This window comes from Bacillus sp. ISO11, assembly GCF_003458115.1.
Taxonomy (GTDB): Bacteria; Bacillota; Bacilli; order Bacillales; family Bacillaceae_G; genus Bacillus_A; species Bacillus_A cereus.
Window position 1 is genome coordinate 1 of the sequence record NZ_QXCO01000012.1, and the last position, 57,671, is coordinate 57,671.

The following is a 57,671-nucleotide window of genomic DNA, read 5'->3' on the forward strand; positions in this document are numbered from 1 at the left end:
TTCTCTTTCTGTAAATAGTTTTTTTGTCATTTTCAACATTCTCCGATCTCAATTTTCCTTTTATTATACAAGAAATACCCTATAGAATAGACTTTTTTCAAGTGTCTATTCTATAGGGTACATTTTAGTAGGCTATCTTTTTTATTTTATATTGAAAAAACGCTATTCAGCTCTTTAATTTTGTAAATATGCAAGATATTTTTATAGCGTTTTTCTATCAATATTACTCATTTTTCGAGGTTGAAATTGGTATATACCAATTTTTGAGATTTTCTATTCAAAATATTACAAAAAATGTTACAATACACTCAAATTTATACTATAAAATCATTTTAATATGAAAAATTGGAATGAAAAGAAAGGAGAGGAATATGAATAAAGATGTCGCTTTGAAATGATTATTATCATTTCATTAGGAGTTGATGTAAAAAGATGAAAAGATACGAAGAATTGGACTCTATAAGAGGGATTTCTTCATTAGTAGTAATGATTGGTCATCATTTAATGATTTTTTCAGCATTTCAAAATTACAGTTATGAAGATAATAAACCATTTGTTGTGTATCTATTAAAAGAAACGCCTGCTCGTCTAATTTTTAGTAGTGGTAACGAATCAGTTATTATCTTTTTTGTTTTGAGCGGATTTGTTTTGTATGAATCTATTCAAAAAAACTATAGTAGCTATGGGTCATACCTTTTAAAACGTATATGCAGAATATATATTCCTTATATTGTGGCAATAATTATAGCTATTGTATGCCAGATTACAATTAGTGAATATGGTATTTCTTATTTAAGTGAATGGTTTAATCGCTCATGGACGATTGAAAGTTCTTCAAGCTTAATCGCACAACATATTTTATTGGTTGGGAAATATAATACAGATGCATATAACGGTGTGATTTGGTCACTTGTCCATGAAATGCGAATATCAATAATTTTCCCGTTAATTTTGATGATTTGCTTACGAAAAACGTTAAGGTGTTCATTACTATTATTGTTTAGTTTTAGTATATGTTCTGTCGTAATATTATTTTTGTTTCGCTCGGGCTTAACATTAACAAGCTATGCATTAACATTGCATTACACAGTACTGTTTTTACTAGGAGCACTAGTTGCGAAGTATAAAAATAATTTAATAGTTTTTTATAGTAATTGTACTAAAAACACGAAAATTGCATGGTTTTTATTTGCGATTTTACTTTTTATGTATGAAGGGCTTATAGGAGAAATTAAAGTGCTCAATAATTTTATATTTCGAGACTACGTAGTGGCGATAAGTGCATGTTTATTTGTCATATTAAGTTTGTCAATATCAACTTTGTCGTCCTTGCTACATAATAAATATTTGTTATATTTGGGGAAGATTTCTTACAGTCTTTATTTATACCATATTATATCGTTGTTTTCCCTTATATACATGCTCCATGAAATATTACCGTTGCCTATTATTTTAATTTTTTCACTTGTTTTTTCGTTTATACTTGCAATGCTTTCGTATGTATATGTAGAAAAATTTGCATTCGGAGTCGGAAAGTATGTAACAAAACAAGTGGATAGAAGAGAGAAAGGGTTATCTGTAAAGAGTGAATTGCAGGATGTTATTCAGAAAAGGGCGGTGAAATAATTGAAGCAAGAAATGAGTATAAAAGATTTTCAACAATTACTGAAAAGAAGATTCGTAACGATTATTTTAACGATGTGTTGTTTAACCGCTTCTTTAGTTCTTATCTCTATGTATGTTTTAAAGCCGTCATATCAATATTCAACGCAAATTCTTGTTGGGAATTTAGATGAGTTTAATAAGGAAAATTCAACAAATAAAACACAAGAAAATAAGCAACTAGTAACATCGTATGTTGATATTTTAAAAAGCCCATTAATTATTTCAACAGTCAAAAAAACTTTGAAATTAGAGCAATCAAGTTATGAATTAGCACAAAAAATCTCGGTTGTGAATACGGACAACTCACAAATTGTAACTGTTACAGTAAAAGATTCCAATCCGAAAATCGTGAAAGACATTGTAAGGACATTGGCAGAGCAATCACAAAAAAGCTTTCAACAGTACACAAATGTACAAGGGGTGAAAGTATTAACTGATCCTGAGTTACAGGAACAGGCTGAAAAATTGTTTCCGAAATTTCAACTGATCATTCCTATTTCTTTAATTGTTAGTTTTTTTGTTGGGATAGGTTTAGCTGTATTTCGAGATTATTTTGATGAACGTATATACACGGAACAGGATTTAGAGAAAATAACAACAGTCTCTGTTATTGGTCACATAAATATGGAACCAAATAGAAAAAAGAAACCTACAGAGGTTGATAAAAAATCATCTATATATCGAGGTGAACATGTCGATGTTTAGGACAAAGAAGCAGCTGCCATTCAATTTGCATGATGATCTGATGAAAGAGCAGTTTTATACGGTGTATCACGAGCTGAAAAAATCCGGAAAACAACTGTTCACAGTTAGTTCAACGAAGGACAGAGGTGTTGTTGCCTCGCTTATAGTAAATATGGGTCTAGTGTTTGCGGAAATGAAAAAAAAGGTGTTACTTATTGATGTGAATTTTTCTGACCCTAAACTACATGTATTATTACAAAGTGATCACATGATAACAGTAAACGATATAATAAGCTCTTCCTCCTGCAATTATGAATCTTTTTCTAGTAATTTGTCTAATTACTTATATTGTATTCCTGCAAAAAAAAAAGTACATACAGGGACGCCTTTAGTTGCTATGGATGAATTTGATAATGCGATTGCTAAGTGGAAAGAAGATTTTGATTACATTTTCGTTTATTCTTCTGAAGTATTTGAGCTTCCTGCTACGCACATTATTGCAGGGAAATGCGATGGAGTGGTTTTAGCAGTTAAAAAGCAAAAAGATTCACTACGTACAGTGCAAAAAGTAATAGCGGATATAAATAGGAAAGAATGTGAATTAATAGGTATAATTTTATATTCTTGAATGTGGGGGTAACGATCCATGATTCGTGAAACAAATCAAGCCAAGTTGTATACGATTCCGGCTCAAGAAAAGCCTAGCATATTGAATCGAAGTGTAAAACGCTTGTTTGATATTATATTTTCAATCATATTGTTACTATTAACAATACCAATTATGTTGTTCTTTTGTATTATGATTACCTTAGAAACATCAGGGGCTCCAATATACTTTCAAGAACGTTTAGGTATAAACGGGAAGAAGTTTAATGTATTTAAATTAAGGTCGATGGTAAAGGATGCTGAAATGAACGGACCACAATGGGCAAAAGAACATGATCAAAGAATTACAAAAGTTGGATTGTTTATAAGAAAAACGAGAATTGATGAATTACCACAGCTCTTAAACATTTTAAGAGGAGATATGTCTTTTGTAGGCCCTAGACCAGAGAGAGAGTTTTTTTATAATGAGTTTGATGCGTATATTCCAGAATTTAAGGAACGTTTAATAGTAAAACCAGGATTAACAGGATGGGCACAAATAAATGGAGGGTATAATCTTGATCCAAAGGAAAAGTTGAGGCTGGACATGGAGTATATTGAAATGAAAACATTTCGGATGGACATCCGTATTTTATGTAAAACCGTTTTAATTGTATTGAACGGTAATGGTGCAAGATAAATATATATGTAAACAAACAACATATGTAAGTAGGTTACTTGCAAAGGAGAACTTGTATGGGTAGATCTATTCTAAGCAATATTATCCATCTATTTTATAGTACGATTTTAGCTAACCTTCTTCAGGCCGTCAGTTTAATTGTTTTAGCAAACTTTTTTAACGCACAACATTATGGGATGTTTAGTGTTGCCATAGCAGTGACGTTTGTTATGTTATTTTTTACAGACTTAGGACTTAGTAATACGTTTCTTCGAGAAGGGGCAAAGGATGGAGCAGATTTAGAGCAGATTTTATCATCGTATATAAAAATAAGGATGATTCTACTTATTTTTATTTCTATCATCGGTTATATTGCTATTCATTATATGTATGCGGATAAAAATTTAATTTATATGATGATAAACGTAATGTTTTTCATGTTAATAGGATTAACTTGGCAAAACATAGGGATTGCCTATTTTCAACTGACGGAACGTATGAAGTATATAGCGCTCATAAAAGTTGTATCAGCATCAGTTGTCATTATAATTACATGTTTTTGTATTTTCGGAGAGTTACCGGTGTATGTAACAGCTCGCTTATATGCTTTTGGGTATATGATTGGTGGTTTATTCAGTATATATATCATGAGAAGAAAGACGAAAATGAATATGAAAGTCGTAATTCATAAAGCGTTATTTTGGCAATTAACTCCCTTTATTATTAGCGGTTTTTTAATAATGAGTACGCCACAATTAGCGCCTATCTTGCTTAACTATACATTGCCATTAAGTATGGTAGGTGTTTTTGCAGTGGCGTACCGGATGCCGGCAGCTTTATATCAAGTACCAGGGGTAATTGCAGGTGCATTTTTTCCGGTGCTCTTTAAGCATTATAACCAGAATAATATAGAAGAGCATACGAAATTAAATTTACTTCAAATTAAATCAATGGCGATTGTAGGAATATGTATGACGATCGGTTTATATCATTTAGCACCATACTTTATGTCTATATTTTTTCATGAAGAATGGAAGAATGCAGTAGAACCACTCCAAATATTATCATTTCTTATTGTGCTACAAAGTTTAAATATTGCCATTGCTGACGGTTTAACGACGAGTGGTTGTCAAAATAAGAGGACTGTTGTGCAGTGTGTAGCATTGGTGATAGGTGGGGTTATGCTTTATAGCTTTAGTAGTCTTGGTGGAGTGATAGGAGCGGCATACGCTATGGTTTTATTTGAAATAGTCGCTTTAGTGGGATATATAGCGGTAAGTGTAGTGAAGAAAAAAATTGTATTCCAAATTGTAATACCGTATACAATTTATTTTGGTGTAACCTTTATTGGAGTGCAATATATATTGCATACATATCATTTAATTGCGCTTGTTCTTAATATACTAATTGTAGTAGCTGCCATATTCCTATATGATTATGAGCTAAAAAAACTTCTTCTTTCTTTTATAAGAAAAATACGCAAAAAGGATTATATTACGAAACAGGGGATATAGCCTATGGAAAATAATATGAAAGTATCAATGGGATGGATTATTCTTCTAATATTATTTGTCATGTTAAGTAAATACAATTTATATATTGGATTTTCATTGAAGATATATATGATTTTTTTAGTCATATATTTTTGTTTAACAATTAAAGACTTTCATATTCAAAAGTTATATTTTCATGAAGTTATATTTTTACTGTTTTATTTCATTTATTGTTTAAGCGGAATTCTTTCTATGTATTTAAATGCTAGTATTCGTATGATTTTTGGCGTGCTACTCGTTTTAGGATGCTATTTTATAATGAGAAATTTATTGGGGAATACTGAAATAGTGGTACTTGAATCATCTATTGCTTATGTAGGAATAGTATTTAATGTTGTAAGTCTACTACTCTATATAATCGGTTTACAATACTTTAGTTTATACGGTGGAGAAGAGAGAGAAATTTTTGCTGGATTATTAGTTGATAGAGGATATCCACGGTTAATTGGATTGCTAGATGATCCTAACATTTTTATTTTCTATAATACAATATTTTTTATGTACTATATGACGAATTTGCAAAATATCACTAACATCTTAGGGTTAATTTTATGTGTTACGACGAGTCTATTAACCTTTTCAAGAGGGGGAATATTAGCGCTTGTGCTTGTCATTTTTGTATATATATGTATGTCTAGTTTCGCTAAAAAAATAAAAATAATTATGAGTTTAGTATTGTTTAGTGTAGTTATTTTTAGTTTATCGAATAGTGTAATGGGGGGCCAATTAGATGACATATTAAATAAACGAATTTCTGATTTTTCCCATGATAATGGAAGTGGTAGATTTACATTATGGGAAGCTGCTTTTAAATATTATTTATCCAATCCATATATCGGAATTGGTGCGTTTAACTTCTCGAATTATTATGAGTATCAATTTAATGAAAAATTATATGTACACAATACATTTTTAGAAATTTTGTCTGAGTCGGGTACAATTGGTTTTCTTCTATATAGTGCGTTTTTATTCATATTAATGTTTAAGTTAGCGCAGCATACTTTGTTTCGTGAAAAACCATACCTTCTATTGACTATGATTGCATTTTTATTTCAGATGATGTCATTGTCACTCATTATTAACGAAGCGTTCTTTTTATTTTTAGCAGTTGTTGTGAAGTATATTTCAATATATGAAGGAAGGGGAAAGATAGATGGTAAAATGTCTATCAGCACATAATAAGGCGCCTCATGTTTCTGTAATAACACCTTCTTATAATAGTAGACGATTTATAGGTGAGACAATTTTATCTGTACAGAATCAATCGTATGAAAACTGGGAAATGATTATCGTTGATGACTGTTCAACCGACCAATCTGCCGCAAAAATTAAAGAGATAATAGAAGGAGACTCACGTATTAGGTTATTATCATTAAAAGAAAATGTTGGTGCTGCTAAAGCTCGGAATTTAGCGATTCGAGAGGCGAGAGGAAGGTACATTGCCTTTTTAGATAGTGATGATATATGGTTGCCGCATAAATTGAAGACACAATTGTTATTTATGGAAGAAATGAATATTGCTTTTTCATATGCGTCGTATAGTTTAATTGATGAAAATGGTAATGAATTAAATCGCGAAGTGAGTGTACCAAAATCTGTTGACTATCATTATTTAGTAGGAAATACAATTATCGGGTGTTTAACGGTGATGATTGATCGTGAAAAAATTCCGTATGTCGAAATGCCTAGTGTACAGCCGGAAGATACAGCGTTATGGCTGAACTTATTACATGAAGGGCATGAAGCAAAAGGGATACAGCAAGTATTAGCGAAGTATCGAATTGTAGCAAATTCTGTTTCGAGAAATAAAGTTAGAGCAGCTTTTCGGTATTGGAAATTATTAAGGGACCAAAAAAGTCTTAATGCAGTGCAAAGTTTTTACTATTTTAGTAAGTATGCTTATCATGCTTATAAAAAAAATAAAATCAATGTAGTTGGGAAGACGCAATTATGAATATACTGTTGATGACTGATAAATTGATAACTGGCGGAGCCGAAAATTATTTCTGTAAATTAGAAAATAATTTGCATTATGAGGATTTTAAGATTTATACAGCTGCAGGTGATGGAGAACTATATGAATCCCTTACTAGAAAAGAAAATTTTATCTTACTTAGTCGATGGAATCATTTGAGAAATATTTATTATTTACGAAACGAAATTTGTAAACGAAAGATAGAACTTATTCATGCAAATAGTTTGCGAATGGTATTATATGCTTTTCTACTTCAAAAGTTTATTAAAAAAAAGATGAAAATTGTTTATACGAAACACAATGTAACGATATTAGAAAAGAAAATGCCAACGCTTTTTCGGTATTTCATGAATAAATATGTGAACAATATTATTACAGTAAGTGAGTTTGAAAAAAACAATTTAATTTCAATTCATGTAGCAGAAGAAAAAATAAATACAATTTATAACGGTGTCGATATTGAAAAGTTTTTATTCCAGCAGAAAAAGAAAGAATCTATATATAAAATAGGGATATTAGCTAGATTATCCAAAGAGAAAAACCATCAACTATTTGTCAAAATTGCAAATGTGTTGAAAAAGAGAAATGATTTTATGTTTTATATTGCTGGTGATGGACCAGAGAAAGAATCGATTATGAAAGAAATAGAAAAATATGGATTGCAGCAAAGGGTGAAGATGCTAGGGAATATTTCAGAGCCGCATGGGTTTATAGGGAATATGGATGCCTTACTTTTATTATCTTTTCGTGAAGTGTTTCCAATGGTAGTAATTGAAGCGATGGCTACAGGGACACCAATTGTTTCAATAGATGTTGGTGGAATACATGAAGCGGTAATAGATGGAGAGTCAGGTGTTTTGATATCTGAATATTGCGAATCCGAATTCGCAAGTGCGCTTGAGGAACTACAAGGGAATGAAGAAAAGGTAACTGCTATTAGATTGAAAGCACGAGAGAAAGCAATGAGATATTTCTCGTTAACTAAAATGATAGAGGAAACGAAAAATATATATGAATTAAACAAATGACCGAGTAGGTCGTTTGTTTTTTTTATTATAGAAACTTTTAAGAGACAACTCACATATTATATGAAAAAGGTAATATGAGGAGTGAATTTATTTTGTCAGAATATATTTCATCCCAAGAAGATTGTGCGCCAGAAAGTAGCGTTCATATTGATTGTTTTGGCGCAGTTCCAAACTCGGGAAATGATAGCTCATTAGCAATTCAGCAAGCTATTGATTATTGTGTAGCGAATCGAATTTCGACGGTTAGAATTACAGGGATAAATACGTACAAAATTGTAAAGCCGATTGTTATTAAATCAAACGTAAGATTAGAGTTGGATCCTACCGTAACACTGCAAATTGATGGGGATTTTAATGCATTTGAGCTACAAAGTAACGCTTCGATAGTTGGTGGTACTCTTCAAGTTATAAATCCATTGTTTCAATCTGCTGTTATTTATGTTTCTGGTTCACAACAAATCGAAGTACCTAATCAATCTGTTATATCAAATATAAATATAATAAATACAACTCCATCGTATAAAGGAAAAGCTATACATTTTTATTGTCAAAAGGCATGGGATTTTATTAGTTTCTTTCAAGTTAAATTTATTCAAATTAAAAACTTTCAAACTGCAATACATTTGAAGACAGAATATATAAATGATATCAATACACCTTGCTGGATTAACGCCAATGTATTTCAATCTATATTTATTGATGGATGTGTGTATGGGATTGAAGTAGATGGAAATAGTGATTTGCCAAATGAAAGTTCAGGAAATACGTTTCATGATATTCAAGTGCAATGTAGACAACAAACGGAAAAAGTAATTCGTTGTTCAGGTGCGTATAATACATTTGATTGTATGATCTGGGATACGTACCGGATGAGTAGTGAACAAATTGTTATTGAATTTTCTTCCAATTCTCATCGTAACTACCTTTTTTCAAATCTGCTTTCGACAACTATTGTAGATAAAGGACAATACAATGTTTGTAAGTCTACTTATGAAGAATCCCTACGAATTCAGTTACCTTTGACGTTAAATAGACCTCATTTAATAGGAAATCAAGATGATATTTTAGTAAATGCTCAGCAGAAATATAACGTTAAGCAAGTAAGTGGAAAAGTGCCGTACGGGGGAAATCTCACAAATTGCTTTAATTTAATAGATGAACAAAGTGTAAACTATATTGACGTTCCAGATAGTAATCCAGTTGTAATTGAAATGGATTTTACGAAAAAACCAATACAAATGTTAAATTGTTTTGGAATGTATTTTGGATGGGGAGAGAGCCCAAAGAAAATTAAAATTGAATATGCATTAAGTGCAACTGGAAGTTGGGTTATCGCGTTGGATGTTCCATTAAATGTTGGCGATACAATTATATCGAATATGAAGGCCAGTCAGTTATATAAAGTTAGAATTACATTAAGTGGTTATTCTCAAGATCATAAACGTTTTCGAATTAATCGTATCTTTGCAAGATCTTCTATGGAAAATGGGAGTGCTTGGTTAGCGACGACTGGCGGAAGAATGTTTGGAGATATTGAAATAGAGGCAAGTAAAGGTATAATCATGAAGACTGCTAGTGGAGTGAAATGGAAAGTTACTATTAATGAAGCTGGCCAACTTATTACGACTAAAATAACTTGAGATGGTGTTTAATCGTATATCCTTGGACGAGTTACAACGTAGTGGGATATAGGTAATGAAAAAGAGATTGTAATTTGGTTTCAACCAAACTACAATCTCTTTTTTGTTTCAATTACTTCCACCAAATCCAAGTCCAAAGGTAATTTCGTACATTTCGAGGAGTAATGCGAATGAAGCGTTCACCGTCAAAGAAGCAATTTAAATTTGGAAGTGCTTCATCTGGATTTTCTGGAACAAAGGTGACGATGTTTTCGTTACTTGTAACGGTTACTGTAATTGGTGGGTCGGTAGGCGAGACTTGAAGTTGTAACGAAATATTGGCCGTATTTTTAAAGGGATTATTAACAGGGGGGCTTATCACTTGTACTGTGAATAACACGATAATTGTTTCGTTTGGTTCCAAATTAGTAGCGACTAGGAAACCGATATTCGGATTCGCTAGTGGAGAGCGTTCACCGTTAATAAAGACAGTGCCATTTATAAATTGTAAACCTGCTGGAATAGTATCTTGTAACGAAATATTTGAGAGTGAAATTTCAGAAGTATTTGTAATGCGTACCGTGTAATCAAAATATTGATTTAAATAAGCTGAGCTGACGGAAGCATTTTTCGTGACTGTTGCAGTTATAAATTGAACTGGTATACGAACGATATTTGAATTAACAATGAAAGTAATAATTGGATCCTGTGGTGTCAACTGAAAAGCAGCGGTAACTGTTGCAGAATTTATAATTGTACTGTTTGAAGGAATAGAAGTTGCGAGAACTTGAAATGTTATAGTTGCTACTGTACCTGCAGATAAAGAACCAATATTAATACCAGTGTCTGGACGAACATTTGGAACGGGAGTGCCGTTAATGGTTACGCTGTTTTCTATAAATGTTGTACCAGCTGGAATTGTGTCTATAACAGAAGTACTGATTGTAGGAATTGGGGAATGATTGAATACCGCTAATGTGAATGTAATGATATCTCCTATAACGACAATAGATTTGTCAGCTGTTTTTTCAATGCGAACCATCGGATCAATAACTGTCGTTGTAACGGTATTTGTTTGTTTTGTAATTGTAATAGGTGGTTTTGTTGGATCAATGATAACGGTATAGGAAACAGAAGCATCATTATTAATTGTAGATTGAAGAGTAGAAGAAGATATTGTCACTTGGAACGTAATAATAACAAATTCATTAGGAGCAAGATTTCCTAACGTAATACCATTTTCAGGATTCTCATTAGGCTGATTGATTCCGTTAATCGTAACACTACCAGCAACAAAAGTCGTATCTATTGGTACGGCGTCTATGGCAAGAAGGTCTTCAATCGTTACATTACCGCTATTCGTAATCGTAATTGTATACGTTAAAGTTTGACCAGGTAAGGCGTTTGTTACATCAGCAGACTTAAAAGCAATGACATTATCATTTTGGACAGTAGTTTTGACAGTATTTGTTGTAGTCGTATTTGTAACAGGTACGTTATTTGGGTTGACTATATAGTTAAAAGTAGTAATTGCGTTGTTGTTTAGTTCATTTGGTGTTGGAATAGAAGTCACAGTTACTTGGAATGAAACGATAGCATCTCCACCAATAGTTATAGTACCAATTGGTATGCCGCTTACTGGATTCACTCCTGGAAGAGTTTCTCCGTTTACAATGACGCTATTTTCTATAAACGTAGTACCTTGAGGAATAATATCTTGAATGATTACATCATTTACTGCAACATTACCGGTTTGATTTAGTGTAATCGTATACGTTAACGTATCACCAACCGTTGCAAATGCAAGGTCAACAGCTTTATTACTATTCAAATTCGCATGATTAATTTCTGTTAAAGCAGCTGATGAAATAATAGTTTCGGTAATAGGTGGTCGATTTGGTACCGTGTATTCATATTCAATTGTACTCGTGTTAGAGATTGGATTTGTTTGTGGAATCGAAGTAACCCGTACTTGGAATAGAATGGTTGCTGTCGTATTAGGCGGAATGTTATCAATTTGTATACCGTTAAGTGGATTGTCATTTGGCCGAGCGTTGCCATTCACGATAACACTATTCTCTATAAAGCTCGTATTTGCTGGGATGATATCTGTAACAATAATGTTTTCTACTTGTATATTCCCATTGTTTGTAATGGAAATAGTGTAAGGGATAATAGTTTGTAGGTCAGCATATTGGATAGGTGTTGTTTTTGTCGCAATTACATTAGCAGAAATAACTTCAGTGAAGGTAATATTGCTAGTGGATATTTGTTCTTCCACGTTTATTGTATAACGAGAAGTTGATTGATTTTGAACATGGCCGCTAGCAGGAAGAGCTACGACGGTAACAGAAAATGTGACTGGGATAGAAATATTAGGAGCAATCGTTCCTACAAGTATACCTGCACTTGGGTTGGCATTAAGCTGAGGAATGTTATTTACTAAAACGCTACCGTCAATAAAGGTTGTTCCATTAGGAATATTGTCTGTAAATACAACAGCAGTGGCATCCGTATTCCCTGTATTCGTTAAAGTTGTTGTATAAGTTAAAATGTCACCAATCGTTACAGAGGTTAAATCAACAGTTTTAAGTGAAACGATGTCAGCATCATTAATTTGAACAAAAGTAGTATTGGAAGTAGTAGATTTTTGAATTGGTGCAAAGTCAGGATTGAAAATAAAGTCGTAGACGACGTTTGCAGTATTAGGTGTTGGATTTACAGCAGGTAAATTCGTAACGGAAACTTGGAATGTTATTGTAGCCATTTGACCTGCTGCGACATTAGGAATGGAAAAGCCGATATTCGGATCTGCTGCAGGAAGTACAGTATTATTAACTACTACACTTCCTGGAATAAATACTGTTCCATCCGCTATAGTATCTGTAAAAAAGATGGAGTTAGTTGTAGCCGATCCATTATTTTGAATGAATACTGTATATTCAATGGTTTCATCAATGTTAGCTAATACAGTATTAGTGGACTTTGTAGCAATAAGAATAGCATCAATAAATTGTATGTTTGTAGCATTGGAAGAGGTCGTTTCTGAAATTGGTGGTGTGCTTGGGTCTGGTCGATACTCATAGTGAATGACGGCGATATTATTAATGTTATTTTGTGGCGGTATAGAGACTACGCTTACTTGGAACGTAACAATAATCGTATTATTTGGAAGAATTATATCAAGATTGATACCTGTAATTGGATTTTCGTTAAGTCTTGGTACGCCATCTACAAGAATGCTATTTGGAACGAATGTGGTGCCAGAAGCAATTGCGTCAAGTAGGAGAGTATTTGTAATAGGTATTGTACCAGCGTTTGTAACTGCGACTGTATATGTGATGATTTGACCGATACGTGTAATGGATCTGTTAGCGGATTTAATTGCACTAACATTTGCCGTCCGCACTTCAGTATTTACTGCATTTGATAACGATCTACGCTGAATAATTTGAGAACTAGGGTCAATTTGGTATTCGTACGAGGTGTCTGAAATATTAATGACTACATTGCCAACTGGTATATTTGTAAGTTGTACTTGGAATGAAATAGTGACTGTTTCATTTGGTTGTATCGTGCCGAGAGTTACTCCGTTTTCAGGATTAGCGCCAGGCTGAATTACATTATTTATTGCTAAGCTATCTTCAATAAATATAGTACCTTCTGGAATGTTATCAATGAACACGGTATTGTTAGCTGGAACGGTTCCTATATTTTGTAGTGTATTTGTGTAGGTAATAATTTGCCCGATTGATGCGAAAGTTACATCCGCGCTTTTAACAGAAATAATATTTGCGTTTTGAAGTGATGTTGTAACAATGTTAGAATTTGCAGAGCGATTCACTGGTGGGGCTGTAGGGATACTTACATATTGGTAAGTTGCTGAAGATTGATTTACAATTTCGGTTTCAGTAGGTGGATTATTTGTTTGCACTTGAAATAGTATCGTTTTGGAACTGTTAGCTGGAATTGTTCCAATCGGTATTCCGTTTTCAGGATTTACACCTGGCTGAAGGACACCGTTAATTGTGACACTATCGGGAACGAATGTAGTCCCAGCTGGGATAGAATCTGTGAAAACAATATTTATTGCGTCAACATTACCGATATTTTTCACTTCAGAAATATAAAGTATAGTTCCGCCAATATCTACAGTTGTTGGATTGGATGTTTTTGTAATTGTCAATTGTGCTTGCACGAAATTTGTAATGACGATATTACTAGTAGATGTTTCAGTAATAGGCGATTGCCCTGGGTCTGGTTGGATTGTATATGTTGTATTGGATTGATTTGTAATCGATTCTCGCGAGAATGAATCTTTAATAAGAATTTGGAACGAAATAAGGTGAGTAGCGTTTGCTGCTAAGGTAGGTAAAGTAACACCTACATTTGGATTGGCACCAAGTATAGTTGTTCCATTAAGTGTAAAACTATTTTCTACGAATGTAGTATCTTGGGGAATCGTATCTGAAAATATGAGATTCGTAGCTGGAATATTTCCGGTATTTTCTAGTGTTATTGTGTAAGTCAAAATATCACCTGTTGTTGTTTGAGGTGCATTGACTGCTTTTAAAGAAAGGATAGTTGCATCCGAAATTTGTGTGAAAGCAGGATTAGACGTAATTGTTCGAGAGATGATAGGAGCAGTTGGATCGGCGATAAAAGTATAGTCAATACGGGCTGTATTAGAAATTGGGTTCACGCTTGGTATAGATTGAACGATAACCTGGAATGTTACAGTGACGATTTCTGACGGTGTGATGGAGTTTAATGGTATTTCTACGTTAGGATCGGCACCTGGAACAGAAACACCACTAATGGTAACGCTATTCGGAATAAATGCAGTTCCTTCTGGGACCAAATCTGTTAAAGTAACTGTATTTGCAGTAGTATTTCCGTTATTTTGAACGACTACTGTGTAAGTGATTGTACCGTCAGTAGATTGTACGAGAGAATCTGTACTTTTAATTACGGATAACGATGCATCAACAACAGCTGTATTAACCGTATTAGACGAGGATGTTGCTGTAACAGGAGGTTGACTTGGATCGACAATATACGTGTAACTTGTAAGTGCTTGATTTATAATCGCTCCTTGCGGTGGAATAGAACTTGCAAGAAATTGGAACGTAATAGTAGCGGAATCACCTGGTGCGATAATACCAACTGGAATACCGAGAGTTGGACTTGCATCTGGAAGTGAAATCCCGTTGAGCGTAACACTATTTGGAACAAATAATGCTCCTTCAGGAACTCCGTTAATGAGTAATACAGAGTTTGCAGGGAAGTTTCCAGTATTCGTTAATGTTGCTGTATACGTAATTACATCCCCGATAGATACAATTGAACGATTTGCTTGTAAAACAGTTGTAACAGTCGCGTTATTAATTTGTGTTGAAGCGCTATTAGAATTTATCGTGCCTGTAACAGGAGGAGAGGCCGGATCAACGATGAATGCGTATTGAATAGATGCTACGTTTGTAATCGGATTTGAAGGTGGAGTAGATGTAACTATGACTTGGAAAGTAACGGTTAAGGAACTACCTGCGCTAACTGTTCCGATATTCACTCCGTTATTTGGATTTGCGCCTGGAATGGTACTTCCATTTACAGCAAAACTATTTTCAACAAAGGTCGTTCCAGTTGGAACTGGGTCTGAGAAATTTACATTCGTAGCGTTTGTATTTCCGTTATTTTGAATCGAAACTGTATAAGTGATCGTATCTCCAATATTTGCAAAGGCTGTATTAGCAGTTTTTACAGCTGAAAGTATGGCTGTATTAATAGAAGTAACGAAGACATTCGTTTCCACATTGCCAGGCTGAGCCAGTAATGCATTGCCTACGTTATATTGGAAGTTAACAAATCCTAAGTTTTGGAGTTCAGGTGTGAACGTTGTTGGATTACTTACGATTTGTACTTGGAATATGATTGTAACAGTTTGATTTGGACTGATTGTATTTATGCCAACACCGTTAATAATCGAAGCGGATGGTAATGGAGTGCCATCAACAATAACTGATCCTGCAACAAATTGTGTCCACGATGGTAAAGGGTCTGAGAATATAGCGTTGTTAGCAGGAATATTGCCTGTGTTCGTAATAGTCGTTGTATACGTAATCGTATCACCAATCGTTGCAAAAGTTTTATCTCCTATTTTAATAGTATTTAAAATAGCACTTTCAATTTTTGTTGTAACGTTGTTAGAAATAATATTTTTTGAAACTGGAGGATTAGCTGGATTAACGATATGTTGAAAGCTAACGCTAGCTTGATTAGTAATTGGATTTATAGGCGGAATTTCATTGGCGATAATGTGAAATGCTACGATGACAGATTCGTTTGGCGCGATATCACCGATTGGAACGCCTGTAATGATATCTGCATTTGGGATGCTAGTTCCGTTCAGTGTAAAGCTATTCGGTTCAAAGGAAGTTCCGTCTGGAATAAGGTCGGTAAAAATAACATTCGTTGCACTCACATTTCCGCTATTTGTAATTGTAACGGTGTAGGTAATATCCTGCCCGATATCTACCGTAGATACATTTGAATTTTTTTGTGCAGTAAGGATAGCGCTATTAATTTGTGTTGTCGTTGTATTAGATTGATTGGAAGTTGTAATAGGTGGCTGGCTAGGATCAACGACATAATGATATGTGGTAGAAGCAGAGTTAGAAATGGGATTAAGTGTTGGAAGTGTAATAACAGTTGCTTGGAATGTAACGATTGCCGTATTACCACCATTAATGGAACCAATATTTACACCAGTTGATAAATCGGCGTTTGGAATGGTTTGCCCATTAGCTGTGAAACTATTTGGAACGAAACTTAAATTGCTATCAAGAATATCGATAATAGTTACATCAGTTGCGGTCACATTCCCGGTATTAGGAAGGTTAAGTGTAAATGTTATTGTATTACCAACATCCGCAAAAGTAAGATTTGCTGTTTTGGTGCTAATAATAGTTGCGTTGTTTATTTGAAGGAGTGTAGTGTTGGAAGTAGCTGTACTTGAAACGGGAGGATTAACAGGATCAACAGTAAATTCATACATCGTTGATGCTTTATTTGGTGCTGGGTTACTAGGGGGAATATTGTTTACTGTAACTTGAAAGACGATGCTATATATTTCATTTGGTGGAAGTGTTGCAAGTAATACACCTGTATTTGGATCCGCGTTAGGTTGTAAAACGCCATCGACAGTTAATGTGTTAGGAACAAATGTGAGTCCACTTGGTAATGCATCTGTGAATACAATATTAGTTGCATCGGTATTGCCTACATTGGTAATAGAAGTAGTATAAAAAGCAGTTTGCCCGATATCTGCAAAGGATACACTTTCATTTTTGGTCATAGATAATATGGCTTCTTTAATTTGGGTTGAAACAGGATTGCTAATTGAAGTTTCTGCTTCAGGTGGTGAGACTAATTGATACGATGTTGATGAGAAATTTACAATTGGGTTTGCGGTTGGTAATGATGTTACAGTAACTTGGAACGAAACTGTTACTGTAGTCCCGGCTGTTATTGTCCCAATATTCACACCGTTCGATGGATCCGCCCCGCTTTGAGGAACTCCATTAATAGAAAATGTGTTTGCAATAAATGTAGTGACGCTTGGTACGGTATCTGTAAATATAACATTTTGTGCGGATGAGTTTCCATTGTTTGTTAAAACGACAGTATAAGTGAGTGTGTCTCCAATACGACTAAAGGATTTATCGACTTGTTTTAATGAAAGAATGTTAGCTGTATTAATCGTAGTAAACACTGTGTTTGAAGTAACGTTTCTTGAAACAATAGGTGCATTGGGATCAGCGATAAATGTGTAAGAAGCAGTAGCGGAATTGGCAATAGGATTTTGAACAGGGGTAGAAGTAGCGGTCACTTGAAATGCTATAGATATTGAGCTGTTAGGGGAAATTGATCCAATCGTTATGCCTGTATTAGGATTCAATCCAATTTGTGTGAGTCCATTTATTGTAACGCTATCAGTAATAAATGTTGTACCATTTGGTATAAGATCCGTGAAAGTAATATTAGTTGCATTTGTATTACCGTTATTCGTTAAAATTGTCGTATAGGTTATGGTATCGCCTAGTGTTACAAGGGTTTGATCGACCGATTTTACCATCGTTATCATAGCATCTAATACAGGATTTGTAGCAATATTCGTTGAAGTAGAGGTAGTAGCAGGAGCGCTGTTTGGATCAACAGTATAAGAATATAAAATTGTGTCATTACCCATAATTGAACTGGAAGGGGAAACGGAAATAACATTTACTTGGAAAGTAACAGTTACCGTTTCACCAGGAGCGATATTTGGTATATTTACTCCAAGTGCTGGTTGCGCACCAGACTGCTGAACGCTATTTATTGTGACTGAATTTGGTATAAAGGTAGTGTTAGCTGGAATAGCGCTTGTGAAAGTAATATTCGTTGCGGCTGTATTTTCGGTATTTCTAATAGTAGTTGTATACGTAATCGTATCTCCAACTGAAACTATAGATTTATCAGCACTCTTTTTTGTTGTTAAAATTGCACTATTAATAGTTGTCGAAACCGTATTAGATACATTCGTTTGCGATACGGCAGGTTGGCTAGGATCGACCACATGTGCAAATTGTACAGAGCTAGAATTAGAAATTGGATTTATACTTGGAATGTTTGTAACAAGTACGTTAAGAGTAATCACGGCCGTTCCATTTGGGTTTATATTTCCAATCTGAATTCCGTTAGCTGGATTTCCGATTTGCTGTGTACCAGAATCGTTTGTAAGAGTGCCAGATATGAATGTCGTTCCATCAGGTAAAGTATCCGTAAAAATTATATTTTGTGAAGTGACATTTCCAGGGTTACTTAATGTAATTGTATAAGAAATTGTATCGCCAATTGTTGCGAAAGTTTTATTTACAGATTTGATTGCCACAATTTCCCCAGAATTTATTTGTGTCGAAACCGGATTGGACGTCGTACTTCTTGAAACGAGTGGTAAGTTTGGACCTGTCATAAATTGATAATTAATGGAAGCGCTGTTTACAACCGGTGAGTTTGGTCCGCCTGGTCCAATTGTGAAAATTGGATTTGGAATGCTAACTACTTGCACACGGAAGGTAACGTTTATAAAATCTCCAGCAATAATATCCCCAATCGGTATCCCATTCGCTGGATTTACTCCAGGCAATAAAACTCCGCCTACTCGAACGCTATCTTCTATAAATACTGTGTTATTTGGAATCGGATCTGTAAAAATGATATTCGTAGCAGTTGCGTTTCCTATATTATCCAATAAAACAGTATACGTTAAAAATGAATTTCCAGGTGCTACGTCAGAAAATAGTCGATCTACACTTTTCGTTGCTTGAATAATCGCTTCGTTAATTTGAACTAAAGTTGGATTACTTGTAGCTGTTTCTATCACCGGCGGCTGGGTAGGATCAATAATGATCGAGTATGTTGTGCTAGATTGGTTCAAAGTTGGGTTTGTAGCTGGTATTGAGCCAACGATAGCTTGAAAGCTAATTGTTGTCGTTCCTCCAACTGGAATTGAGTCTAAAGAGATTCCGCTATCTGGTCTAAATCCAAGTTGTGGGATTGTATTAATTTGTACGCTATCAGGAACGAATGAAAGTTCAGGTGGTAATATATCGATAAAAACAGGTGTGTTTGCTGAAGTATTTCCGCTATTGGTGAGGATAGTTGTATACGTAATTGTATCTCCAACAGCAGCAAAAGCACTGCTTGCAGTTTTTGTTGCGATAACGGAAGCAGTATTTACTTGTGTAAAAGTTTTATTAGATTGAACTGTTCGTGAAACTGGCGGTTCATTTATATCTACAATAAAGCTATATTGAAGCGATGATTTGTTCGGGATTGGATTCGGGTTTGGAAGTGTTGTAATGTTTACTTGAAAACTGAGTGTAGCAGATGCATTTGAATTCAAGTTACCAATATTGATACCGTTTTGTGGATTTGCATTAGTAATAGTTGTTCCATTTACCGTAAAACTATTTGGAATAAACGTTGTACCATTTGGAATTACATCTGTAAAAATAACATTGTTTGCGGTAGTATTACCGGAATTAGTAATGGTAGAAGTGAAAGTAAGTGTATCTCCAATAGTAGCGAATGTTGAATTGACAGTTTTATTTATAGAAAGAGTAGCATCAATAATTGGAGTAACCGTTGTATTCGTAATTGTACTATTGACAGCAGGTGATTGGTTGGGATTCACGGTATATTCATAATTTACAAGAGCATTATTTGTTAATGTGCCACTAGGTGGTATCGCTAAAATTTGTGCTTGAAAAGTAATAAATACAGTATCCCCTGGCGAAATATCTGCCAAGTGAATACCAAGTGATGGATCTAATCCTGGTTGTGGGACATTATTGATCGTTACGGAGTTTTGGATAAATGAAGCTCCTGCACCAAGCCCATCCGTTAAAACAGTCGCACTAGCAGGAGTATTACCTGTATTTGTTACTGCAATCGTATAGGTAACGATATCGCCAATTGCAGCTGTCGGTGTATTCACAGACTTAGTAGCGACAATAGTAGCGTTATTAATTTGAGTTGTTATTACGTTACTTAACGTATTGGCGGATGCTGGAGGTAAGTTAGGATCTACGACGTACTGGTACGTTGTATTGCTTTGGTTCGGGAGTGGATTTGGATTCGGGATAGAATTTACTTGTACTTGGAACGAGATGAGCGTATTTGCATTCGGATTTATTGGATCAATGGCAATTCCACTTGCTGGATTTACATTAGGCAGTGTATTCCCGTTTACAGTAACACTATTAGCAATAAATGATGTCCCGTTTGGAATTACATCTGTAAATATTACATTTGATGCAAGTGTGTTCCCGTTATTCGTTAAAGTAGTCGTGTACGTAATAATATCATTTACGTTAGCAAACTGTTTATCTGCAGATTTAGTAGCGGCAATTAAGGCGTTATTAATAGTTGTCTGTACAGTGTTAGAAGCAACCATCTGCATCACAGCAGGTTTGGATGGATCATACGTATATTGGAATGTTGTGCCTGATTGATTTGTAATTGGATTTACAGCAGGGATAGTTGGTACAAAAACTTGGAATGCAACGGTGCGTGATGAATTCGCTCCTATTGTACCAATTGAAATGCCGGTAGCAGGATTTGCGTTAGCTACAGGGACATTATTAATCGTTACAGTATTAGGAATGAAGAGGGTACCCGCTGGAATGATATCTGTAAACGTTACATTAGCAGCAGGGATATTCCCGTTATTTGTTAAAATAGTCGCATATAGTATGACATCACCAACATCAGCGAAGTTTGTACTCGTTAGTTTTGTAGCAACGATATTAGCAGTATTAATTTGTGTAGTTACTATATTGCTAGCAGCGTTTCTAACAAGAGCAGGTAAGTTTGGATCAGTGATAAAGCTATATTGAAGTGAAGCGCTGTTTTGAATTGGGTTTGGTGAAGGTAGCCCATTTGCACTTATTTGAAAAACAATCGTTGTAAAACCACCTGAAGGAATGGAGCCGACTTGAAGACCGGTACTAGGGTCTGCACCTTGTTGTAAAGTACCACCTATAAAAATACTATTTGGTACGATAGTGGAGCCATTAGGAATTATATCGGTAACAATAACATTATTTGCTATAGTATTTCCAAGATTAGCTAAAGAAATTGTATATGTGATTGGTTGCCCGACATCGGCGATAGTTAAATCTACTTCTTTGACAATCACTACATTTGCTAAATTAATTTGTGTACTTACAGTGTTACTTACAGATGTTTCTATAGTTGGTGGATCGCCCGGATTTAGAATAAAACTATACTGTGTACTAGATGAATTTAATGTTGGGTTTTGTGTTGGTAAAGAGGTGATGGTTACTTGATAAGAGACGGTAAGTGAGCCGTTAGCAGCAATGGAAGGTAGCGGAACACCTATATTTGGATCTGCGTTATTTTGGAGTACACCATTAATAAGAAAAGTATTTGGAATAAAGGTAGTACCGTCTGGATTCGTATCTACGAAAGTAGGACTATCAGCAGAAACACTTCCTGCATTCGTCAAAGTAACAGTATAAGTTAATGTATCCCCTACGGTAGCGAACGCTCGATTCACTGTTTTGGCTGAAATGACATTTGCATCGTTTACTTGAGTAAATGTAGTGGTTGAAGTAGTGTTTTTACTTACAGGTGAAGCGTTTGGATCAACGATAAAGTTGTAGGAGATAGAAGCACTATTCGAAATAGGATTTGGATTTGGAATGCTAGTTATTACTACTTGGAATGAAGCTGTAATTGTAGTATTAGCATTGATGCTACCAATATTGATGCTAGTTGGTGTAACGCCTGGTTGAGTAACACCGTTAACTATAACGCTATTTGGTACAAAGGCGGTTCCATTCGCAATTGAATCGGATAGTAATACATTGTTCGCTGCAACATTCCCATCGTTAGTAAGAGCAAAGGTGTAAGTTAATACATCGCTAACTTCCGCAAACGTTTTATCTACAGATTTATTAGCATGGAGATTTGCTAGTCTAATTGTTGATGTAACAGAATTAGAATTTGCTGTCTTTGAAGTCGGTGGCAAATTTGGATTTACAGTATATAGATAAGAAGCGAAGGCATTATTAATGATAGGATTTTGGGTCGTAATATTGATGACTGTTACTTGGAAAGAAAGGGTAAAAGTAGCCCCGCCAGGAATTGTGCCGATAGGTAAAGCGACGAGAGAATCTACATTTTGCAAAACTCCGTTTAGTGTTACAGTACCAGGATTTAATATCGTTCCATTTGGAAGTGGATCTGTTAGTTGTACGTTATTAGCGGCTGTATTTCCGCTGTTTGTAATAAGGATTGTATAACTTATCGTTTCGCCAATTGTGGCAAATTGTTTGTTAGTTGATTTTGTTAATGTTACATTCGCATTGTTAATTTGAGTGGAAACAAGATTAGAAGAAATGTTTTTTGTAACGGGTGATTGGCTAGGGTTGACGGTATATTGATAAGAAGCACTTGATCCGTTAGATACGACATTTGACGCGGGTATTGTATTTACTACTACTTGAAATGCAACATTTTTTGTTGTGCCGCTTGGGATGGATCCAATATTCACGCCGTTAGCGGGATTTGCGCCCACTTGTGTCGTGCCATCTATTGTTAAACTGTTTAGAACGAAAGTTGTTCCAGTAGGGATGACATCTGTAAAAATAACATTGTTCGCATTTGTATTACCTGTACCTGTAAAGGAAACGGTGTACGTTAGTGGGTCACCAATATCTGCAAAATTTTTATCTACTGCTTTCGTCATTGTTACAGTAGCATTATTCACTTGAGTGGAGACAATATTTGTCGTATCAGTCCCACTTACTGCTGGTTGATTAGGTACAGGAATGTATTGATATGTTGTTGTTCCACTATTTAATATTGGGTTTGTTTGAGGGATAGAAGGAACGAGCACTTGGAATGAAACAGTAGTAGTGGAATTTGCTGCAATCGAACCAATTGGTATACCATTAGCGGGATTTGCTCCAGCTTGAGTAACTCCGTTAACAGTTACACTCCCTGGAATGAAAGTAGTTCCGCTAGGAATCGGATCCGTATATATAACGTTCGTTGCAGCGATATTTCCTATATTAGCTAAGGCAATACTGTAAGTTAATGTTTCACCAATATCGGTAAAAAGTTTGTTAACTGATTTTGTTCCATTAATATCTGCCAGATTAATTTGTGTTCCAGCAGAATTGCTTGTTGCAAGGCCGTTAAAGGTTGTTCCTCCAGCGATTGGTGTATATTGAAATGTAATATTAGCAGTATTAGAGATAGGGTTTTGATTTGGAAGAGAAACGACGGTAGCTTGGAAAGTTACTGTACGAGAAGCACCATTATTGATTGTTCCAAGAGATATACCAGCCGCAGGATTAGCATTTGTTTGTGGTACGTTATCTACTGTTACAGTGCCGGGTATAAAAGAAGTACCGTTAGGGAGACTATCTATAAAAATAGCGTTATTGGCAGGAAGAAGCCCGGTGTTAGGGATAGTAACTGTATAAGTGAGAATATCTCCAATTGCAGCAACACTTTTATTCACGCTTTTCGTCGCTTGTATATTTGGTGAGTTTATATTAATTTGTAAACCGACTGTATTTAACATATACGCATCTCCGTTAGTTGTTAAACGGATTGCGGCGGATACTTGTGAGTTTGTTAAATAAGGAGAAATATCAATGGAAGTAATGTCCCAGCCCTGTCTTCCTGCGGAGATGTTTGTACTTGTAGAAGCACTTTGATTTCGCGTTCCAAATGTCCCTGTTGTATCTAAGTTTCCTGCAGCATTATTAACTTGAGAACCGAAGAAATTATTTATAGCATTGTTTGGTCCAGATAAAGCATTTAATGAACTGAAATTTGGTCCAAATAAAGCTTGATCCCCGGTTAAATCTGCATCTCCTTCGGTAGAACTTAAAAATAATCTCCCGCTTACTGGTCCTCCTGAAGGTGTTAAAAATCCAGAAACAGATACATCGGCACTACCAGTTTCTGCAGAAACACGGTTACCAGCTACATAAATGGTTAAGTTTCTTGCAGGTAAGGAACCATTTTGATAAGCGACAATGAGCGTCCATCCAGAAGAATTGATAGCCCCATTAGAAGCATCTAAAGGATCAACAAGTCCAGGGACAGAGCCGGTTGTATAAGAGCCAGATCCAGCAGCTTGAACGAGGGATGTTACATCTGCAGATCGTGTATAGAATCCAAATGTGACAGATCCAGAAACGAAAGTTTGATTTGAAGCTGTAATAGCCGAAGGGGTAATTGAGTATGTTGACACAGGTGTTGTGAAAGAAACAGGATTCCCTAAAATACTCGTAATGTTTTGATCACGAGATAAATAGTTTCCACCCCAAACGAGTTCTGCGTAAAGAATAGTGCTACCAGCAGGGATATTTAAAATAGCGGTAGAACTATTTTGTGTATAGGTTAACGTTGTACCTGCGGGAAAAGTAGGTACTTGTAAAGCGGTATTCGTAGTTATAAACGCACCAATTGCCCCGATTGTACCAGCACGGTTTTGATTACTAATTTTACTTAATCCTAAAGTATTACCTGTAATAGCGAGTGCGCCGTTAGTGGTGGTAGAAAATCGATTCGTAATGGGCATGTTGTCACCTCATTTCCAATATAGTCTTGGTCAAAATAACATATGTGTGTGACAAATAAAGGGAAACATGTACAAGTTGATTTCGTAATAATGATTTAAATGTCTAGATAAGGGGATGGAGTATGATTGAATTAGAAATTAGGTTGGAGCGTCTTAGGGAAGAACAAATAGGCGATATTGTAGCATTATCTTCTTATATTGGCTGGGATTATAACAGAGAAGAAGTTGAAACAATTTTTAACTCAGGTATTGTATACGGCGTATGGAATGAGAGAAAAAAACTTATTGCTAGCGCAGCAATAATATTATATGGGGAGGCGTTGGCATCTATCGGAATGGTAATTGTACATCCAGATTATAAAGGAAGAGGAATTGGAAAGATGATTACAAATTCATGCATGAATAGCGTATCAGCTCAAACTCCATTTATGCTTATTGCTACGGATGAAGGAAAGCCCTTATATAAAAAATTAGGATTTAAGGTAGTAAGCTATGTTTCTAAATATATTTGTAACTCGTACAATGCGAATCATAAATGTGCAGAAAATGAAGAATATATGATGGTTTATAAAGAGAGTGATTTAGAAGGAATAATAAAAATAGATAAAGGCGCATTTGGAACAAGCCGAAACGAGTTTTTAAAACAAAGAATTATGCAAAGTGAGCAGTGTGTCGTTGTAAAGGATACGAAAGAAAATGTAGTAGGATACGGTATAAGTATACAAACGCCAGAAAATAAAATAATAGGACCAGTCGTTGCTAAAAATAATGAGATGGCAATGAGAATAGTACATGATTTAGCAAGAGGGCATAATGGAAAATTAAGAATGGATGTACCAGAAGGAAAGAACGATTTCATGAAAGAATTAGAGATTGCTGGTTTTAAAAAGGTGAATACACCACCAATTATGATGAAAAATAGTAATCGGTTATTAAAAAGAAATAGTGAACTATATAGTATTGCAGCGCAAATTTTTGGATAAAAAAGAACCCTTTTAAATGAAGGATTCTTTTTTGAGCCAATTTAATCACGATATTGGTCATGAGTCGGCTGAAAGAGGTCTTCCTCGATATCTCGCACCATAGAAAAATGATCAACGTTATAATGACCGTGTAAAGTTTTATTGTGATGACCAATAATTTGTTCTGCAGACAATACGTTAGAATCAGTTGTTGAATGACCGTTTTTAATTAATGTAACGTCAAATCCTTGTACAGTTGCTGTCCTAACGGCAGTGTCAATGCAATGTTCTGTTTTACATCCGCCTATAACAATATGATTAATGTTTTCTTCTTTTAAAAGTTCAAGTAAAGAAGTACCGTAGAATGAATTGGTTGCTGCTTTATTAATAAAGATTGCAGACTGGGGTACTTGAATTTGATTATGTACTTCAAATCCTTCGCCACTACCAGAAGCAACATCGATATCTCTTACGAAAACAATAAGAGCATTTGAATCTATTGCTTTCTGGAGGGCTATATTTAGTGTAGATAATAGCTCGGTTTTACGAAAAACTTCATTTTCTTGCTCATTTCCATCAATTAATTCTTGCTGAGCGTCGATAATTAATAGTGCTTGTTTCATCGTGTCTCCCCTTTAATATGAAATAAGTTCCACTGTACATATTCCTTCAGATTGTTAGAAAATCCTCCATTGTAAGAGAAGTAGAAGATTGATTTACAAAGTTGTCAAAGAAATTTCATTCTCATAGCGTGTAAAAACATGTATGATAGGAGATGGAGAATTTTTGAGTAGGTGGGAATAACATGCAAACAGTAGAAGATTATCTTTCATTCTTACATACGAAAGGATTTAAATTATCAGAGGAAGCACAAGGGTTTATTATGTTTGGACAAGGATATACTGGTGCGTCTGATGGGATTGTGAACGCAGCAATAGAAGCGACAATTAAACATCAATTGCAGTTTGATGGTAGTTATTTCGTTGCGTTATTAGAACGATTGAAAGAGGAAGAAATTACAGATAAAAAAAGCGCTAAGGCTTTTATGCGGAAGTTACAAGCGTAACTTCACGCAGCCTGCGCTTCTTTTTTTGTTTTGGAAGGTAATTCAACAAAAATCATGCCTAGAAAAATACATAGACATCCGATAATAGCAGAAATAGAAAGTTGTTCATTTGCAACGAGAACGCCTGTTAATGCAGCAAAAACGGGCTCCATTGCGAAAATAATTGCTACTCTCGTTGGAGAAGTGTGTTTTTGTGCCGATGTTTGAATGAAAAAAGCAATAGATGTTGCAAACAGGGCAGTTAGAAAGAGTGCGAATAAAAAGGATTGATTCGTCCATAGTGATACTGAAAATAACTTTTCCCAATCTTCAAACAAGAAAGCGCAAATAGAAGAAAATATACCAACAGCTAATACTTGAGATGTGCTTAATAATAAGGGTGATATTTTTTTAGAAAAGAAGCCGTTAATAAGAATATGGGCAGCGAAAGCGACTGCACAACCGAGAACAAGTATATCTCCTATATTTAATTGGAAAGAATCAGCAGCTGTTAATAAGTACAAACCTGTTGTAGCTACAGCAATACCAAGTACGATGAAAATGGTGGCTTTTTGTTTTAAAAAGATAAAGGATAAGATTGGGACCATAACAATGCTTAGCCCAGTTAAGAAACCTGCTTTTGAAGAAGTTGTATAAAGTAAGCCAAATGTTTGTAATAAATAGCCGACAAATAAGAAGAACCCAACTATTAATCCAGCTAAACTACTATGTTTTAATTCTTGTTTTGAAGTTTTCTGTGAGAAAATAATTTGAACGAATAATAAAATAATTCCAGCGAATAAAAAACGAATACCATTAAACGTAAATGGACCAACGAAAGACATAGCGTTTTGAACGACAACAAACGTAGCTCCCCAAATAAAAGAGACAAATAATAAAGCAAGAGGAGCAATCCACTCTTTTTTCACACTCATACCCCCGTTAATTTTGTAAGATAGCTTTTCTAGCTAATTCATCAGCTACTTTATTTTGACTACTTGGAATCCACTTAATAAAAAAGAGATTGAAGTTTTTTATGTACTGTAGTGCTTCATCTAAAAGAGGTGCAAATATTTTATTTTTTGCGTATTCCTTTTCAACAGCCCGCTCAACAAGCTGCGAATCTGTACGAAAAGAGACAGTGCTATAATTATGCTCAATGCAATATTTTAATGCTAGAAGTAAAGCGCGGTATTCTGCTTCATGATTGGACATTGTTCCAAGTGGTACTGATAATTGTACAGGCGGCTGAACGCCTTTAATAAACACTCCTGCACCAGAAGGACCAGGATTTCCTTTTGATGCACCATCAATATATACTTCAATCAAAATGAGAAACCTCCAAATTATAAGATTATCCCCTACTTAAATATTTTTTTGAAGTAGGGGATAGAGTAGTTATCCGATTGTGATGCTGTAACGACATGTAAATGTTTCATTCGCTTGTAAAGATTGAATTCCCTTTTTGTCCTTGAAATCTTTTGCTGGATTTACTTCATCAGCGATTCCATACCAAGGTTCAATACATAAGAAAGGTGCGTTATCCCCTGGTGTCCATACGCCGACAAATGGAAATCCATCAAATTCTACTTTTACAAATTTATTATGTTTATGAGAACGAATCGAAATTTCATTCGTATTCATATGTTCAAAAATAAGTGCATCATTTTTGAATAAATCGTATGTAAGTGGCAATTCAGTCGTATTTTCAGCGATTAATTGCTTTTTGTTTGAAAGATAAGGTCCTTCTAATACGCTTGTTTCTAAGCGTTCCGAACCATTAAACGATAAGTGATAATCTGTAAATGATTCACCGTCCAATAAAGGGAAGTTGAATCCAGGATGTGCGCCGATTGAGAAGAACATTTCTTTAGAAGTAGGATTGTTTACTTCATATGTTACATGAACACTTTGTCCATCTAGCTCATAAGAAACGAGTAATTCGAATTCGTATGGGTATTTTTTTAATGTTTCTTCATTACTAGTAACGATATAAGTGATCTTTGTTTCGCTTTGTTCTTTCACAGAGAAAGTAAGATCACGAGCGAAACCGTGTTGTGTTAATGAATATGGTTTACCGTCTACGTAGTATGTATTATCTACTAATCGACCGACAATTGGGAACAAAATTGGTGCACGGCGTCCCCAATAAGTAGAATCACCTTGCCATAAATATTCTATGTTGTCTTCTTTTAAGCGAACGCTCTGTAATTCTGCACCTTTGTCAGAAATGGAAACGATCACTTTTTCATTTTGAATTGTTGCTGTCATGAAGTGAAACCTCCTAAATCTTTCATATGTTTCATTATACGTTGTCTAAAAGGAAAAAGGTAGTTTATGATAGGAAATCTATTGACGAAAGAGGGGCTACCACGTAAAATATAATCTTGTTGCTAAAAAAAGAATAACGTGGTTCGAAACCATCCCACGTAAAAAAACTAAGGAGATTTTGTCATGAATATTAGAACATTAGTCGGTAATGGTATTTTAGCGGCATTATATATTGCTGTTTCTATGCTTATTCAGCCATTTGGCTTTACGAATGTACAGTTTCGTATTTCAGAGATGTTTAATCATCTCGTTGTATTTAACAAGAAAGCAATTTACGGAATTGTATTAGGTGTATTTTTAACGAATCTCTTTTTCTCACCTATGATCGCTTATGATTTAGTATTTGGAGTAGGGCAATCTATTCTTGCATTAGTTGCAACGATTATTTCTATGCGATTTATTAAAGGTGTTTGGGCTCGTATGATTTTTAATACAGTTATCTTTACGATTACAATGTTTATGATTGCAATTGAACTTCATCTTGCATTTGACCTACCATTTATGTGGACTTGGTTAACATGTGCAGCAGGTGAATTCGTAGTAATGGCGATCGGTATGCCTGTAATGTACTGGATTAATAAGCGAGTACAATTTGAAAGATTTATGTAATAGATGAAAGAGCTATTCCTTATATAGGATGGCTCTTTTTGTATGTGATTATATTGAATATAATACTGTGACTCTTGATAAAATATAATAAAATAAAGTGAGGCTTCAATTAGCCGGATAAATAAGAAGTCTTACATAAGGGGAATGTAGTATGAAATATAAAATTCATTGGTTGTATAAAACGAAGCGCGGATTGCAGACGGAATTAACGACAGAGTATATGAACATAGAAGAAGTACTTCAATTTGCAGAGGATTTTGAGAAAACAGGAAGAGTAAAAGAAATTTCATTTTATGATGAAATGGACGCAGAATGGTCATTAAAAGAGATGAAAAAGTTAAGTAAGCAAGTAGAGGAAGATCCCCAAGAAATACTCGTTTATTTTGATGGGGGGTATGATGTGCAAACGAAAGAAGCTGGCGTTGGTATATGTGTGTATTATAAAAAAGGAAATACAAACTACCGGATTCGCCGCAATGCATATATAGAAGGTATATATGATAATAATGAAGCGGAATATGCATCGTTACTATACGGTATGAATATACTCGAGGAATTAGGGATTAAGTATGAAGCAGTCACACTTCGCGGTGATTCTCAAGTTGTACTGCAGCAATTAGCCGGAGAATGGCCTTGTTATGATGAGCATTTAAACCATTATTTAGATCAAATTGAACAAAAGGCGAAGCAAATGAAATTAAAACTTATATGTGAACCAATATCTAGAAAACAAAATAAAGAAGCACATCAATTAGCTACGCAAGCATTGGAAGGAACAGTTATTGATAGTCATAAAGAAATAACTGAATAGAGAGGTGCAAAGGTGGATAAAAAGCAACTCATTACAGAGGTAAATGACTTATTAGAAACGTATTGTGAAGGATGTTTCTTGCGAGAACATAATCGAAAGACAAATAGTAAATATTATGCCCATTCATTTTGTATACGGCAATGTACAGTTGGAGAAACATTGAAAAAGTATGGAGAACAGTTGTCATGAAAAAACATCCAGAGAAAATTCTCTGGATGTTTTTTAGTGTCTTGCTTCGTTTAGTTGATGCTCACATTTATTTAATTTCTTTTCCTCATTCATTAAAAATGGCTCATCTAAATCAGTTGCAACAGATTTCATAATTTCAAGCTGAGAGCGAGCTGCTTCTACAGCAGTAGTAGCATGCTCTAATGTATCTGGATCCATTGAAATTGTTGCTGATCCTACCATTTTTTGTGCTGTTTCTACACGGAATTTCACTTCTTCAAAATCATTTACTTCTGATCCCATTAATAATTCCTCCTTTGTATAGTGCGCATTTCACATAGTTTTTGCTCTGTAAAACGGAAATATACAAAGGAATAACAAAGGAGGTTACCAAGTAAGGCAACCTCCTGTTATATGTTGGATTAAAGTTTTACTACGTTAGCAGCTTGAGGTCCGCGGTTACCTTCAGTAATGTCGAAAGATACTTCTTGACCTTCTTCTAAAGCTTTGTAGCCGTCTCCTTGAATAGCAGAGAAATGTACGAATACATCGTCAGCGCCTTCCATTTCGATAAATCCAAAACCTTTTTCGTTGTTAAACCATTTTACTTTTCCTTGCATGTTACAATTCCTCCTAAAAGCGTTTACTATTTTCATTTAGTGAAATTCATTAAAAAAATAATATAAACTAAAAATGCTATATTCTTGAATATTCTGCTAAATGATTAATTTAAATATACACGAATTGGGAGAATTTAGTCAAGTAAGCGATTTTATTTTTTTGTATTTTTAAATAATTTTCCAGTCAAATTTTTAAATAGGTATAGGACAGGCCGAGTATGTAATATTCTTAATTGAATGCTATACATAATGAGGTGAAAGAATGAATAAGTCTTACTTATTAGATAATGAAGGAATGAGAACGAGAACCGACATACCGGATTGGGTTGCAAAAGAATTTGAGATTTTTTCAAATGTTGTGTTAGAACCAACTTTTCCATGTTATTTCGGTTTAACAGCTTTGAAAAAGAATGAACTTCGTTATTCATTTCTTTCTCATAATGATTGGAGTCATTTGCCGCATACAATGTTATCTTTTTTAGAGTTAATGAAAGAGAGACCGATTGTAAGAAGGGGCTTTTTCCTTTTTGTAGAACCGGAATGTGAAGAACAATCACTCGAATATTACCGTGATTCTTTTTGGAAAGTGTTACAGTATTTACATGAAAACGATAATCAAGCATGGCCAAAGCAAATTCCTGAAGACCCAGACCATTATTTATGGGAATTTTCATTTGGTGGTGAGCCAATATTCGCATTTGGAAATGCGCCAGCTTATAAACAACGAAAAACTAGACATTTAGGGAATTCTCTCGTTATTGGGTTTCAGCCACGCACTATTTTTGATGGATTAGAGGGAGATCGTCCTAAAGGAGCATATTCAAGACAAATGGTCCGTGAGCGAGTTGAAAAGTGGGATCAATTGCCGAAACATCCTAACATTAGTCATTATGGTGACCCAGAGCATCGTGAATGGAAACAATATTTCATAGGAGACGATGTAGAGCCAATAAAAGGGAAATGTCCTTTTCTTCATAGGATAGAAAAGTAAGAGCCATCATCTAGATGGCTCTTTTGTATATTTTGGATAAAAAAGGGTATTTTATTATGAAAGCTAGTCTATTTTTTAAAATTACATCATTAACTAGTAGTAAAGAGAGTAGAAAGGATAGAGCGATGATTGGAGCAATTATACAGCAAATCGTATTAGGTATATCATTAGCTGCGCCAGTAGGGCCGATTAATATTGAAATGTTAAAACGAGGAATTGAACGTGGTTTTTGGCACGCTTGGGTTGTTGGAATTGGTGGAATGACTGCAGATGTTTTATTTATGCTTCTCATTTATTTCGGTTTATCTTCTGTGTTTATGTATACATATGTACAAGCCTTCATGTATTGCACGGGTTTTTTCTTGTTATTTTATTTAGGATTTCAAAGTGTAAAACAAGGAATTTTCGAATCGAATATGGAATATAAAAAAGAAGAGGTAGGTGGCCTTAAGCAATCGTTTATGGCAGGATTTTTAATTGCGATATCCAATCCATTAAATCTTGTTTTTTGGTTTGGTATATACGGAAGTACACTTAGCTCATTACTTACGAAGGTAACGAAACAAGAAGCTTTTTTGTACAGTCTTTGCATTATTGTTGGTATTATTTTATGGAATTTAAATATTGCTTTTTCTGTACATTTTGGAAGAACTTTATTAAAACCAAAAGCGCTTGGCTACATAACAGCCGGAGCAGGTATTATTTTAGTAGGTTACTCTATACATTTTGCATACAAAGCTTTACAGTTGTTCACATAAGATTGAAGGGGAGATTTTTATGTATCGAACCACTATTGACGGAAAAGAAATTATAATTACGTTAGCGCCAAAAATCCGAAAAGAAATTACTGATAGAAATCCACTATATGAAGCGGTATTTCATAATGCTGCAAGATTGTTACAAACAAAGCAACCGACGTTTGCAGTAAATCATGAAATATTTGGGCTCATTATTGGAGAAGTGCAAAGAGGAGAAGTAACAGTGTTTGCAGTGGAACATATTATTCCGAAGCAAAATATATTTGGATCAAACAATTTTTTCTCGGCAATAGAACAACAGGCAAATTTGTAAAGTGAATAGAATAAGAATAGAAAAGAAATAGTCGTAACGATATGTTGCGGCTGTTTTTTTGGAAAAGGGGGAAACAAGATGAAGAAAGTGGGGAAAGAGTTCTTTTTACAACATGATATTGTTATTATGTATAGCATTCTATTTATTTTCATTATTATTTTAAAAATGCAATTTTTTACGTGGTTTGGCATGTTAGCATGTGTGTTTGGGATTGTTTTCTATACACTTAATGAATATATGACACATCGTTTTTTATTCCATATAAAGCCACCTAAAAACACATTTCTATTAAAAATGTTAAGAAGATTGCATTATGATCACCACGTATATCCAGATGATTTAAAACTTTTGTTTTTACCTGTATGGTTTAGTATACCTAGTTTTACTATATATTTACTTATAGCATATGGTATTACAAAAAGTGTTACTATTGCACTTTCATTTGGAATCGGAATGATTATTATGCTGCTCGTTTACGAATGGAAACATTATATTGCTCATAGACCGATTCGTCCCGTCACTAAGTTTGGAAGATGGCTAAAAAAACAACATATATTACACCATTATAAAAACGAAAAGTTTTGGTTTGGTGTTTCAAATCCAGTATTCGATTTTATATTTGGAACACTTAAAGACGGAAAAGATGTTGAGTTAAGCGAAACGGCTCGTAATTTAGAAAAGGAAAAAAAGACAAAAGTAGTGCGTTAAGCACTACTTTTGTCTTAATGAGGATAAATAAGTAAGGTGTCACTTTATTTTGAAAAAGTATATTAAAAATTTAGGGGAAATTGCCGAAAAATGTCTATCAAAAAATCTTTGCATGAATGCATGGATTGTCTAAAATGAATATAAGTTTCTGAATATTTATAAAATTTAGTCTTTAGGTATGCAAGGGGTAAGTGTATTTTAAGTAAGAGAGGGGATCGGTTAATGAAACGAGACGATACGTCAGCACGTAAGTTGCAAAATGAGGTGAATTATACAGAGGTCGTTCAGTCGGAAGAATTTCAATTGTTATTAAATACGAAAAAGAAGTTTATCATTCCAATGAGTATTTTCTTTTTTAGTTTTTTTATCGCATTACCTATTCTAACATCGTATTCAAAGGTGCTTAATACACCTGCATTTGGAGACGTTACATGGGCGTGGGTATTTGCTTTTTCCCAATTTATTATGACATGGGCACTATGTATGATTTATAGCAAAAAAGCAGAATCATTTGATGAAATCTCCCGAAAAATTTTGCAAGATATGCAAAAAGGGAGGGGCTGAACTTGAATACTACTGCATTTGCACTATTTTTAATTATTGTTCTTGGTACGCTCGTCATAACCTATTTTGCATCGAAAAAAACGAAAAATGCGAGTGAATTTTATACGGCTGGAGGGGGATTAACTGGTTGGCAAAATGGTCTGGCCATTGCTGGAGATTACATGTCTGCTGCTTCATTTCTCGGTATAGCTGGAGCAATCGCATTAACTGGGTTTGATGGATTCTTTTATAGTATCGGTTTTTTAGTTGCTTATTTAGTTGTACTATATCTTGTTGCAGAACCGCTTAGAAATTTAGGAAAGTACACTTTGGCGGATATGATTGCAGCACGCTTTGACGCGAAAAAAGTTCGCGGAGTTGCAGCTCTTAATACGATGACGATTTCTATCTTTTATATGATTGCACAATTAGTTGGCGCGGGTGCACTTATTAAATTATTATTAGGGATTGAATATACGACATCTGTATTAATCGTTGGAACACTTATGACGGTGTATGTTATTTTTGGTGGTATGACAGCAACGAGCTGGGTACAAATTGTAAAGGCTGTATTACTTATGGCCGGTACGTTTATTATTTCTGTTATCGTTTTCGCAAAATTCAACTTCAGCGTGACTGAAATGTTTGCCCAAATGAAAACAGCTACACCATTAAAAGATTCATTTTTAAATCCAGGTGTAAAGTATAAGGATGGCCTTGATACACTTTCTTTAAATTTAGGACTAGTACTTGGTACAGCTGGATTACCACATATACTTGTCCGCTTTTTTACAGTACGTGATGCAAAAACTGCACGTCAATCTGTCGTATATGCGACATGGTTAATTGGTGCATTTTATATTATGACGATTTTCTTAGGATTTGGTGCGGCAGCGTTTGTAGGAAATGAAGCGATTATTAAAGCGAACCCAGCGGGTAATATGGCAGCACCTTTATTAGCCAAAGCGTTAGGTGGAGACTTCTTATTTGCTTTCGTATCAGCAATTGCTTTTGCAACAATTTTGGCTGTAGTGGCAGGTCTCGTATTAACGGCAGCATCAGCATTCGCTCATGATTTTTATAATGAGATCATTCGCAAAGGGAAATCATCGGAAAAAGAGCAAGTATCTATGGCTCGGTATGCATCTATTGGAGTAGCGATATTATCTATCATACTTGCATTATTTGCCCAAACATTAAACGTAGCATTTTTAGTATCATTAGCATTTGCAGTTGCAGCGAGTGCAAATCTACCAGTGATTTTATTTACAATATATTGGAAGCGTTTTAATACAACGGGTGCTATTTCCGGTATGATTGTAGGGCTCGTATCAGCAATTGTTCTCGTAGCGTTGAGTCCGAATGTTTGGAACCCTGTAGCTGGAAAAGCTATTTTTGTTGGGGAAGCGATATTCCCATATACGACACCAGGAATTATTTCAATTCCGCTCGGATTTCTTGCAGCATATTTAGGAACTGTTTTATCTAGTAAGAAAGAAGATGCAGCGAAATTTGATGAAATTCTTGTGAAATCTAATACTGGTCACGGTATTAGTGATGCGTCTTCACATTAAATAAAAGAGGAGCTTTTCGATAGATAAGAAAAGCTCTTTTTTCTTTTGTCATTTTCTTGTAAATATTACTGATTTGTAAGTAGGATTTGTCTTAATTTTGTGGAATGAAAATAGCAGGGAGAAATTTAAGTCATCATGGCACCAGCGCAGCTTTTGTGAAAAATAAGTTGTTATGGAAGGTGGAAGTAATGATGAAAACGAAGCAAACTGATGAATTATTAGCAAAAGATGAGCAATATGTTTGGCACGGAATGCGTCCCTTTAGTCCAAATAGTACAATGGTAGGGGCAAAAGCTGAAGGGTGCTGGGTTGAAGATATACAAGGAAAAAGATATTTAGATGGTATGAGTGGTCTTTGGTGTGTGAATAGTGGATATGGAAGAAAGGAGCTCGCAGAAGCGGCTTATAAGCAATTACAAACATTATCATACTTTCCAATGTCACAATCTCATGAACCAGCTATAAAGCTTGCTGAAAAATTAAATGAGTGGCTTGGGGGAGAGTATGTTATTTTCTTCTCAAATAGTGGTTCAGAAGCGAACGAAACAGCTTTTAAAATAGCAAGACAATACTATGCGCAAAAAGGTGAACCACATCGTTATAAATTTATGTCACGTTATCGTGGGTATCACGGGAATACAATGGCGACAATGGCAGCGACGGGACAAGCGCAGCGTAGATATCAATATGAACCGTTTGCTTCAGGCTTTTTACACGTAACACCACCGGATTGTTACCGTATGCCTGAAATTGAAGGGCAGCATATTTATGATGTAGAATGTGTGAAAGAAGTCGATCGTGTTATGACGTGGGAATTAAGTGAAACAATTGCCGCTTTTATTATGGAACCAATTATTACAGGCGGGGGCATATTAATGCCACCACAAGACTATATGAAAGCTGTTCATGAAACGTGTCAAAAACACGGTGCCTTGCTTATTAGTGATGAAGTAATTTGCGGTTTCGGACGTACAGGAAAAGCATTTGGATTTATGAATTATGATGTGAAGCCAGATATTATTACGATGGCAAAAGGGATTACGAGCGCATATTTACCATTATCTGCAACAGCTGTGAAAAAAGAAATATATGAAGCATTTAAAGGGAAGGGAGAGTATGAATTCTTCCGACATATTAATACATTTGGTGGAAATCCAGCAGCTTGTGCATTAGCCCTTAAAAACTTAGAGATTATGGAAAATGAAAATTTAATTGAGCGATCTGCGCAAATGGGTTCCCTTTTATTAGAGCAACTAAAAGATGAAATTGGGGAACATCCGCTTGTTGGGGATATTAGAGGAAAAGGTCTATTAGTTGGAATTGAATTAGTAAATGATAAAGAGACGAAAGAGCCAATTGATAACGACAAAATCGCAAGTGTCGTAAATGCTTGTAAAGAAAAAGGGCTTATTATAGGACGAAACGGTATGACGACAGCAGGATATAATAACGTCTTAACATTAGCACCGCCGCTTATTATTTCAAGTGAAGAAATTGCCTTTGTTGTTGGAACGTTGAAGACGGCGATGGAACGTATTTAATAAATAGAGAGAGGAGCGAGCTTTAATATAAGGCTCGCTTTTGTTTAGTAGAGGGGACTTTTAATGGATAAATATGATCCGAACAAACATTATCACATTTATGAAGACGGATATGATTTAGAAGTGACGGCGTATAAGAGAATGAATGAGCCGGTTTGGGATGCTTATATTCCGCACTATGAGGTGGAAGATTTTTATAAGAAAGTGGAGGAAATGAAGCTAGGTGAATATATAGATAATTACGGCATTATGATGTATTCATTTAGTAATGATATGGATGATGAAGAAGCACGAACTATTTTTGAAAATGGTTAAAAAAGAACGAGATTGTTTAAAGATAAAACAAAAAGGAGATTGCTATCTTATAAAATAGCAATCTCCTTTTATTATAGTAAACTTATTTACTTGCTTTCATTGCTTTATCTTTTGCACCAAACGTGTATTTTAACATTGGTGGTGTAATCATTGTAGTTAAAATAACGACAATAACGATTGCTGTAAAGTAATCTTGTGCCAATAGCCCAGAAGAAAGACCTGTTCCTGCGATGATAAGTGCAACTTCACCACGAGAAACCATTCCAGCACCGATAATTGCAGAAGACTTAGCATCAAATCCAGTCATGCGTGCACCAACACCACAACCAATTAGTTTCGTTAATACAGCGATTACTGTTAATGCTAAGATGAACCAAATTTGATTGCCAATACCGTCAAATGTAATATTCATACCGATACTAACGAAGAATACCGGAACGAACATAGCGTAAGCAATTGGTTCTACTTTCTTTTCTACTTCATGTTTGTAGTTTGTTTGAGAAATTGCAATACCAGCAGCGAAAGCACCGATAATACCAGCAATTCCTAATAGTTCGCCGAAATATGCGAATGAGAAACAGATGATAAGAGCTGCGCTCACGATAGACTCAGATACGCGCAGTGGTGACAACCAACGCATAATTGCTGGAACACCTTTCCATCCAATTAAAATAATAGAAGCGAAGAATACTACTTTCTTCAAGATAACCATTGTTAAGTTAACATCATCAGTGCCTAAGAAGCTCATTGCGAATGCTAATAAAATAACAACAAGAATATCATCAAATACAGCGGCTCCAAGCATCGTCGTACTTTCACGTGTTTTCATTTTACCTAAATCACGAAGTGTTTGTACGGAAATACTAACACTTGTCGCACATAGAAGTAATCCTAAGAATACAGCGTTTCCTTGTTCCATTCCCATAACAAGGCCGGAAACGTAACCACCTACGAATGGAAGAATAATACCTCCGAGTGCAACTGCTAAAGAAGAATTACGATTGGCGTTTAATTCTTCTAAGTCTGTTTCAAGTCCAGCCATAAACATTAGAAGAATAACCCCGACATTACTTAATTGAGTTAGAAGCTCTGAATTTTCAATCCAACCTAATACAGCTGGACCGATAACGATACCGACAATTAATTTACCTAGTACAGAAGGTTGACCTAATCTAACACTAAGATCACCAGCAAGCTTTGTACTTAATAAAATAAGTGCAATTTGAAAGAAAAATTCGAATTCCATCTGATCCTCTCCTCATCATTTTTAGTTTTATCATACGATTTCTCGGAATTTGCCTAATGAAAATATGTAAAACCCATTAAACAAAAGGGTCTGATTACGAGTTCTTTTGAACTTGTAATTTGAACCTGTAATTAATATATAATATATTTTGCAAAAAATCAATGAAAAAATGGGAGCTTTTTTAGAGAGAGACGGTGTTATTAGAGATATACATATAAGAATAGTGTGTGAATTTTTATATGTATGAAATAGTATGAAGTCCTTTTTCATTACAAATAATAAAGCCTAAATGCTATTTCACGAATTATAAATGTGAAAAGGAGGTTTTATCATTTGAATTCATTAAAAAATAACTTGTCTATTGTTGCTTTAGGTGGAGTAAATGAAATAGGAAAAAATATGTATGCTATCCAATATGAAAATGATATTGTCGTCATTGATTGTGGATCTAAATTTCCAGATGAAAGTTTATTAGGGATTGATTTAATAATTCCAGACGTCACATATTTGCAAGAAAATAAAGAAAAAATTCGCGGTTTAGTAGTAACGCACGGGCATGAGGACCATATTGGCGGAATACCATATTTTTTAAAACAACTAAATGTACCAATCTATGCAACAAAGTTAACGTTAGGTTTAATTGAAATTAAATTAAAGGAACACAATCTTCAAAATGATACGGAATTAATCGTTATTCATTCAGAATCAGAAATTGATTGTGGTTCTATTAAGGCAACCTTTTTTAAAACGAACCACAGTATTCCGGATTGTCTCGGTATTGTTTTTCATACACCAGAAGGTACTGTAGTACATACAGGTGATTTTAAATTTGATTTAACACCAGTAAATAATCAACATCCTGATATTCATAAAATGGCTAAAATAGGAAGTGAAGGTGTACTAGCTTTATTATCTGAAAGCACAAATGCAGAACGCCCAGGTTTTACTCCATCAGAAAGGTCAGTAGGAGAACGGGTAGAGGAAATATTTATGAAAGCAAATAGAAAAGTAATTATTTCTACATTTGCTTCTAATGTGAATCGTGTTCAGCAAATAGTTGAAGCTTGCATAAAAACAAATCGAAAATTGGCTTTGCTCGGGAGAAGTATGGTAAATGTAGTAGAAGTTGCTCTAGAGAAAGGTTATTTACATATTCCAGAAGGTATGTTAATTGAAGCAAATGAGGTAAATCGTTTAGATCCAAAGCAGGTTGTATTACTTTGTACAGGAAGTCAAGGAGAACCAATGGCAGCTTTAGCGCGTTTAGCTAGTGGAAACTATAGACAAGTGGATATTTTACCAGAAGATACGGTTATTATAGCCGCGACACCTATCCCAGGAAATGAACGTAACGTTTCTCGAATTATCGATAATTTATTTGCATTAGGAGCAAAGGTGATTTACGGATCAGGTAGTTCTACTGGAGTGCATGTATCCGGTCATGCATATCAAGAAGAGTTGAAGTTAATGCTTACATTAATGAAGCCAAAATATTTTATTCCAATTCATGGAGAGTTTAGAATGCTACATCACCATAGTTTGTTAGCAGAATCAATTGGTATTGAAAAGGAAAATATCTTTATCGTACGTAATGGAGATGTTGTAGATATAAGTAATGAAGTGGCAATTCAATCTAGAAGAATACAGGCAGGAAATATATATGTAGATGGATTAGGAATTGGAGATGTTGGAAATGCATTATTACGTGATCGTAAACAACTTTCAGAAGATGGAATGCTCGTTATAGTTATTACTTTTAATAAAGTGGATGGAGAAATAATTTCAGGTCCTGATATTATTTCTCGTGGATTTGTCTATGTTCGTGATTCAGAAGAATTTTTAAGAGAATTAAATAAATTAGCTGTTATTACAATTAATAATTTAAAGAAAGAGAATGTGAATAGCTGGGGTATTTTGAAAAGGGAGGTAAGAGAAGCGTTAGGGAAGTATATATATACAAATACAAAACGAAAGCCGATGATTCTTCCTATAATAATAGAGGTTTAATAGTAAAAAAAGAATTCTCGTATGGGAATTCTTTTTTGTTTTGAAGACAAAATGAACATATAATGAAATAAATAGAAATGGAAGGAAATAAAAGATGTTATTAAATAAACGTTTTACAATTGGAGAAATGGCAAAAATGCATAATATCGCAGAATCTACATTAAGGTATTATGATGAAAAAGGAATTTTTCATCCGTCCATTGTTGATCCTCAAACGAATTATCGTTATTATACAATCGATCAATTTTCACTATTAGATACGATTAAGTTTTTACGCCAATTAAACATTCCATTAAAGGAAATTAAAAAATATATTGATGAAAGAAATCCAGCATACGCACTCAATTTACTGGAAAAACAACAAGAGATGATGCTGAAGAAACAAAGAGAAATTGAGTATGCTTTGGCGAAAATGGAGCATAGAATTCATTTAATTAAGGAAGCAACAAAAGCAAAAGCTGAACAAATGGTAATAAAAGAGATCCCGCAGCGAAAAATAACAGCTATTGCGGTTGCCCCGAATACGACGGATGATATGTTTGAGTACTACATTCATTCGTTGCAAAAAAATATGAGGCAAATGGATGATAGCTTATTTTCTGGAGATATTGGTGTAACTGTTGCGAAAAAAGGGTTAATGCAAAATGAGTTTCAAGCATATAGCAGTGTATTTATTCTTTTGGATTATATGCCTTTTGAAGTACAGAGTTCAGATGAAATTAAAGAAGGTATGTTTGCCTGTGTATATCATCATGGGCCATATGAAGAAACTGATGAAACATATAAGAAGCTAATGAAATATATTGATCAAGAAGGATACGAAATAAGTGGAGATGCAATTGAGATTGCATTAATTGATTGGTCTGTAACAGAAGATCCTGAGGAGCAAGTAACAGAAATTCAAATTCCTATAATGAAAAAACAAAGCAATAAGTTATAGGACTCGTATAATTACAAATGAGCATCAAACGCGATAATTAAGTCACCTATTTTTTAATTCTCTATTGACCTTAAAGTTACTTGAAGGTTTAAACTAAGAAAAGAGAGTTGAAAAAAAGGAGCATATTAGAGTATGGAAGCAACAGAAAAATTAAGAGAAAAACCAATTAAAAGCTTATTTATTTCTTATTTAATACCAGCAGTTCTTGGAATGGTATTAATGTCAGTGAATATTGTAATTGACGCGGTTATGATTAGTAGAGGAGTTGGGGCGAACGGTTTAGCAGGAGTGAACGTGGCTATTCCAGCCTTTTCGATTTTCTTCTCTATTTCATTATGGATCGGAATGGGCGGGGCAACGTTATACTCCATTGCATTAGGTGAAAATAAACGAGAAAGAGCAAGGTCTATTTTTACTCAATCAATGACGGTAGCAGTTGTTATCGTAGGGATTTTAGCAGCGATTTGCTTATGGAGAATAGAAGATTTAGCATACTTATTTGGTGCAAACGAAGTGATTCTACCATATGCGTTAGACTATTTACACGTATTATTAACATTTGGAATGATATACGTTTTAGAAAATATTTTAAGTACATTTATACGAAATGATGGAAATCCTAATTTAGCAATGGCTGGTCTTGTTGTAACGGCTGTATTAAATATAGTGTTTGACTATATCTTTATTTTTATCTTTGGATGGGGCGTAACAGGTGCTGCCTCAGCGACTATTCTTTCGGCAGCGATTGGTTTCCTTGTATTATTAACCCATTTCTTTAGAAAAAGTAGTATTTTAAAGTGGACGAAATTTCATTTTGAATGGGATACTGTCAAACAAATTATGGTGATTGGTTTCCCAAGTTTTACAGCAGAAAGTACGGTTGCAATCGTAACGATTGGTTTTAATATCGCATTTGTCCAATATGCAGGAGAAGTAGGAGTAGCTTCCTATGCGATGGTGAATAGTATTCATGCAATGACATTACTATTATTCTTTGGTGTTGGAGCAGCATTACAGCCAATTGCTAGTTTCCATTACGGGGCAAATTTATCAGAGAGACTTCGTGAAGGATTGAAGTTTGCTGTGAAAATTGCAGTTGTCCTTGGAGGCGTTGCGATAATTGTCGGATTATTCTTCGGGAAATATATCATTGGTTTATTTGATGTTCAATCTCCAGAATTATTGGAGTTAACCTTAACAGGTATTAGTTTATTCTTTATCCAATACGTATTTTTAGGTTATAACATTGTGTATGGAGAGTACTTCCAATCAGTGCGACAAACGAAGAAATCAGTACTTATTATAATGAGCCGAGGATTACTATTTATTATTCCATTGTTATGGATTATGCCGAAACTATTTGGTATAAATGGAATTTGGCTCGTTATGCCAGTTGCAGAAGTAATGACAGCGATTATCGTATTTACGATGAATCGTATGAAACATCCTGTTCCATTAAATATGGCAGGAGAGAAAGAAGCGATATGATAAAAAATCCCCTTAAGCAATTAAGGGGATTTTCTTATTCCTTTAAACTAATAGCAAAAGATCCATCCGTTTCTTGAACAGAAGCAAAGGCAACGTTTTTAATATTTGTAATTCCTTTTTCTTTTAATTCTTTATATAACCATTTTTCATCTTTATGTATTAACTTTAAGTTATCATATTGAATTTGTGAATCGACGATAAGTGCAATTGGTAATCCAGCATACTTAACATCTATGTTTAAATCTTTTGGAGTTAATGGTACAAGTTCTCTTTTTGGTAAAATACTAATAGCGCCGTTCGCTTCTAAAATAGCGTATTCAATTTCATGAACACTTGGATATCCTGCAACGCGAAGATTAGAAAGCAGTTCTGCAATGGGGTATCTACTTTTTTGTAAGTTCTCAAAAATAATATCACCATGTTTAATTAAAATGATAGGGTGTCCGAGAATAAAACGATTTAGTTTGTTGAATAGGCTTAATTTTGTAAGGAGTAAATGTAAACATGTGATAACAACCATACCGAGAAATGCTTGTAAAGCACCAGAGACGGGTATGGCCTGGAAAGCTAAATAAGATAAAAAAATTATAGCCCCAAAATCATGAGGAGTTAGTTGCGCTAACGCGGATTTACCGAGTAACTTAAGCGATAGCAAAAATAAGATGAAAAAGAACGACACGTTACATAAAAAGAGAAGCAATAGAGACACTCCTTCGTGTAAAGTTGTACTTACTATTCCCGAAAGTAATATAAATATTACCTTTCAGAGGATAAATTAGGGTTTATTGGAATTTGTCTGTATACAAACAAATAAATGGATATTATCATGAAGGAAGTAAAAGAAAATAGGAGTATATGAATATGAGAAAGAAGAAAATAATGAAGGGCATTTTAGTTGTTATAATGATTTGCGCCGTGTATGCGGGGTTTTTACAATATCACATTTATAAGCATGGGCATATGAATGCAACATACGATGCTGATTACATAATTGTACTAGGATCGAAAGTAAATGGGACGAAACCATCTTATTCATTGCAATATCGTATTGATAAAGCAGCTGAATATTTAAAATCACATGAGAAAACAATCGCTATCGTATCTGGAGGACAAGGAAAAGGCGAAGACATTTCAGAAGCATTAGCAATGAAACAAGGACTAATAAAACAAAATATCGCAGAAGACCGCATTATAATGGAGGACAAATCTACGAGTACAGATGAGAATATTACATTCTCAAAACCGTTAATTCCAGCCGATATGAAAAAAGGTATGATCGTAACAAACGATTTTCACATGTTTAGAGCGAAAAAAATAGCGGCCAAACAAGGTTTACAATTAGAAGGTCTTCCGGCAAAAACACCGAAACCAATCATCATTCCATCGAATGTACGAGAATATTTAGCAATTACACAGTATTGGTTTATGAATCGAATATAGTGAAAGTGATCCCGTCTGAAACTCAGGCGGGATTTAGTTTGAGGAAAATCTTACAAATATGTCACGTTCGTGAAAGGTAAAGCGATAGTTTCTAGAATGATTTCCTGACATAATGAAGGTAACAAAAACTATTTAGAGGTGAATCGGATGAAAGGAAATAATATTTTATCTTCATTATGTTACTTTAGTATCTTTTTTGCACCATTTTTACTACCAATTATCGTGTACTTTGTTGCAGAAGATGAAGTGAAGTATCACGCGAAAAAAGCATTTTGGTCACATGTTTTCCCATACGCAATCTTATTTGGAGGACTAGCAGTATCAGGCATGTACGGTTTAGGTTTCAATCAATCTGACGGTGCTGGAATTGGAATGGCTATCACATATGCAGTGTTCATTCTTGTAGGAATTTACTACTTCATTTGGAATATCGTAAAAGGTATTAAAGTTTTGAAAACGGCGTAATAAGATAATTATAATTTCATTTACCGTATCGATAAACGTTTTAAAAAAGGGCAATTCAAAAAGAATTGCTCTTTTTGTGCTTATAAGTTGTGAAAATTGAAAAAGATATGTTAATTTTTCATTATGAAGAGAAAAAAGGAGTGATTTTCATGAATGAGATCATACATAAGATGGAGCAACATGTTTCAGTTCGTAAATATAAAGAAGAATCAATTCCGAAAGATGTAGTAGAAAAGATGGTGCATGCTGCGCAACATGCAGCTTCATCACATTTTGTACAGGCGTATTCTGTTATATATGTAACAGATCAGGAATTAAAGGCTAAACTAGCAGAGCTATCCGGAAATCGCCATGTGAAGGACTGTGCAGCATTTTTTGTTTGTTGTGCAGATTTAAAACGACTTGAAATTGCATGTGAAAAACATAGTACAGAGATAAAGCATGAGGGAGTAGAAGACTTTATCGTTGCGACGGTAGATGCTTCACTTTTTGCGCAAAACTTAGCACTAGCAGCAGAATCGTTAGGATACGGTATTTGTTATATTGGTGGTATTCGTAATAATCCGAGAGAAGTGAGTGAACTGCTTCATTTACCGGATAAAGTATATCCTGTATTCGGAATGACAGTCGGTGTACCAGATGAAGAACATGGAGTTAAACCACGTTTACCAGTAGCAGCAGTTCTTCATGAAAATGGATATGATGAACAAAAATATGATGAATTACTAAACGAATATGATGAAACGATGAACGCGTATTATAAAGAAAGATCATCAAACAAGAAAAACGTAACATGGACGGAATCAATGAGTTCGTTTATGTCTAAAGAAAAAAGAATGCATATGAAAGAGTTTTTAAGTGAAAAAGGATTAAATAAGAAGTGAGTAAAGAGGCAAACCTGTGATGCAGGTTTGCCTTTTTGAGAAGGAAAAATACCTAAGGCCAGAAAGTTGTTTATTCTTTCTGAACTTAGGTATTTTGTTTGTTATCATGTACATAGAAATAAAAATTAATAATTTTTTACAAAAGTGATAGAAAATGAGAATGAAATGCCAATAGTAAGTAAAAGCGGCATAATAGCCGCTTTTTATCGTTTTATTTAGTATTTGATTTGAAATATTTTCCTTATGAAAGAAAGATTATTGCTAATTGTAAACTGTCAATAAAGTTATTTAAGTTTTGATATGGAATACCCCGCCGGAAAATACAGCAATAATTTCGTTTGAACATATCTGTTATTGCACGATCTAAAGCATCTTCTATAACAAGTTCAAACTTTCAATAAGAAGATAACCCCCTGTACAACTTAAAAGAATGTACGTAAATATTTTAAAAATCCGTTGATTAAGCCATTTAAAAATAATTTGACCTATAAACAAACCTAAAAATACAATTGGAATGGCATAAAAACTTGATTCCCAAATGGTTTTGTTTGTGCCAGTAAAGAGTATTTGAGTTACTAGACTAATGAAATATATAAACAGATAAAAAGCTAATGTAGTTGCTCTTAACTTCTCTTTTTCAGTATTAGTTCCTGTAAAATAAAGTAACAGGGGTGGACCTGGCATACCGATACTTGTCGTTAAAAGACCAGATAATCCGCCAGCTATGAAATCTCTAGATTGTGTTGATCTAACCTTAACGTTGCATATTAGCAACAATGTTAATAGTAAGAGTAGGATGCTAACTGCTAATTTAAAAGTGTTTATGTTAACGGAAATGAAAATTAAAATGCCAAAAGGAACACCAACTATACTTCCAAAAATAAACCTTTTCAGTAGGACAAAATCAACGTCCATTCTTATTTTCCAAATGAGTGAAATGGAGATAATTAAAGATAAAATAATGTTTATTTGTATAGCTTCTTGTGGTAGAAATAACATAAGTAAGAAAGGGGTTGCCATTATGGAAAAGCCAAAACCTGTACTTGCTTGCAGAATAGAAGCCACTAATATAATACATATGAAAAAGAATGTGATACCCAAAACAGCCCTCCTATTTAATCAAGTTTAACTAGTTAAAGTCTATTATTTAAGTGCAATGTTTCACAAACTTATTTGTATTTTAACATAAATATCTAGTTTTTTCTCAAATAGTGTTGCCATATAAGGCTCTTTAACTAAAAAATCTGACTTGTATTTTTAAACAATTTTATTATGGGGAAACAAATAATGAATGGGATCAAAATGTATTGATTATCATTAAATTATTCACTGAGATCCCCGCGATAAAACAAGAACAGCCATATAAAACTTACAAAAATACAGCATGTAGCTAATAAACAGCCAATCATTTGAGGAGAAAGAATTTCTAACAGCCCTCCTGTAAAAAACATCGATAACTGAATAAGAGATCCGTAAATGGAATAATGGAATGAAAAAACTTTACCTATCATATTTTCGTGTGTGTATGTTTGAAGTAATGTCGTATCAAGTGGAACGATGATTCCTCCTGCTATGCGCATACAGAATAAAGTAATGATACCGATAATAAGTTGATCGGATAGAATGAATCCGAGAAAGAAAATTCCTTGTAATAAGTAGGCCCAACCGAATACTTTTTTCATTTTTTCTTTATTATGGGATATATAAAGATTAACGAGAAGGCTTCCTATCATAAGCCCAGCCCCTTGAACCGTATATAAAATCCCAATGTTCGTATGGAAAATTTTTTCGGCATAGATCGTTAGAAGTAGTTGATAAGCACCTCCAATAATCCCCCATGAAATGCCGACAAGAATTAATGTTAAAATGATTTTTGTTTGTAATATGTATGTATAACCACCTTTTATATCAGTGAAAAATGCTTTCTTCTTGTTACAAGTATCATGAGCAGGAATACTCATGTTATAAATAAAATAGGCTGAAATAAAGTATGATAGGCTATTTACTAAAAAAGCGAACTCAATATGTAAAGATTGTGCAATTACTCCGCCCAAAGAAGCCCCCATAATAGACATAAAACCATTAATTGTACTAGAAAGAGAGTTAGCAGTTACGAAATGATTTTGGTGTACGATATTTTTTAGGGTTGCTTGTTTAGCCGGTTCAAATAAACAAGAAAGTACAGATAAACATATATTAGCAATGAAAATAATCTCAATTTTATAGCCTGCGAGTAAGTATGTAAGGACTAGAATTCCCCGTGTAATATCGGTAAAAATCATAATATTCTATTTAGAGAAACGATCTACAATTCCGCCTATGAATGGACTAAGAAGAAGCTGTGGTAAACTTTTACTTATAAAAGTAAGTGCGATCATAAACGGCGATTCCGTTATGCTGTAGACAAATGTTAATAAAGCTACCGTATGGAACCAATCCCCAAGTACACTTAATGTTTGCCCATAAAATAGTTTATTGAAGTTTTTATTTGTTTTAAGAAGTGTGGAATAAGAAACTGACATAAATAGATTAATCCTTATGTAATGACGATGTTTGAATTTGTTCTTTCCACTCACTTAAATACACTTTTTCCGCTGTGGGAAGTCCAACAGGTAATTGTGCAATCAATTCTAAACTATTTCCATCAGGGTCGTTAAAGTATACGGCTGCATGTGCTAATTCCGGAAAAACAATCGGTTCAATTGGTTCCATTCCAAAGTCTTTTCGTGCTGAAATTCCTTTTTGATTTAGCCAATGAATCGCATTTTCTAAATCATGTAAACTTACTTGAAAGGCGATATGTCGTAAAGAGGGGTGATAATTCACTTTGTATTCTGTGCCTTCCCAAAGGCCGAGCCAACTCTCATTTTCTTTAATCCAAAAGAAAGCAATATTATCTCCTCTTTTATATAATTTTAGCCCTAGTGATTCATAAAAAGGTATTGATACTTTTAAGTTGCGGACAGGTAAATGTGCTTCGTAAAGACCTCTAATCATTGTAATCCCCCTTAGTAAAAATGTTTCTTATTCCATAGTAAACAATATGTTGCTAGTTGAAATCGCAAATAAGAGGGATATAAATTCATACGAAAGTATGAAAAAAAACAGCTCATATTTGAGCTGTTTTTCTATAGTTTTTAGTTCATTTTTCAAGGATAGGATATATTAATATCCGTATCCGCCGCCACCCCAACAGCTACATCCGATGATGATTAGAAGGATGAATAGTACGATAAGCAAAGCAAATCCACCGCCGAAACCAGCGCAACTTCCACCATAACTCATATGTTTTCCTCCTTTTTAGTAAGTTAATCTATATGGTTCATGGACTACTATATACAGTATGTTTTTTGTATAGAAAACGAGCCAGTCTCATTTATAATTAGACAAATGCCTGTAGATTCATTAGGATTGCATGTTAGTGATTTGTAAATAAACCTTTACGTAATTCATAATTTAGGCATAAAAAATAAAAAATTGTAAAAAAAACCATTTTCTTATTTTTTTATGAGAGAATATGTACTATAATTTTACAAGTAATATTATGGGAAAAGGGAGTTTTAGTATAGAGATGGAGATGGGACAATTAAAAAATAAAATAGAAAACAAAAAGAAAGAGTTAATTCAACTTGTTGCGAGACACGGATTGGATCATGATAAAGTTTTGTTATTTAGTCGTGATTTAGATATACTTATTAATAAGTTTATGAACATAAAAGACAAAGTGCATAAATAAAAAATTTATAGTTTTTTATATTAAGATGTTTCACAGAAAGGAGAGGACAGTAATTGGAACATTTACAGGAAGAATTGTATAAACAAATAAAAGAAGAAAAAGGTACAGTTACAATTTTCTTAAAGAGTGGCGTTAGAATAATAGGAGAAGTTGTTGGAGTGGATAAATTTACAGTTTTAATCTTAGTGGATGGAAAACAACAGCTTATTTATAAGCAGGCTATATCAACAATAATGAAATAAGACACTCTTGTTGAGTGTCTTATTTCATTATTGCTTGCATGCCTCAACATCAATGCCGGCAGCAATTAACTTCTTTTCTCCATCTTGTTCAATAATTTTTTGTAATTTAGATAAGAAAGAATCAAAGTTTGTATGCTTTGCTACTTGGAACGTCATTTTATGTTCAATTGGTAGCCACGTATCAATATCAGCTTCGTTATGCTGAATTTTTACCTCAAGTTTATCGAGTGCATTAGCAACTTTTGCTTCGTACGTTTCTTTCGCTTCAAACTCCATCCATAAGTCATATAATTCCTCGCCGAGAGAACCTGTTAACGTTTGTTTAATATTTAAAATAGCCTCCAGTTCATTTTTTTGTTTTTGTAGCTGTAATTCGTGACTATTCATTGTATCAAAAGCAGGAATATCACCAGCTTCGGCTTCGACTAGGTCGTGAATAATAACCATTTTAAGTAATTTCTTAATACTTACTTTTTGATCCAAATAAGGTTCAACTAAAATGGCCATTAGAGACATCCGCCATGTATGTTCGGCAACACTTTCTTGACGTCCGTTGGAAAGCCAGCTATGTCGCATTTCATATTTTAGTTTTTCTGCTAATGCAATGACTTGTAAAATGTTGTGTTCCATCGTGATCCTCCTCATTTATTCATACCATAATTCTAATATAGAAATGAAATGTGTCAATTTCATGAGTATATTGCGATAAACAGATGATAAGCGTATAATACATGTTATATGTGAAAACGTATTATTAAAATAAAAAAATGTTATATAAAAATGGAAAGGAAAGGGCAGAAATATGGGAGAGAAAAATCAAGTATTAGCTAGACCACAAAGAAGAAAAAGGAAGTTTGATATTTCTAGCCCAGTGGGCATTATAGTAGGTTTCATTATAGTGATAGCGGCAATTATGCTTGGTGGCGGTGGAATAAAAGCTTTCAAAAACTTTTTAGATATTTCATCTATTTTAATTGTCATAGGGGGAACAACAGCGACAATTGTTGTGGCATATCGATTTGGAGAAATAAAAAAATATACGAAAAGCATTTTTACTGTTTTACATAGAAGAGAAGAAGATTTAGAACAGTTAACGGATTTGTTTGTCGATTTTTCGAAAAAGTCTAAAAAGAACGGCTTGCTTTCTTTAGAGGTAGATGGAGAGCAAGTAGACAATCCTTTTATTCAAAAAGGAATTCGATTAATGTTAAGCGGTTACGATGAAGATGAATTAAAAGAAGTGTTATTGAAAGATATTGAAACGGAAGTGTATGAGTTAAGAAAAGGAGCAGCATTATTAGATAAAATTGGTGATTTTGCTCCAGCTTGGGGAATGATTGGTACGTTAATCGGTCTTATCATTATGCTCCAAAACTTACAAGATACATCGCAAATTGGTACAGGAATGGCAGTTGCGATGTTAACGACATTATATGGGTCTGTACTTGCGAATATGATTGCAATCCCTCTTGCGGAAAAAGTATATCGTGGTATTGAAGATTTATATACAGAGAAGAAGTTTGTAATAGAAGCAATTTCAGAATTGTATCGTGGACAAATCCCTTCTAAATTAAAGTTGAAACTGGATACATACGTATACGAAACAAAGGTAAAAAAGGTAAAAGGAGCAGCCTAATATTTCAAGGAGTGGTATGATGAGTAAAGGACCGCAAAAGGGATCGCCTCGTTGGATGACGACTTTTACAGATTTAACGATGTTATTATTAACTTTCTTTGTATTACTAGTTGCTACATCAAAGCAAGATGCAGTAAAATTGTCAAAGATGCTTGAAAAGTTTAGTGATACGGGGCAAGTAGATGCAAAAGTAATGGAAAATACAATACCGGATATTTCACATGAAAAAAATGATGAAAAAATGATTTCAAAAAAGAGAATGGATGAATTATATAAGAAGTTAAAAGCATATGTAGATAATAATGGTATTAGTCAAGTGAATGTATATCGAGAGGATACAGGGGTAAGCGTCGTTATAGTAGATAATTTAATATTTGATACAGGCGATGCGAACGTTAAGCCCGAAGCGAAAGGGATAATAAGTCAATTAGTTGGATTTTTTCAATCCGTACCTAACCCAATTGTTGTAGAGGGACATACAGATAGTAGACCTATTCATAACGAGAAATTCCCTTCTAATTGGGAGTTATCTTCAGCACGAGCGGCAAATATGATTCACCATTTAATTGAAGTGTATAATGTGGACGATAAAAGGCTAGCTGCGGTAGGATATGCAGACACAAAGCCAATTGTACCAAATGATTCACCGCAAAACTGGGAAAAAAACCGTCGCGTTGTTATTTATATAAAAGAGTAGTATATTGTTATTTTAATAATAAAATAATAAAAACACGAAAATTCTTTTAAAAAAATATTAAATTTTATCATTTTATTTTGTATAATGAGTGAGAATGATAAGGTGAAATATTAAGATATATTTATACATAGAAGGAGAGAATTAAAAAGAATGGCACATAAAATTTTAGTAGTAGACGATGCGATGTTTATGCGAACGATGATTAAAAACTTATTAAAAAGTAATGCTGAATTTGAAGTTATTGGCGAAGCAGAGAATGGGGTAGAAGCAATTCAAAAGTATAAAGAACTTCAACCTGATATTGTAACATTAGATATTACTATGCCAGAAATGGACGGGCTTGAAGCATTAAAAGAAATTATTAAAATTGATTCAAGTGCAAAGGTTGTTATTTGTTCTGCAATGGGACAACAAGGTATGGTATTAGATGCAATTAAGGGCGGGGCAAAAGACTTTATTGTAAAGCCATTCCAAGCGGATCGTGTAATTGAAGCTTTAACAAAAGTAGCAAATAGTTAATATAGAAGGGGTGCCACAAGGAATCAAAACAGTGATAGCGGATCGACGTGTGGCCCCCTTTTTTCTCATTGTAAAACACTAAATTGTTATACATAAATGAAATGTTTGTTAGACAGGTAGGGGATAAAAATGCAAACAGATCTATTAAATATATTTTTCGAAGAGTCAGAAGAACATTTACAGTCGCTAAATGAAAATGTGCTAGTGTTAGAACAAAATCCTGCTGATATGGATGTTGTAGGAGAAATATTCCGATCCGCTCATACATTCAAAGGTATGTCTGCGAGCATGGAATTTACGGAAATGGCTGATTTAACGCATAAGATGGAAAATGTGTTAGATGAAATTCGTCATGGAAATATAGTTGTAAATGCGGATATTATTGATGTGATTTTTGAGTGCATTGATAATTTGGAGAAGATGGTTGCAGATGTGCAACAAGGTGGAATGGGCAATATTGATGTAGCCTCAACTAAACAGAAATTAGAAGCATTATTGAACGGCAATGTAGAAACTCCTACGGAACATATAGAGCAAAATCATATAGACACCGATGATGCAGTTTCGCATGAAGTGCATATAACAGTTGAACAGCAAGCAATTTTAAAAGCGGTACGTGCTATTATGTGTATTGAAGCATTGCAAAATGTAGGGAATATACAAAAAACAGCTCCGAGTATTGAAGAAATTGAAGCAGATGCTTTCGGATTTGAATTTACAGTATTTATGGATACTGATTGTAGTATAGAAGAATTGAAACAAGTAGTACTTCATGTTTCTGAAATTGAGAAAGTGGAAGTAAAGCAAGGAGAACCTATATCGAAGGAAGTAGCTTCTAAAAAAGTCGTTACACAAGAAGTTGTGCAAGTAGAAGGAAAGCTACAACCAGCTGTGGCTACGCAGGTAGAATCACCAATAGAGGCAACGAATCAACCTTCAAGTGCTATGCCAGCTAAAAGTACTACAAAAACGAAAAATGCTAAAGTGGAGAATCGTTCAATTCGTGTTCAATTAGAGAAAATCGAAAGATTAATGAATATGTTTGAAGAAAGTGTAATTGAACGTGGGCGCATTGATGAATTGGCTCAAACGATTCAAAACAAGGAGCTAATTGAACATTTAAATCGATTAGGCGATATTTCAAAAGATATTCAAAATGTACTATTAAATATGCGTATGGTGCCGATTGAAACTGTGTTCAATCGTTTCCCGCGTATGGTACGTATGTTAGCGAAAGATTTAGGGAAAAAAATCGATTTACAAATTACAGGTGAAGATACTGAAGTAGATAAAATTGTTATTGATGAAATCGGTGATCCGCTCGTTCATTTAATTCGAAATGCAATCGATCACGGTGTTGAAACTGTTGAAAAACGACGTGATGCAGGTAAAAATGAGACAGGTACGATTAAATTAGAAGCCTTTCATAGTGGAAATCATGTCGTTATTCAAATTACGGATGATGGAAACGGTATTAATAAAGGGAAAGTATTAGAAAAAGCGATTAAAAATGGCGTTGTAACTGAAGCGGATGCGAATAGATTAACAGATCGTGAAGTGTTTGATCTTATTTTCCAACCAGGATTTAGTACAGCTGAAGTTGTATCAGATCTTTCTGGACGCGGTGTCGGATTAGATGTTGTAAAACATACGATTCATAGTTTAGGTGGACATTTAATTATTGATTCTGAGGAAGGAAAGGGAAGTACATTTAGAATTGAACTTCCATTAACGTTGTCTATTATTCAATCTATGCTTGTTCAAACGAATGATAAGCGTTATGCTTTACCTCTTGGAAATATCGTTGAAGCAATTCGAATTAAGAGAGAAGACATCCAATCCTTACAAGGAAAAGATGTGTTAAATTATCGTAATCAAATTATTGAAGTGAAACATTTAAGTACTGTATTTGGTGAAAAAACAGTAGATGAGGCGTTTGCGTCATATGATGGTCAAATGGTTCCTGTGTTAATTGTTCGTAACACACATCGCAGCTATGGACTTATTGTAAACACAATTATCGGTCAAAGAGAAATAGTCTTAAAGTCATTAGGTGACTTCTTTGCAGAGAGTTCTAACTATTTCTCTGGTGCGACGATTCTCGGTGATGGACGAGTGGTCCTCATTTTAAACCCAGAAGGTTTATAATAGGAATGAAGGAAAGCTCCCCACTTGTATACAATTGGGGAGCTTTTTGGCTAATCGTTACGAATCTAATAATGGATACATAGTAACGTTTTATACTAATGAGTTTGCTAAAATAAGAGTTTATATTATTTGATAGAAAAACAGAAATGAGGAGGCAGGGAAAATGCCTGAGCAACACACAAAAGGGGATACGAGCACGATTGTGCTAGAAAAAGAAAATGAGCATTTAACGCCTCAAGAATGCGATATTCTTGGCGAAATTGCAAATATATCATTTGGTTCAGCTTCGACTGTATTATCAACAATTTTAAATAGGCAAGTAAGCATTACTGCTCCTCGTATAGAGTTGGTAGATTTATATGATTCAAGAGATGTCGAAGTTCCGCATGTTGTATTAAACATTCATTTTACAAAAGGATTAGATATGGAAAACCTCCTTGTCCTTAAGCAAGATGTTGCATTGTCCATTGCTGATTTAATGATGATGGGAACAGGTGAAGTGGAGGACGGAAAAGAACTTGGTGAATTAGAGCTAAGTGCTGTACAAGAAGCGATGAATCAAATGATGGGATTCGCAGCTACATCTATGTCGGAATTCTTCCAAGATACAGTAGATATGTCTCCGCCGACGATTAAAGTTGTAAAGTTATCAGAAGAAATGGAGAAAATCTCTGAAATCGATGGGAATCATACGATTGTTAAAGTATCGTTTGATTTAAAGATAGATAATCTTGTAAACTCTAAACTTGTACAAATTGTTTCAGTTGAGCATGCGAAACAAATGGTAAATAAATTAATGCAATTATCTGGTGGAGTAGAAGAAACAGACGAACCAGCAGAAGTAGTGGAAACTGAGATTGTAGAAGAACAAGTTGAAAAAGAGCATTTAACACAAGAAGAGAAAGATGTTCTTGGTGAAATTGCAAATATTTCAATTGGTTCCGCTTCAACAGTATTATCAACGCTTTTAAATCAGCCAGTTACAATTAGTACACCAAATGTGGAAGCAATCAATGTTCGTCATTATGATGGAGTACCAGTACCATTTGTTATTTTAAATGTCGACTTTGTTGAAGGGCTAAAGAATGAGAATGTATTCGTATTTACGAAAGATGTTGCCTTAACAATGGTAGATTTAATGATGATGGGAACAGGGGAAGTTGATCCAGAAAAAGAGCTTACTGAATTAGAACTGAGCGGTATTAAAGAAATTATGAACCAAATGATGGGTCATGCTGCTACGGCAATGTCAGAAATGTTTCAAGAAAAAATGGACATGACGCCGCCAAATGTTAAATTTGTAACGTTAAAAGAAGAAATGGAATATTTGGGAGAGTCAATGGAAGTGGACGAACTCGTTCAAATTACGTTCAATCTTGAAATTGGCGATTTGCTTCAATCGAAGATGTATCAAATTTTGCCAATTTCCGAAGCGAAAGAAATGGTAAGGCGACTTCTGTATCCGATGGTGGAAGAAGAAGAGATTGCCACAGAAGAAATTGAAGAAGAAAAAATTGTAGAACCAGTTGTGCAACCTATTGAATTTAAAGAAGTAAAACAAATGGAACCAGTATATATGGACACGTCCATTCTACAAAATGTAGAAATGAACGTGAAATTTGTATTTGGAAGTACAGTGAAAACGATTCAAGATATATTAAGTTTACAAGAAAATGAAGCAGTTGTACTAGATGAGGATATTGATGAACCGATTCGTATTTATGTAAATGATGTATTAGTGGCGTATGGTGAACTTGTAAATGTAGATGGATTTTTTGGAGTAAAAGTGACGAAATCACTATAAGGCATTGAAATAGGAGTTTGAACTAGTAGATGAAAAACGTAAAGTTTTTTCTAATGAGTTGGCTATGCATACATGTGTGCTTGTTCTTCCCCTTGCAAAGTCAGGCTGAGGAACAAATTGAGTCAGATCAAAAAATAAATGAAGTGAATGTACAAGAAGAAAATAAGGAATCTCAA

Annotated in this window: 48 protein-coding genes, 2 pseudogenes and 1 riboswitch (1 of these 51 running past the window's edge); of the genes and pseudogenes, 36 read left to right on the top strand and 14 right to left on the bottom strand. The window is 34.4% G+C overall.

Annotated features, from left to right (window positions below; genetic code table 11):
* The first annotated feature begins 432 nt into the window (after positions 1-432).
* The 9 genes from D1166_RS14605 to D1166_RS14645 all read left to right on the top strand — a co-directional run bounded on the left by D1166_RS14605 (position 433) and on the right by D1166_RS14645 (position 9,809).
* Complete coding sequence (locus D1166_RS14605) at positions 433-1,626, top strand: acyltransferase family protein (RefSeq protein WP_000833054.1); 1,194 nt, start codon at positions 433-435, stop codon at positions 1,624-1,626.
* Positions 1,627-2,370, top strand: a complete 744-nt coding sequence (locus D1166_RS14610; protein ID WP_097861570.1) for a YveK family protein — start codon at positions 1,627-1,629, stop codon at positions 2,368-2,370.
* Positions 2,357-2,977 carry a CpsD/CapB family tyrosine-protein kinase gene (locus D1166_RS14615; RefSeq protein WP_118043339.1) on the top strand — a complete coding sequence of 207 codons (621 nt, stop codon included), beginning with the start codon at positions 2,357-2,359 and terminating at the stop codon, positions 2,975-2,977. The genes D1166_RS14610 and D1166_RS14615 overlap by 14 nt, the downstream gene beginning before the upstream one ends.
* An 18-nt stretch (positions 2,978-2,995) precedes the next feature.
* Positions 2,996-3,634, top strand: coding sequence for a sugar transferase (locus D1166_RS14620; protein WP_000617648.1), 639 nt, complete (start codon positions 2,996-2,998; stop codon positions 3,632-3,634).
* 56 nt (positions 3,635-3,690) lie between these two features.
* Positions 3,691-5,127, top strand: a complete 1,437-nt coding sequence (locus D1166_RS14625; protein ID WP_118043340.1) for an oligosaccharide flippase family protein — start codon at positions 3,691-3,693, stop codon at positions 5,125-5,127.
* Between the two features lie 3 nt (positions 5,128-5,130).
* Positions 5,131-6,345 carry an O-antigen ligase family protein gene (locus D1166_RS14630; RefSeq protein WP_000429870.1) on the top strand — a complete coding sequence of 405 codons (1,215 nt, stop codon included), beginning with the start codon at positions 5,131-5,133 and terminating at the stop codon, positions 6,343-6,345.
* Positions 6,320-7,120 carry a glycosyltransferase family 2 protein gene (locus tag D1166_RS14635; RefSeq protein ID WP_000237694.1) on the top strand — a complete coding sequence of 267 codons (801 nt, stop codon included), beginning with the start codon at positions 6,320-6,322 and terminating at the stop codon, positions 7,118-7,120. The genes D1166_RS14630 and D1166_RS14635 overlap by 26 nt, the downstream gene beginning before the upstream one ends.
* Positions 7,117-8,169 (top strand): glycosyltransferase family 4 protein, encoded by a 1,053-nt coding sequence (locus D1166_RS14640; RefSeq protein WP_097856426.1) that lies wholly within the window; start codon positions 7,117-7,119, stop codon positions 8,167-8,169. The genes D1166_RS14635 and D1166_RS14640 overlap by 4 nt, the downstream gene beginning before the upstream one ends.
* Before the next feature lie 92 nt (positions 8,170-8,261).
* Positions 8,262-9,809 carry a glycoside hydrolase family protein gene (locus D1166_RS14645; protein WP_000006054.1) on the top strand — a complete coding sequence of 516 codons (1,548 nt, stop codon included), beginning with the start codon at positions 8,262-8,264 and terminating at the stop codon, positions 9,807-9,809.
* A gap of 112 nt (positions 9,810-9,921) precedes the next feature.
* Here the strand turns inward: D1166_RS14645 and D1166_RS14650 are convergent, their stop codons facing one another.
* Positions 9,922-24,954: a DUF11 domain-containing protein gene (locus tag D1166_RS14650; RefSeq protein ID WP_118043341.1), complete on the bottom strand. Its 15,033-nt coding sequence runs from the start codon at positions 24,952-24,954 to the stop codon at positions 9,922-9,924.
* A 122-nt stretch (positions 24,955-25,076) separates the two neighbouring features.
* On the opposite strand from D1166_RS14650, the gene D1166_RS14655 reads away from it, so the two are divergent.
* On the top strand, positions 25,077-25,937 hold the full coding sequence (locus tag D1166_RS14655) for a GNAT family N-acetyltransferase (protein WP_097856428.1): 861 nt from the start codon (positions 25,077-25,079) through the stop codon (positions 25,935-25,937).
* 41 nt (positions 25,938-25,978) lie between these two features.
* Here the strand turns inward: D1166_RS14655 and D1166_RS14660 are convergent, their stop codons facing one another.
* A complete protein-coding gene (locus D1166_RS14660) occupies positions 25,979-26,539 on the bottom strand; it encodes a cysteine hydrolase family protein (RefSeq protein ID WP_000806320.1) in 561 nt (186 codons plus the stop codon).
* Between the two features lie 182 nt (positions 26,540-26,721).
* Here D1166_RS14660 and D1166_RS14665 point away from each other — a divergent pair, with 182 nt between their 5' ends.
* Positions 26,722-26,982, top strand: coding sequence for a DUF6123 family protein (locus tag D1166_RS14665; RefSeq protein WP_001195212.1), 261 nt, complete (start codon positions 26,722-26,724; stop codon positions 26,980-26,982).
* 2 nt (positions 26,983-26,984) lie between these two features.
* On the opposite strand, the gene D1166_RS14670 is transcribed toward D1166_RS14665, so the two are convergent.
* The 3 genes from D1166_RS14670 to D1166_RS14680 form a co-directional block, all read right to left on the bottom strand.
* Positions 26,985-27,890: a DMT family transporter gene (locus D1166_RS14670; protein WP_000712602.1), complete on the bottom strand. Its 906-nt coding sequence runs from the start codon at positions 27,888-27,890 to the stop codon at positions 26,985-26,987.
* Positions 27,891-27,903: 13 nt separating this feature from the next.
* The gene (locus D1166_RS14675) at positions 27,904-28,290 is read right to left on the bottom strand and encodes a reverse transcriptase-like protein (protein ID WP_000573881.1); all 387 of its coding nucleotides are present in this window, start codon (positions 28,288-28,290) and stop codon (positions 27,904-27,906) included.
* A 69-nt stretch (positions 28,291-28,359) separates the two neighbouring features.
* Positions 28,360-29,232, bottom strand: a complete 873-nt coding sequence (locus D1166_RS14680; protein WP_000127397.1) for an aldose 1-epimerase family protein — start codon at positions 29,230-29,232, stop codon at positions 28,360-28,362.
* Positions 29,233-29,364: 132 nt separating this feature from the next.
* A riboswitch (PreQ1 riboswitch) is annotated at positions 29,365-29,409 on the top strand.
* A 6-nt stretch (positions 29,410-29,415) separates the two neighbouring features.
* Between D1166_RS14680 and D1166_RS14685 the strand changes: the two genes are divergently transcribed.
* From D1166_RS14685 to D1166_RS14695, 3 genes are all read left to right on the top strand, one after another.
* The gene (locus D1166_RS14685) at positions 29,416-29,901 is read left to right on the top strand and encodes a QueT transporter family protein (protein ID WP_001026471.1); all 486 of its coding nucleotides are present in this window, start codon (positions 29,416-29,418) and stop codon (positions 29,899-29,901) included.
* A gap of 151 nt (positions 29,902-30,052) precedes the next feature.
* Positions 30,053-30,712: a ribonuclease H family protein gene (locus D1166_RS14690; protein ID WP_000875554.1), complete on the top strand. Its 660-nt coding sequence runs from the start codon at positions 30,053-30,055 to the stop codon at positions 30,710-30,712.
* Positions 30,713-30,724: 12 nt separating this feature from the next.
* Entirely contained in the window at positions 30,725-30,901 is a 177-nt protein-coding gene (locus D1166_RS14695; RefSeq protein ID WP_000358801.1) for a zinc-finger domain-containing protein, read from the top strand.
* A gap of 33 nt (positions 30,902-30,934) precedes the next feature.
* Here D1166_RS14695 and D1166_RS14700 read toward each other — a convergent pair whose 3' ends face one another.
* Both D1166_RS14700 and cspB read right to left on the bottom strand, forming a co-directional pair.
* The gene (locus D1166_RS14700; RefSeq protein ID WP_000534392.1) at positions 30,935-31,183 is read right to left on the bottom strand and encodes a DUF2564 family protein; all 249 of its coding nucleotides are present in this window, start codon (positions 31,181-31,183) and stop codon (positions 30,935-30,937) included.
* Positions 31,184-31,302: 119 nt separating this feature from the next.
* Entirely contained in the window at positions 31,303-31,500 is a 198-nt protein-coding gene (gene cspB / locus D1166_RS14705; RefSeq protein WP_001161731.1) for a cold shock-like protein CspB, read from the bottom strand.
* A gap of 262 nt (positions 31,501-31,762) precedes the next feature.
* Between cspB and D1166_RS14710 the strand changes: the two genes are divergently transcribed.
* From D1166_RS14710 to D1166_RS14745, 8 genes and pseudogenes are all read left to right on the top strand, one after another.
* Positions 31,763-32,491, top strand: a complete 729-nt coding sequence (locus D1166_RS14710) for a YqcI/YcgG family protein (RefSeq protein ID WP_001043769.1) — start codon at positions 31,763-31,765, stop codon at positions 32,489-32,491.
* A gap of 14 nt (positions 32,492-32,505) precedes the next feature.
* Positions 32,506-33,249, top strand: a complete 744-nt coding sequence (locus tag D1166_RS14715; RefSeq protein ID WP_001196839.1) for a LysE family transporter — start codon at positions 32,506-32,508, stop codon at positions 33,247-33,249.
* A gap of 19 nt (positions 33,250-33,268) precedes the next feature.
* Positions 33,269-33,562, top strand: a complete 294-nt coding sequence (locus D1166_RS14720; protein ID WP_000286362.1) for a hypothetical protein — start codon at positions 33,269-33,271, stop codon at positions 33,560-33,562.
* A 78-nt stretch (positions 33,563-33,640) separates the two neighbouring features.
* On the top strand, positions 33,641-34,270 hold the full coding sequence (locus tag D1166_RS14725; RefSeq protein ID WP_000755400.1) for a sterol desaturase family protein: 630 nt from the start codon (positions 33,641-33,643) through the stop codon (positions 34,268-34,270).
* A gap of 222 nt (positions 34,271-34,492) precedes the next feature.
* Positions 34,493-34,834, top strand: a complete 342-nt coding sequence (locus D1166_RS14730) for a DUF485 domain-containing protein (protein ID WP_000817366.1) — start codon at positions 34,493-34,495, stop codon at positions 34,832-34,834.
* Between the two features lie 2 nt (positions 34,835-34,836).
* Positions 34,837-36,387 (top strand): solute symporter family protein, encoded by a 1,551-nt coding sequence (locus tag D1166_RS14735; RefSeq protein WP_001098233.1) that lies wholly within the window; start codon positions 34,837-34,839, stop codon positions 36,385-36,387.
* A 191-nt stretch (positions 36,388-36,578) separates the two neighbouring features.
* Positions 36,579-37,928, top strand: a complete 1,350-nt coding sequence (locus D1166_RS14740) for an aspartate aminotransferase family protein (protein ID WP_000850959.1) — start codon at positions 36,579-36,581, stop codon at positions 37,926-37,928.
* Positions 37,929-37,991: 63 nt separating this feature from the next.
* Positions 37,992-38,263: pseudogene (locus D1166_RS14745) on the top strand (DUF3986 family protein).
* A 62-nt stretch (positions 38,264-38,325) separates the two neighbouring features.
* Here D1166_RS14745 and D1166_RS14750 read toward each other — a convergent pair.
* Positions 38,326-39,489 (bottom strand): cation:proton antiporter, encoded by a 1,164-nt coding sequence (locus D1166_RS14750; protein ID WP_000393904.1) that lies wholly within the window; start codon positions 39,487-39,489, stop codon positions 38,326-38,328.
* 333 nt (positions 39,490-39,822) lie between these two features.
* Between D1166_RS14750 and D1166_RS14755 the strand changes: the two genes are divergently transcribed.
* From D1166_RS14755 to D1166_RS14765, 3 genes are all read left to right on the top strand, one after another.
* Positions 39,823-41,496, top strand: coding sequence for a ribonuclease J (locus D1166_RS14755; RefSeq protein WP_053514220.1), 1,674 nt, complete (start codon positions 39,823-39,825; stop codon positions 41,494-41,496).
* A gap of 94 nt (positions 41,497-41,590) precedes the next feature.
* The gene (locus D1166_RS14760; RefSeq protein ID WP_000925910.1) at positions 41,591-42,436 is read left to right on the top strand and encodes a MerR family transcriptional regulator; all 846 of its coding nucleotides are present in this window, start codon (positions 41,591-41,593) and stop codon (positions 42,434-42,436) included.
* Positions 42,437-42,568: 132 nt separating this feature from the next.
* Positions 42,569-43,924, top strand: coding sequence for an MATE family efflux transporter (locus tag D1166_RS14765; RefSeq protein WP_000388390.1), 1,356 nt, complete (start codon positions 42,569-42,571; stop codon positions 43,922-43,924).
* A gap of 34 nt (positions 43,925-43,958) precedes the next feature.
* On the opposite strand, the gene D1166_RS14770 is transcribed toward D1166_RS14765, so the two are convergent.
* Positions 43,959-44,624 carry a DUF421 domain-containing protein gene (locus D1166_RS14770; protein WP_000923922.1) on the bottom strand — a complete coding sequence of 222 codons (666 nt, stop codon included), beginning with the start codon at positions 44,622-44,624 and terminating at the stop codon, positions 43,959-43,961.
* A 161-nt stretch (positions 44,625-44,785) separates the two neighbouring features.
* Here D1166_RS14770 and D1166_RS14775 point away from each other — a divergent pair, with 161 nt between their 5' ends.
* The 3 genes from D1166_RS14775 to nfsA all read left to right on the top strand — a co-directional run bounded on the left by D1166_RS14775 (position 44,786) and on the right by nfsA (position 46,713).
* A complete protein-coding gene (locus tag D1166_RS14775) occupies positions 44,786-45,364 on the top strand; it encodes a YdcF family protein (protein ID WP_001227676.1) in 579 nt (192 codons plus the stop codon).
* A 147-nt stretch (positions 45,365-45,511) separates the two neighbouring features.
* Positions 45,512-45,829, top strand: coding sequence for a magnetosome magnetite crystal formation protein family (locus D1166_RS14780; protein ID WP_000678055.1), 318 nt, complete (start codon positions 45,512-45,514; stop codon positions 45,827-45,829).
* Between the two features lie 149 nt (positions 45,830-45,978).
* Positions 45,979-46,713, top strand: coding sequence for an oxygen-insensitive NADPH nitroreductase (gene nfsA, locus D1166_RS14785; RefSeq protein WP_001002392.1), 735 nt, complete (start codon positions 45,979-45,981; stop codon positions 46,711-46,713).
* 375 nt (positions 46,714-47,088) lie between these two features.
* Here nfsA and D1166_RS14790 read toward each other — a convergent pair whose 3' ends face one another.
* The 4 genes and pseudogenes from D1166_RS14790 to D1166_RS14805 all read right to left on the bottom strand — a co-directional run bounded on the left by D1166_RS14790 (position 47,089) and on the right by D1166_RS14805 (position 49,998).
* Positions 47,089-47,814, bottom strand: a complete 726-nt coding sequence (locus D1166_RS14790) for a sulfite exporter TauE/SafE family protein (protein WP_000513080.1) — start codon at positions 47,812-47,814, stop codon at positions 47,089-47,091.
* A gap of 221 nt (positions 47,815-48,035) precedes the next feature.
* A pseudogene (locus D1166_RS14795) lies at positions 48,036-49,235 on the bottom strand (MFS transporter).
* 7 nt (positions 49,236-49,242) lie between these two features.
* Positions 49,243-49,710 carry a VOC family protein gene (locus D1166_RS14800; RefSeq protein ID WP_000617953.1) on the bottom strand — a complete coding sequence of 156 codons (468 nt, stop codon included), beginning with the start codon at positions 49,708-49,710 and terminating at the stop codon, positions 49,243-49,245.
* A 168-nt stretch (positions 49,711-49,878) separates the two neighbouring features.
* Positions 49,879-49,998 carry a YjcZ family sporulation protein gene (locus D1166_RS14805; RefSeq protein ID WP_000120179.1) on the bottom strand — a complete coding sequence of 40 codons (120 nt, stop codon included), beginning with the start codon at positions 49,996-49,998 and terminating at the stop codon, positions 49,879-49,881.
* 232 nt (positions 49,999-50,230) lie between these two features.
* Between D1166_RS14805 and D1166_RS14810 the strand changes: the two genes are divergently transcribed.
* Together D1166_RS14810 and hfq are read left to right on the top strand one after the other, a co-directional pair.
* Complete coding sequence (locus tag D1166_RS14810; RefSeq protein ID WP_000291688.1) at positions 50,231-50,449, top strand: aspartyl-phosphate phosphatase Spo0E family protein; 219 nt, start codon at positions 50,231-50,233, stop codon at positions 50,447-50,449.
* A gap of 53 nt (positions 50,450-50,502) precedes the next feature.
* Entirely contained in the window at positions 50,503-50,691 is a 189-nt protein-coding gene (hfq, locus tag D1166_RS14815; RefSeq protein ID WP_000400664.1) for an RNA chaperone Hfq, read from the top strand.
* Positions 50,692-50,718: 27 nt separating this feature from the next.
* Here hfq and D1166_RS14820 read toward each other — a convergent pair whose 3' ends face one another.
* Positions 50,719-51,321 (bottom strand): HD domain-containing protein, encoded by a 603-nt coding sequence (locus tag D1166_RS14820; protein WP_097856429.1) that lies wholly within the window; start codon positions 51,319-51,321, stop codon positions 50,719-50,721.
* Positions 51,322-51,493: 172 nt separating this feature from the next.
* On the opposite strand from D1166_RS14820, the gene D1166_RS14825 reads away from it, so the two are divergent.
* The 6 genes from D1166_RS14825 to D1166_RS14850 all read left to right on the top strand — a co-directional run.
* Positions 51,494-52,327, top strand: a complete 834-nt coding sequence (locus tag D1166_RS14825) for a flagellar motor protein MotP (RefSeq protein ID WP_000504185.1) — start codon at positions 51,494-51,496, stop codon at positions 52,325-52,327.
* Positions 52,328-52,346: 19 nt separating this feature from the next.
* Positions 52,347-53,024, top strand: a complete 678-nt coding sequence (locus tag D1166_RS14830) for an OmpA family protein (RefSeq protein WP_000033627.1) — start codon at positions 52,347-52,349, stop codon at positions 53,022-53,024.
* A 150-nt stretch (positions 53,025-53,174) separates the two neighbouring features.
* Positions 53,175-53,543, top strand: coding sequence for a response regulator (locus D1166_RS14835; protein WP_000940568.1), 369 nt, complete (start codon positions 53,175-53,177; stop codon positions 53,541-53,543).
* A 129-nt stretch (positions 53,544-53,672) separates the two neighbouring features.
* The gene (locus D1166_RS14840) at positions 53,673-55,691 is read left to right on the top strand and encodes a chemotaxis protein CheA (protein WP_001192611.1); all 2,019 of its coding nucleotides are present in this window, start codon (positions 53,673-53,675) and stop codon (positions 55,689-55,691) included.
* Positions 55,692-55,854: 163 nt separating this feature from the next.
* Positions 55,855-57,495: a flagellar motor switch protein gene (locus D1166_RS14845; protein ID WP_001115010.1), complete on the top strand. Its 1,641-nt coding sequence runs from the start codon at positions 55,855-55,857 to the stop codon at positions 57,493-57,495.
* A gap of 29 nt (positions 57,496-57,524) precedes the next feature.
* Positions 57,525-57,671, top strand: the 5' portion of a protein-coding gene (locus tag D1166_RS14850; protein WP_097856430.1) for a transglycosylase. It continues 1,245 nt past the right edge of the window; the window shows 147 of its 1,392 coding nt (coding positions 1-147); its start codon is at positions 57,525-57,527; the stop codon falls past the right edge of the window.

Coding starts and splice junctions, on each gene's coding strand:
- D1166_RS14800 (WP_000617953.1), bottom strand. CDS start 49,710: ATGATTAGAGGTCTTTACGAAGCACATTTACCTGTCCGCAACTTAAAA.
- D1166_RS14640 (WP_097856426.1), top strand. CDS start 7,117: ATGAATATACTGTTGATGACTGATAAATTGATAACTGGCGGAGCCGAA.
- D1166_RS14810 (WP_000291688.1), top strand. CDS start 50,231: ATGTACTATAATTTTACAAGTAATATTATGGGAAAAGGGAGTTTTAGT.
- D1166_RS14605 (WP_000833054.1), top strand. CDS start 433: ATGAAAAGATACGAAGAATTGGACTCTATAAGAGGGATTTCTTCATTA.
- D1166_RS14700 (WP_000534392.1), bottom strand. CDS start 31,183: ATGGGATCAGAAGTAAATGATTTTGAAGAAGTGAAATTCCGTGTAGAA.
- D1166_RS14760 (WP_000925910.1), top strand. CDS start 41,591: ATGTTATTAAATAAACGTTTTACAATTGGAGAAATGGCAAAAATGCAT.
- D1166_RS14845 (WP_001115010.1), top strand. CDS start 55,855: ATGCCTGAGCAACACACAAAAGGGGATACGAGCACGATTGTGCTAGAA.
- D1166_RS14690 (WP_000875554.1), top strand. CDS start 30,053: ATGAAATATAAAATTCATTGGTTGTATAAAACGAAGCGCGGATTGCAG.
- D1166_RS14820 (WP_097856429.1), bottom strand. CDS start 51,321: ATGGAACACAACATTTTACAAGTCATTGCATTAGCAGAAAAACTAAAA.
- D1166_RS14765 (WP_000388390.1), top strand. CDS start 42,569: ATGGAAGCAACAGAAAAATTAAGAGAAAAACCAATTAAAAGCTTATTT.
- D1166_RS14620 (WP_000617648.1), top strand. CDS start 2,996: ATGATTCGTGAAACAAATCAAGCCAAGTTGTATACGATTCCGGCTCAA.
- D1166_RS14835 (WP_000940568.1), top strand. CDS start 53,175: ATGGCACATAAAATTTTAGTAGTAGACGATGCGATGTTTATGCGAACG.
- nfsA (WP_001002392.1), top strand. CDS start 45,979: ATGAATGAGATCATACATAAGATGGAGCAACATGTTTCAGTTCGTAAA.
- D1166_RS14825 (WP_000504185.1), top strand. CDS start 51,494: ATGGGAGAGAAAAATCAAGTATTAGCTAGACCACAAAGAAGAAAAAGG.
- D1166_RS14775 (WP_001227676.1), top strand. CDS start 44,786: ATGAGAAAGAAGAAAATAATGAAGGGCATTTTAGTTGTTATAATGATT.
- D1166_RS14830 (WP_000033627.1), top strand. CDS start 52,347: ATGAGTAAAGGACCGCAAAAGGGATCGCCTCGTTGGATGACGACTTTT.
- D1166_RS14720 (WP_000286362.1), top strand. CDS start 33,269: ATGTATCGAACCACTATTGACGGAAAAGAAATTATAATTACGTTAGCG.
- D1166_RS14630 (WP_000429870.1), top strand. CDS start 5,131: ATGGAAAATAATATGAAAGTATCAATGGGATGGATTATTCTTCTAATA.
- D1166_RS14715 (WP_001196839.1), top strand. CDS start 32,506: ATGGCTCTTTTGTATATTTTGGATAAAAAAGGGTATTTTATTATGAAA.
- D1166_RS14725 (WP_000755400.1), top strand. CDS start 33,641: ATGAAGAAAGTGGGGAAAGAGTTCTTTTTACAACATGATATTGTTATT.
- D1166_RS14615 (WP_118043339.1), top strand. CDS start 2,357: ATGTCGATGTTTAGGACAAAGAAGCAGCTGCCATTCAATTTGCATGAT.
- D1166_RS14635 (WP_000237694.1), top strand. CDS start 6,320: ATGGTAAAATGTCTATCAGCACATAATAAGGCGCCTCATGTTTCTGTA.
- D1166_RS14740 (WP_000850959.1), top strand. CDS start 36,579: ATGAAAACGAAGCAAACTGATGAATTATTAGCAAAAGATGAGCAATAT.
- D1166_RS14655 (WP_097856428.1), top strand. CDS start 25,077: ATGATTGAATTAGAAATTAGGTTGGAGCGTCTTAGGGAAGAACAAATA.
- D1166_RS14780 (WP_000678055.1), top strand. CDS start 45,512: ATGAAAGGAAATAATATTTTATCTTCATTATGTTACTTTAGTATCTTT.
- cspB (WP_001161731.1), bottom strand. CDS start 31,500: ATGCAAGGAAAAGTAAAATGGTTTAACAACGAAAAAGGTTTTGGATTT.
- D1166_RS14710 (WP_001043769.1), top strand. CDS start 31,763: ATGAATAAGTCTTACTTATTAGATAATGAAGGAATGAGAACGAGAACC.
- D1166_RS14805 (WP_000120179.1), bottom strand. CDS start 49,998: ATGAGTTATGGTGGAAGTTGCGCTGGTTTCGGCGGTGGATTTGCTTTG.
- D1166_RS14680 (WP_000127397.1), bottom strand. CDS start 29,232: ATGACAGCAACAATTCAAAATGAAAAAGTGATCGTTTCCATTTCTGAC.
- D1166_RS14685 (WP_001026471.1), top strand. CDS start 29,416: ATGAATATTAGAACATTAGTCGGTAATGGTATTTTAGCGGCATTATAT.
- D1166_RS14730 (WP_000817366.1), top strand. CDS start 34,493: ATGAAACGAGACGATACGTCAGCACGTAAGTTGCAAAATGAGGTGAAT.
- D1166_RS14650 (WP_118043341.1), bottom strand. CDS start 24,954: ATGCCCATTACGAATCGATTTTCTACCACCACTAACGGCGCACTCGCT.
- D1166_RS14660 (WP_000806320.1), bottom strand. CDS start 26,539: ATGAAACAAGCACTATTAATTATCGACGCTCAGCAAGAATTAATTGAT.
- D1166_RS14625 (WP_118043340.1), top strand. CDS start 3,691: ATGGGTAGATCTATTCTAAGCAATATTATCCATCTATTTTATAGTACG.
- D1166_RS14665 (WP_001195212.1), top strand. CDS start 26,722: ATGCAAACAGTAGAAGATTATCTTTCATTCTTACATACGAAAGGATTT.
- D1166_RS14840 (WP_001192611.1), top strand. CDS start 53,673: ATGCAAACAGATCTATTAAATATATTTTTCGAAGAGTCAGAAGAACAT.
- D1166_RS14750 (WP_000393904.1), bottom strand. CDS start 39,489: ATGGAATTCGAATTTTTCTTTCAAATTGCACTTATTTTATTAAGTACA.